Source organism: Bradyrhizobium sp. 153 (genome assembly GCF_023073835.1).
Taxonomy (GTDB): Bacteria; Pseudomonadota; Alphaproteobacteria; order Rhizobiales; family Xanthobacteraceae; genus Bradyrhizobium.
On the sequence record NZ_JADPKH010000037.1, the window covers coordinates 56,894 to 113,857 of the forward strand.

The window sequence follows — 56,964 nt, forward strand, 5'->3', positions numbered from 1 at the left end:
GCGCTCGCGGTGGACAAATTCGGCAAGATCGATTGCCTCTTCAATAATGCCGGCGGTCCGGCGCAGACCGGGGGCATCGAAGGCCTCGAGGTCGAGCGGTTCGACGCGGCGATGGCGACGCTGGTGCGCAGCGTCATGCTCGGCATGAAGCACGCAGCGCCCCACATGAAGAAGCAGGGTTTTGGCAGCATCATCAACAATGGCAGCATCGCCGGCCGTCTCGCCGGGTTCTCGTCCTCGATGGTCTATAGCGCGGCCAAGGCGGCGGTGATCCATCTCACCAAATGCGTGGCGATGGAGCTCGGCGAGTCAAACGTGCGCGTCAACTCGATCTCGCCCGGCGCGATCGCAACCGGAATCTTCGGCAAGGCACTCGGGCTGTCGACCGACGCAGCCGAGAAGACGCCGGCGGTGATGCGCGAGGTCTACAAGACCGCGCAGCCGATCCCGCGCGCCGGTCTCCCTGATGACATCGCCCACGCCGCGGTGTTCCTGGCGAGCGACGAGTCCAGCTTCATCAACGGCCACGACCTCGTCGTCGACGGTGCCATGACCGGCGGCCGCAACTGGAGCCAGCAGCAACAGGGTTACGTGGCCTTGCGCAAGGCGTTCGATCAGGGGGCGTAGCGGCGAGCGGGAGGCGGGCTCCAACACCTCTCCCGCTTGCGGGAGAGGGAGTGCGCTTCTTGTGCTGCGAGCTATCAATCCGATCTCGTCATTGCGAGGAGTCCGCGATCAAATTGCGAAGCAATTTTGTCGCGGGCGACGAAGCAATCCAGCCTGTTTCCGCGGAGATAGTCTGGATTGCTTCGCTTCGCTCGCAATGACGGTGTGGCGCTAAATCGCCTTCACCCGCACCTGCAAGCCGTCCCGCGGCTTCGGGATCGGCCACATCTGCCAGTCCGGCTTGTAGCCCGGTTCCAGCGACACCTCGATGTTCTGCAAAAAATGCCGCGCGAAGCATTTCGTCTGCATATAGGCGAAGTGCAGGCCGAGGCACATATGCGCGCCGCCGCCGAACGGCACAAAGGCGAAGCGGTGGCGGTTGCGCTGGGCTTCCTCGGTGAACCGCAGAGGATCGAAGCGGTCCGGCTCCGGCCAGATGTCCTTCATGTGATGTGTGTAGAGCGGATTGACGCCGACGGCGGTGCCGGCGGGGATCGTAAAGCCCTTGAAAGTGAAAGCGCGCATCGCGCGGCGCGGCATCGATGGTACCGGCGGCTTGATCCGCAGCGCCTCCTTAAACGCCATCTCCGACAGCGGCATCTTTTCCAGATCGTCGAAGCTGCTCGGCGCATTCGGAGCGAGCCCCAGCGCGAGGACCTCCTCCCGCAGCCTGTTCTGCCAGTCCGGATTTGCCGCGAGCTCGCCGATGAAGGAGGTCAGGGACGAGGTCAGCGTGTCGTGCGCCGCCATCATCAGGAAGCTCATATGGTCGACGATGTCCTGCTCCGACAGCAGCGCGCCGTCTTCATGGGTGGCGCGGCAGAGCTGCGAGAACAGGTCGTCGCCGCCATGATTGCCGCGTCGCAGCGGAATCTGCTCGCGGAAATAGGCGACGATGCGTTTGCGCCCCTTCACGCCTCGCGCCATCTGGGTGCCCGGCAGGGGGCGGCGGATCGGGGCGACGGCGGCCGCGACCATGTCGATGAAGGCACGGTTGATCTCGTCGACTTCCGGTCCGATGTCGGCGCCGAGAAACGAGGCCGCAGCGAGATCGAGCGTGAGCTGCTTCATCGCCGGGTAGAGCTGCATCTCGCCGGGCTTGGCCTTCCACTGCGCGACGCGCGCGGAAATGCCGCGATCGAGATCGCGCAGATACGACTTCATCGGACCGGACTTGAACGCGACCGACAGCGCCTTGCGATGCAGGCGGTGCTCATCGAAATCGAGCAGCATCAGCCCGCGCGGAAACAACAGACCGAGCACCCTGTTCCAGCCGTGTGTCGACGAGAACAGCTTCTGCTGGTCGAACATCACGAGCTCGTTCGCTTCCGGACCGAGCAGCACGACATTGGTCTCGCCGAAAATGTGCGTGCGGTAGACCGGGCCGTATTTGGCGCCGTTCGCCTCGACGTGGCCCTTGGGGTCGGCGAGCACCTGAAAGGTCTTGCCGATGATCGGCCAGCCCTCGTCGCCGGGAATGTGCGTCAGCTCGTTGCGCCTGGGCGCAGTGAACTGAAGCGCAGGGGCGGCCACATTCTGCATCGACATGACGATCGCTCCGGTTGGCGGACACGGTCAGCATAGCACAGCCGATTGCGATGACACGGCGGTCGTTTGCGCACAAAATCGTCACACGCGCGTCGTTGTCGTCCCGGCGAAGCCGGGACAATCGCATTTGAGAGCAGTCCTTGCGGCCGATCCTTCGAGACGCCCGCCTTTGGTGGGCCCTCAGGATGAGGACGGAGCGCGCGGCAGCAGATTCGGCGGACGCCGATGCCGCTTAGCCTGATCCTGAGGAGACCGCCACCGGGTCCGCGCAAAGCGCGGCCCGATGACAGGCTCCGCGGTCGTCTCGAAGCACGAGGCGCTCGCTCAGGCGCCGCCAAGTATATGCGACAGCCCTGCGGGAGCGCAGATCGGCGCCTACCGCTTCGCCGCTTCCTTCTGCAAATCCGGTGCGTTCACGGCGGGAATCGCGACACGGCCGGGGCCAGTCACCTTCAGCGCCTCGGCGGCCTTCTCGTTCTCCATGATCTTGGCCATCACGGCCTGGCCCGCGCGCTCGAAGATCGCGCGATTCTCGATCACGAATTTTTGCGACTTGCGAAGACCGTCGATATAGCCGTTGATCTCCGGCACGACGTAGCGCGCGACCATGTCCCAGCTGCGGCGCGTATTCTCCGGATTGGCCCAGTCATGCACGAAGCCGATGATGGCGCCGACGCCGCCGGACACTTGCATCACATTCTTGATGGTTTTGACGAGATCGTCGGGCGTGCCGATGGTGGATGCCGCGCCTTCGACGAAGGCGGTCTTGTCCACGGCCTCATCAGGTGAGGAAAAAGCCGTGAGGCCCGGACGTTGCAACGTGCCGACATTATATTCGTTGTGCCAGCGCATCAGCCCTGCACCGGCCTCGCGGCGCGCCTGCTCGCGTGTCTCGGCGATATGCCAGGTCAGGAGCACGCGCCAGTCGGCGCGGCTCACATTGGTGCCGTGTTTTTTCGCCGCGTCCTCGGCGAACTGCCATTGCTGCTGCAGCGACATCAGTCCCTGCGTCGTCATCGAGCCCAGCGAGATGATGCCGATGCCGTATTTTCCGGCGAGCGTCATGCCGGAGGGAGAGATCTGCGAGGCCACCACGAACGGCATCTCCTCCTGCAAGGGTAGGATCTGGAGCGCGGCGTCGTTCATGGTGAACCAGTCGCTCTTCGCGGTGACGCGCTCGCCGTTGAAGAGGCGGCGGATCACGCCGATCGCCTCGTCCTGGCGGTCGCGCTGCGTCATCGGGTCGATGCCCAGCGTGTGCGCGTCGGACGCCAGCGCGCCCGGGCCGGAGCCGAAGATGGCTCGGCCGCCGGTCATATGGTCGAGCTGCACCATGCGCTGGGCGACGTTGAAGGGATGGTGATAGGGCAGCGACACCACCCCGGTGCCAAGCTTGATCCGCTTGGTGCGCTCGCCGGCCGCGGCCAGGAACATCTCGGGCGATGCGATCATCTCCCAGCCGGAGGAGTGATGCTCGCCGCACCAGAACTCGTCATAACCGAGGCTATCCAGCTGCTCGACCAGGTCGAGGTCGCGCCGGAACTGGAGCATCGGATGCTCCCCGATCGGATGATGCGGGGCAAGAAAGGCTCCAAACTTCAGGCGCGCCATGGCGTTCTCTCCGGCTTTGATTTTCTGTTTGTTGAAGCGGCGAGGCTACGTGCTCGCGGAAGCGAACGCAATCGTACGATGTCCCGCATGGCGGAATGCGCGCATGCGTCTGTCTTTTTCCTCCCCCATTCTTGCGTGCAGGCGCTTACGGCCGGGCTTGTCCCGGCCACCCGCGACCTTTGTCAGGGCACGAAGAACGTAGATGCCGTGCTCTGGCGCCGGAAGGCGATCGCGTTTGATCATTCACAGGAGATCGTCATGCTCGGACGGTAGCTGGCGCAGGGCGCGACCGCCGCCTTGATGGTGCGAGCAGGTGCCGGCGATCCTGCATCTGTTGGTCACCGACGATTGGGGCAGCCGCGCCTTCAGCGCGCGCAGGATTTCTCATCTCGCTTGGGCTGTCTGTCACATTGATCATGATCTGCGCCGCATTTCTGGCGTGAATGCGCCCCGCATCGGCACGAAGTCAGGGCATTGCGGTTAATGAGCGCAGATTCCACGGGAAATCCCGTCGATTTTGCAGGATTGACAGCACACGGCCTTTTTATTTCGCAATGCAGCAACTATCTGGTTTGGCTGGAGTTGAACCTCGCCCACCAGGAAGTTGCCGTGTCGTTAGCCAGAAATGTCGATCTCTTGAGACGTCTGCCAAAGCTGGACGGTCTGCGCTTTGCCGAACTCGGCCGCAGCGCAGGTTCATCCAGCCCACTGCAAGAGGTCACGGGCTTCGGTGTCAATCCCGGGACCTTGCGCATGTTCGCGTTCGTGCCGGCGCAGCTTCAGCAGCCGCGCGCGCTCGTCGTCGTGCTGCACGGCTGCGGCCAGACCGCTTCCGGCTACGATCTCGGCGCCGGCTGGTCGACGCTGGCGAAGCATTACGGCTTCGCGCTGCTGATGCCCGAGCAGCAGCGCATCAACAACGGCAACACCTGCTTCAACTGGTTCAATCCGGAAGACACCGCACGGGACAGCGGCGAGGCGCGTTCGATTCGCGAGATGATCGCGCACATGGTGGAAGCGCATCGCATCGACCCCAAGCGCATCTTCATCACCGGCCTGTCCGCCGGCGGCGGCATGACGTCGGTGATGCTCGCGACCTATCCGGAAGTCTTCGCGGCCGGCGCGATGATCGCCGGCTTGCCCTATGGCATTGCCTCGAACCTGCGCGAGGCGCTGGACGGCATGTTCCATTCCCCGGCGCGTCCGGCGCGCGAGCTCGGCGATCTCGTGCGCCGCGCCTCTGATCATCGTGGTCCCTGGCCGAAGGTGTCGGTGTGGCACGGCAGCGCCGACCGCACCGTCAACCCCGGCAATGCCAACGAGATCGTCAAGCAATGGCTCGATTTGCACGATCTGCCCGAGGTGCCGATGGCGGAGACCATTGTGGACGGCTATCCGCGTCAGGCCTGGTGGAACAAGGACGGCGAGACGCTGGTCGAGTCCTACGCCATCACCGACATGGCGCACGGCACGCCGCTCGGTCTCGCCGACAACGATCAGCGCTACGGCATGGAAGGCGCATTCCTGATCGAGGCCGGCATCTCCTCGTCCTATCACATCGCAAAGTTCTTCGGTCTCACCGGCTGGATTCCGGAGGCGGCAAAGAAGGCGCAAGCCAAGTCATCGAAGCCGGCGCTGACGCCCGCGCCGCATCTCGCCCGCTCGATCCTGACCGCTGTCGCCGAAAAGCCGGCCGAGCCGAAGCGCGAGAGAACACGCAGCTTCGATCTCGGCCGGATCATCACGCGCGCGCTGACGGCGGCGGGGTTGATGAAGTAGTTTGTCGCGCAGGCAGATGATACTCACTACGCCGTTGCGCCAATCATCTCGATCGGCGTCACCGTGACCTCGCCGCCGGCCACCTTGCGCGTCATCTCCTGATAGGCCCGAAAGAAGTCGCGCGATTGCAGGGTCTTTTGCGCGGTATCGTCCATGACGCTGGCGAGGTGGATATAGCTGCCGTCGTCGCGGTGCTTCAGGACACGATAGCCGATCCGCCCTTTCAGCTCCGGATCGCCGTCGATCGCCCTGATGAAACGGCCGACCTCCTGGTGCCAGGCCTCCGTCGTGCCGCTCCTGAATTCATACTTGATCATGAAGTGCTTCATGTGACGCTCCCTGTTCGTCATGTGCGTCAATCATCTGCGCCTTGCACGCGATCCTGCAAGTATGGACAAAATTGATAGTATGGATTTTTTCGGCGCCGCCCCTATTCTCGTGCAAGCTGGATGCGCATGGAGGAGACGAGATGGCCAAGGCACTGGTGAAGGCAACAGCGAACCCGGCGCGCACCTGTCCGGTCGCGGCGTTTCAGAAGATGATCAGCGGCAAGTACAAGCTGCGCATCGTCTGGGATTTGAAGGATGGTCCGCGCCGCTACGGCGAGATCAGGAGCGGTCTGCTGCGCGGCACGGAAGGCAGCGCGGAGATCACCCCGCGCGTGCTCAGCCGCGAATTGAAGGCGCTGACGGCGAGCGGCCTGATCGACCGCAAGGATTTTGGCGAGGTGCCGCCGAAGGTCGAGTATCGCCTGACTCGCAAGGGCAGGAGTTTTGTGCCGGTCGTCGCCGCGATCCGGGAATGGGGCGACCGTAACCTGAGCGAACCCGCGGCGCTGGCGGACGCCGCCGAGTAGAACCTTACATCTCGCCGGTGATGAACGGATTGGTCATCCGCTCCTGGCCGATGCTCGAGCCGGCGCCGTGTCCGCAGATGAAGCCGACGTCATCGCCGAGCGGCAAGAGCTTGGTCTTTATCGAATTGATCAGCGTGGCGTGACTGCCGCCGGGCAGGTCGGTGCGTCCGACCGAGCCGGCGAACAGGACGTCGCCGACATGCGCAAAACGCAAGTCCTTGTTGAAGAACACCACACTGCCGGGCGAGTGGCCGGGGCAGTGCAGGATGTCGAACTGCAAGCCGCCGATCGAGACGCTGTCGCCTTCGTCGAGCCAGCGGTCCGGCGCAAAGTTGCGCACCCCCGTCATGCCGAAGCGCGCGCCGCTCTCGACCACATTGTCGAGCAGGAACTTGTCCGTTTCATGCGGGCCCTCGATCGGCACCTTCAGCGCGTCGCGCAGATCGGCCGCGCCGCCGACATGGTCGATATGGCCGTGGGTCAGCCAGATCTTCTCCACGGTGACGCCGGTCTGCTTGATCGCATCCAGAATCTTCGGCACGTCGCCGCCGGGATCGATCACCACGGCCTTTTTGGAGGGCTCGTCCCAGATGATGGTGCAGTTCTGCTCGAACAGCGTCACGGGCACGATGATCGCGCCGGCTTTGGCTTTGGTGTCATTTTGCTCGGTCATGGCCTCACAATGCCGATTTTTGCCAGGCCGCCAAGCAAAAGATTCGGGCCAAACAGCCGGAACGAGACCGGGAACAATGGTCACACCGCCGTCCCAATTGATCTGCCAATTTGAACCGGGGCGTCGCTGTCGCGTTCTCCCGCGCGAGGGCGCAGATTTGGGTGGTCTTTCGGCATGGCTCAAGGCAATGCGAATTGGTGGCGCGACGGGATCTTCTATCAGATCTACCCGCGCTCGTTTCAGGATTCGAATGGCGACGGCGTCGGCGATCTCGCCGGCATCCTCAGGCGGCTGCCTTACGTCAAATCGCTCGGCGTCGACGCGATCTGGCTGTCGCCGATCTTTCCCTCGCCGATGGCGGATTTCGGCTACGACATTTCCGACTATACCGGCATCGAGCCGCTGTTCGGCACGATGGAAGATTTCGATGCGCTGCTCGCCGCCGCCCATGACAACGGCCTGAAGCTGATCCTCGACCTCGTTCCCAACCACACCTCGGACCAGCATCCCTGGTTCATCGAGAGCCGGTCCTCACGCGACAATCCCAAGCGCGACTGGTACATCTGGCGCCATCCGGCGCCGGATGGCGGCGTGCCGAACAACTGGTTGTCCGAGTTCGGCGGCAGCGCGTGGCAATTCGACGAGACCACGGGCCAATATTATTACCATGCTTTCCTGGCCCAGCAGCCGGATCTCAACTGGCGCAATCCGGAGGTTCGCACGGCGATCTACGACGTGATGCGGTTCTGGCTGGAGAAGGGCGTCGACGGCTTTCGCGTCGACGTGATTTGGCACCTGATCAAGGACGCCGAATTCCGCGACAATCCACCGAACCCGCACTACGTCGAGGGCCGGGCGCCGAACGAGAAGATCCTGACGCAATACTCGACCGATCAGCCGGAGGTGCATGACGTGATCGCGCAGATGCGGCGTGTCACCGATGCCTTTGGCGCGCGCGTCTTGATCGGCGAGATCTATCTGCCGCTGCATCGATTGGTGGCCTATTACGGCAACGATCTGACCGGCGCGCAGATGCCGTTCAACTTCGCGCTGCTCTCGACCTTCTGGAGCGCGCGCTCGATCGAGAAGATCATCGAGGATTACGAGAAGGCGCTGCCGCGCGGCGCCTGGCCGAACTGGGTGCTCGGCAATCATGACCGTCCGCGCGTTGCCAGCCGCGTCGGTCCCGAGCAGGCGCGTGTCGCCGCCATGCTGCTGCTGACGCTGCGCGGCACGCCGACGCTCTATTACGGCGACGAGATCGGCATGCATCAGCTCGCGATCGCGCCGGAGGACGTACGCGACCCCTTCGAGAAGAACGTGCCCGGCATCGGTGTCGGCCGCGACGGCTGCCGCACGCCGATGCAATGGGATTCCTCCAACTTCGCCGGCTTCTCGGAGGTCCGGCCATGGCTGCCTCTGCCGGAGGATCACATCCGCGAAAACGTCGTCAATCTCGAAGCCGATCCACGCTCGATCCTCACGCTATACAGGCGCCTGATCGCGTTGCGGAAAGCTTCCCCGCCGCTGGTCGCAGGTGATTATCACCCGATCTCGGCGCAAGGCGATCTGCTGATTTATCGCCGCGAGGCCGGCGGCAAGGCGGTGATCGTGGCGCTCAATCTCGGCGCCGATCCGATCGCTGTCACCACCAGCGCCATCCCCTTCGGCAGCGAGATCCTGCTGTCGACGTTTCTCGATCGCGAGGGGGAGAAGTTGGAGGGCGTGCTGGACTTGCGCGGCAACGAGGGCATGGTGCTGGCGCCGCCGACGTAGCCACGCTTTCGCCAGGAGAACGTCGGAAGAGTGACCACTGCTATCTCCCTGTCATTGCGAGCGCATCGAAGCAATCCAGACTGTCACCGCGGCGCGATTCTGGATTGCTTCGCTACCCTCGCAATGACGATCGTTGAAGCAGTGGAGCAGATTGCGGCTCTCGACGTCACCCCGGATGCTTCTTCGCCCGCACCGTGCTCCCGTCGATGTCGCTCCGCTTCAACAGATAATCCAGCCCGCCGACGCGGTACCAGCGATAGCCGTAGGGCTCCAGCACGACGCGGTGCTGGCCGCGCTTGTCGGCGTGGCTGTGGTCTTCCGCGAGCAGATTGACGAGGTGCGCGCCGGCCCCATCAGGCAATCCGGCCGAGAACGCGATCTCGCGCGGCTTCTCGTCGAGATTGTGCACGAACAGCACCGAATTGTTGCGCCAGTCATAGCGCATGATGAACACGGCGGGATCGCGCACAGGAATTATCGCGAAATCGCCCCAGCCGACTTCCGGCACCTCCTTGCGCATGCGCACGATGCGTTCGGTCCAGTTCAGCATCGAGTTGGGATCGCGCCGCTGCTTGGCAACGTTGACGTGGTCGTAGCCGTAAGGGCCCTTGTCGATGACGGGGCATGCCGGCTTGTTGCTCTTGGTGAAGCCGCCATGCGGCTCGGTCGACCATTGCATCGGCGTGCGCGCGCAGTTGCGTTCAGGCAGCGAGAGATCGTCGCCCATCGCGATCTCGTCGCCATAACGGATGACGGGCGTCCCCGGCAGCGTGCACATCAGGCTATAGGCGAGCTCGAGCCGCCGGCGGTCGCCGCCCAACATCGGTGCGAGGCGCCGCCTGATGCCGCGGTCGTAGAGCTGCATGTCCTTGTCGGGACCGAAGCATTTGAACACGATCTCGCGCTGTGCCTTGGTCAGGCGGCCGAGATCGAGCTCGTCGTGATTGCGCAGGAACAGCCCCCATTGCGCGGTGGCCGGCCGCGGCTTGGTCGCCTTCAGCGCCTTCGCCAACGGCCGCGAGTCGGCCGAGGCCAACGCGTAGAACAGGTTCTGGTTGACGTGGAAGTTGAACATCATGTGCATGCGATCGCCGTCGCGCCCGAAATATTCCATGTCCGTCTTCGGCAGCACGTTGGCTTCGGCAAGGATGATGGCGTCGCCCTGGCGCCATTGCAGGAATTCGCGGAAGGCGCGCAGCATGTCGTACTGCTCGACCGGCTTCCTCACTTTCGCGCCCTTGGTCGCGATCACGAAGGGCACGGCATCCATGCGGAAGCCGGAGACGCCGAGCTGGATCCAGAACCCCATGATCTTGAGGATCTCGGCCTGCACGCGCGGGTTTGAGGTGTTGAGATCGGGCTGGAAATCGTAGAAGCGATGAAAGTACCAGGCACCGGCTTCCTTGTCGCGCGTCCATGTCGATTTCTGCACGCCTGGAAACACCATGCCCTCGTTGGCGTTGGCCGGCTTCTTGTCGGACCAGACATACCAGTCGCGATAGGGCGAGTTCTTGTCGCGCCGCGCCTCCTTGAACCAGGGATGCTGGTCCGAGGTGTGGTTGACCACGAGATCGATGATGATTCGGATGCCGCGCTGCTTGCAGCCATGGGCGAACTCGACGAAATCGCCGAGCGTGCCGTAGCGGGAATCGACGCTGTAATAGTCTGCGATGTCATAGCCGTCGTCGCGGCCCGGTGAGGTCTGGAACGGCATCAGCCAGATCGTGGTGATGCCAAGCCCGTGCAGATAGTCGAGCCGGCGGAGCAAGCCCTTGAAGTCGCCGATGCCGTCGCCGTTGGCGTCCATGTAGGAGCCGACGGACAGGCAGTAGATCATGCCGTTCTTGTACCAGAGATCGTCGATCATGCGCCGCAGCCTCGATGGATCCGCCCGGGCGCGGCGGCTGCGTGATAAGTGTGAAGGAGAAGGGAGGTTCCGCCCTCTCGCCTCACACTCGCTGTCGTCCCGGGGCGCGTAGCGAGCCCGAGACCCTTAACCCCCAGGGAGAAGTTTGGCGAAGATTCGAAGTGACCGTCTTCGTTAAGCAACCACTTCCTGTGGTTATGGATTCCGGGCTCGCCCCAAGCGGGCGCGCGCCGGAATGACGGGTGGGGAGACAGTGTCCGTCCCTCACGGAATCGGCTATCCTCCTCCCATGGACAACACCGCCCGCAACATCGCTCTCGTACCGCCGCCGGACCGTCGCCAGTCGGAGACGGCGCTTGCGGTTGCGCGCGGGACGGCGCGGCTGTTGCGATCGCTCGGCTTCTCATGCATCAGCGAATTGCCGCTGCCGTCGGGCCGCCGCGCCGATCTCGTCGCGTTGAACGAGCGCGGCGAGGTCTGGATCGTCGAGATTAAGTCGTCGGTGGAGGATCTGCGCGCCGATCAGAAATGGCACGAATACCGCGCTCATTGCGACCGGCTGTTCTTCGCCTTCACGCAGGATCTGCCGTGCGAGATCTTTCCTGAAGATACCGGCCTCATCATTGCCGACGCCTATGGCGCGCACATGCATTGCGAGGCGCCCGAGCACAAGCTTGCTGCCGCCACGCGCAAGCAGATGACGGTGCGCTTCGCGATGGCGGCAGCGCTGCGGATCAACCGCCTGGTCGATCCGCAGGGACACGCGGATTTCTGGGAGTAGGGCGCACTCGTGTCCCGGACGCGCTGCAGCTGAACGCTGCGGCGCAGAGCCGGGACCCAGAAGGCGATAATGTATGCTGAGGCATGGGCCCCAGCTCAGCAGCGCACCACTTCGTGCTGCGCTGCGTCCGGGGCGCAAGTGCGGCGAAAACTACCTCGGCGCGCGCTTGGCCAAAATCCGCTGCAACGTGCGGCGGTGCATGTTCAGCCGGCGCGCCGTCTCCGAGACGTTGCGGTTGCACATTTCGTAGATGCGCTGGATGTGTTCCCAGCGCACGCGGTCGGCGGACATCGGATTGGTCGGCAGTTCGGATTTCTCCGCGCTGGTCGAGAGCAGCGCCGCGACGACGTCGTCGGCGTCCGCGGGTTTCGAGAGATAATCGACCGCGCCCATCTTTACCGCGGTCACGGCGGTGGCGATGTTGCCATAGCCGGTCAGCACGATCGCGCGCGCGTCCGGGCGCTTCTTCTTCAGCGCCGAGACCACGTCAAGGCCGTTGCCGTCGCCGAGCCGCAAATCCACCACGGCGAAGGCCGGTGCCGATTTGCCGATCTGCGCAAGACCGTCCGAGACGGTGTCGCAGGATGTCACGGCAAAGCCCCGCGTCTCCATCGCGCGCGACAGCCGCTCCAGAAACGGCTTGTCGTCCTCCACGATGAGAAGCGAGCGGTCGGTCTGTTCGTTCAGTTCGGCGATGGCGTTCAAGGTGTTGTCCTCTCTCCAGCGCATTGACATATGGCGTCGCAATCGTTCGGTGCCAAGGCGGCCAATAGTCGATCGGCCCCGTTGTGCGACGCAAGGTCGCGGCCTATCCTATTGTTTCTTCAAGCGTCTCGATAGCCTCAAAACGCTCTCGCGGCCAATTGATCTGGACCACCGCGCCGTGATCCGGAAAGGTCCGGTTGGTAAAGGAGACCTTGGCGCCGGTGCGTTCGAGCAGTGTGCGCGCGATGAACACGCCGAGACCGAGGCCGCGCCGCTCGCCGCCGCCTTCATCCTGGGTGCGCCGCCGCGACAGATAGGGCTCACCGATCCGGTTGAGGATGTCGGGCGGGATGCCGGGACCGTCGTCGGAGATCACGAGTTCGATATGGTCCTTGTTCCACCAGGCGTTCACCTCAACGGTGGTGCGAGCGAAATCGACTGCGTTCTCGACGATGTTGCCGATGCCATAGAGGATCGCGGGGTTGCGTGAGCCGACCGGCTCGGCCGCGACGGCCACCGCGATCCGCACCTTGATCTCGACACCGAAGTCGCGATGTGGCGCAACCACCTCCTCGATCAGCTCCGACAGCTTCATGCGGTCGAACGGCGCGCCGGTGGAGGACAGCTGCGTGATCTTGCTCAATATGTCGCGGCAGCGCTGGGTCTGCTCGCGCAGGGTTTTCAGGTCGGCGGCGATGGTCGGATCGTTCACCGTCTTTTCCAATTCGCGCGAGATCAGGAAGATGGTCGCGAGCGGCGTGCCGAGCTCATGCGCGGCTGCGGCAGCTAATCCGTCGAGCTGGGTCAGATGCTGCTCGCGCGTCAGCACGAGCTCGGTTGCAGCCAGCGCGTCCGCGAGCTTGCGCGCCTCCTCGGTCACCTGGAAGGAGTAGAGGCTGGTGACGCCGATCGCGAGCGCGATCGAGAGCCAGACGCCGATGAGATAGATCGGCGGCAGCACCAGGGGATCATCGGAATCCCAGGGCAGCGGCAGATGAAAGAAGAATAGGATCGAGGCGCAGGCAACGGCAAGCAGGCCGAGGCCAAAGGTGAAGCGGGCGGGCAGCGCCGTGGCCGAGATCAGCACGGGTGCGAGGAACAGGAACGAGAACGGGTTCTGGAGGCCGCCGGTGAAGAACAAAAGCCCAGCCAATTCCACGATGTTGAGTGCCAGCAGTCCGGCCGCCTGCATCGGCTCCAACCGCTGCATTGGATTGGCCACCGTCTGGAGCGCCAGGTTGAGTGCTGCCGACAGGAAGATGATGCTGACGCAGGGGACGATCTCGACGTTGAATTCCAGCCCCTGCGCCACGATGAAGATCGCGGCGAGCTGCCCCAGCACCGCGAGCCAGCGCAGCCGCAGGATCGTGTCCAGGCGGATATGCCGCTGCGCGTGGCGAAAGCCGGAATCGGCAATTTCGGTCATGTCGGCCAATGTGGCGGTGCCTTCTCGATCACAAGCGCTGGGCTCACGGAACCACCCAGGAATTACAAGCCTTGCGCTATCGGCTGCAATAGCAGAAGAACGGCCAGCATGACTGAGAATGACAAGGCTTCAAGTCGGCCGACTGTCGCGGATCGCAGCGCACCTGCGGCGATTGCGGTCGATCATCTCGTCAAGGTCTACAAGCAGACCCGCGCCGTCGACGATATCTCCTTTTCGTTGCCGCGCGGCAGCATCACCGGGCTGCTTGGCGGCAACGGCGCCGGCAAGACCACGACCATTGCGATGATCATGGGCCTGGTGCTGCCGACCTCCGGCCGTGTGCAGGTGCTCGGGCGAAGGATGCCTGAGGAGAGCGCGTCCGTGCTGGGGCGGATGAATTTCGAGAGCCCCTATGTCGACATGCCGATGCGGCTCACGGTGCGACAGAACCTCACCATCTTCGGCAAGCTCTACGCGGTGAAGAACCTGTCCGAGCGCATCGCCGAGCTCGCCGATGATCTCGACCTCAGCGATTTCATCGATCGCGCCAACGGCAAGCTCTCCGCCGGGCAGAAGACCCGCGTCGCGCTCGCGAAAGCGCTGATCAACCAACCCGAGCTGCTCTTGCTGGACGAGCCGACCGCCTCGCTCGATCCTGACACCGCCGATTGGGTGCGGGCGCATCTGGAGCGCTATCGCAGGCAGCACCACGCCACCATCCTGTTGGCCTCGCACAACATGCTCGAGGTCGAGCGGCTCTGCGATCGCGTCATCATCATGAAGCGCGGCCGCATCGAGGACGACGACACGCCTGAGGCGATCATGGCCCGCTACAACCGCACCACGCTGGAGGAGGTGTTTTTGGACGTCGCACGCGGGCGGGTGAACGGTGCGAAGGAGGCGGCGAAGTGAGAGTGAGAAGGCAGCGGGTGCTCCTTTCGTCACTGCGAGCGAAGCGAAGCGATCCAGAATCTTTCTGCAGAAGGACTCTGGATTGCTTCGTCGCATCAGGGCAAAATTGCTACACAATTTTGTCGCGAGCTCCTCGCAATGACGTCTTGGATAGATCGTGCGCGGCATTTCCATCGCTATGCGGGAGGGCGCCATGAGCCAGCTCTCGCTCCGCCGCGGCATCTCCGCCCATCGCATCGGCGCGATGATCCTGCGCTATTGGTATCTGCTGATGTCGTCCTGGCCGCGGCTGCTCGAGCTCTTGTATTGGCCGGCGCTGCAAGTCATCACCTGGGGCTTCCTCCAGCTCTATATCGCCGAGAATGCCAATTTCTTCGCGCGCGCCGGCGGCACGCTGATCGGCGCCGTTATCCTCTGGGACATTCTGTTCCGTGGGCAACTCGGCTTCTCCATCTCGTTCCTCGAAGAGATGTGGGCACGCAACATCGGCAACCTCATGATGAGCCCCTTGAGGCCGATCGAATTTCTGCTGTCGCTGATGGTGATGAGCCTGATCCGGCTCGCGATCGGGATCATTCCGATGACGCTGCTCGCGCTGTTCCTGTTTCACTTCAATGTTTATGCCCTCGGCCTGCCACTGATCGCCTTCTTCTGCAATCTGATCTTCACGAGCTGGTCGGTCGGCATCTTCGTCTCGGGCCTGGTGCTGCGAAATGGCCTCGGCGCCGAGAGCATCGTCTGGACCTTGATGTTCGCAATCCTGCCGCTCGCCTGCGTCTACTATCCCGTCAGTGTGCTGCCTGCCTGGCTGCAATACGTCGCCTGGGCGTTGCCCCCGACCTATGCCTTCGAGGGAATGCGCGCGCTCCTGATCGAGCAAACCTTTAGGACCGATCTGATGCTGGAGGCGTTGGCCATCAACGCAGTGCTGCTGGTCGCATCTTTTGGGGCATTCCTTGCCCTATTGCGAAGCGCCAGGAAGCACGGTTCGCTGCTCTCGGCTGGCGAATAACGTCACTTTCCCGTGGATTCATGCTGGTTTTGGCGCTTCCGCTACGTAGATGTACGGAACCATGCATTGACGCAATATTGCGCATTCGGCAGTATGCTGCGATGCGAAGAGGGATATGAGCGATGCCTATTGGTGAGTTTGGCGGCGCGCCGCCCCTGGCGGCTGAAGGCAGTCCGGTCCTGACGACGCCGATGTACTGGATGTACGAGATGGCGCAAGCCTCTCTCAATCCGGCGCGCGCGGTCACCGATGCGACCAAGCTCCTGTTTCAGAATCCTCTCAATCCCTGGGCGCGTACCGAGGTCGGCAAGTCGGTCGCCGCGGCCTGCGAATTGTTCGAGCGCACCACGCGCCGCTACGGCAAGCCGGAATGGGGCCTCAACGACACCGAGGTCAATGGCATCCGCGTCCCCGTCGAGATCCGTTCGGTCTGGGAAAAGCCGTTCTGCAAGCTGCTCTATTTCGATCGCAAGTTCGCTCGCCCCTTGCGCAGTCCGCAGCCGCGCGTGCTGATCGTGGCACCGATGTCCGGCCATTATGCGACGCTGCTGCGCGGTACGGTCGAGGCCTTTCTGCCCGCGCATGAGGTCTACATCACCGATTGGGCCGATGCCCGCATGGTGCCGCTCAGCGAGGGCCGCTTCGATCTCGACGACTACATCGACTATGTCATCGAGATGCTGCACGTTCTCGGCGGCAACACCCACGTTATGGCGGTGTGCCAGCCCTCCGTCCCCGTCGTCGCCGCCGTCTCGATCATGGAAGCACGGCGTGATCCCTTTGTGCCGACCTCGATGACGCTGATGGGCGGGCCGATCGATACCCGCCGCAATCCGACCGCGGTGAACAACCTCGCCCAGGAGCGCGGCATCGACTGGTTCCGCAACCACGTCATCACCAAGGTGCCGTTCCCGCATCCGGGCATGATGCGCGATGTCTATCCGGGATTCTTGCAGCTCAACGGCTTCATCAGCATGAATCTCGACCGGCATATGGATGCCCACAAGCAGCTCTTCGCCAATCTGGTGAAAGGCGACGGCGATCTCGTCGACAAGCATCGCGAATTCTACGACGAATATCTCGCAGTCATGGATCTCTCCGCGGAGTATTATCTGCAAACCGTCGACACCGTGTTCGTGAAGCACGCACTGCCGAAGGGCGAGATGACCCATCGCGGAACACGCGTCGATCCTTCCAGGATCACGCGCGTGGCCTTGATGACGGTCGAAGGCGAGAAGGACGATATCTCCGGCCTCGGTCAGACCGAAGCAACGCACACTTTGTGCAGCGGGATTCCCGATCATCGCCGCGTTCATTACGTCCAGAAGGGCGTCGGGCATTACGGCGTGTTCAACGGCTCGCGTTTCAAGTCGGAAATCGTGCCGCGGATCCATGATTTCATGGTGTCGGCGGCGAATCCGACCTCGCTGCAGGCGCTCGCGGCCGAATAGTCGCGTATTTCGGCTTTCCCGTCGAAAATTCCTGCCCTGCCGGGGCCTTTTGGAGCGGGCGGTTCCGTCCAGATTCGCGGTATTAAGGTAACCTCAAAGGAGTGAGTCGCTACTCACCCCTTGGGGGTGCCGCATGCGTCCAGCGGGGAGGAAAATTGATGGTTCCAACCCCAGTCTGTAGGGTCTCCCGGACGCCTGACCGCTGTATATTGGGCAAATGATTTGTTTTTGCGCCGAGCGCTTCCCATGGCGGCGGTTATGGCAGAATCGGGGCGCCCTCCTGCCCCCCGGACTGACAGACATGGCCACTCGCGCGCTCCTTTATCGGCGGCCCCACGAACCAAAGACCCTCGTCATCACCCACGGCTCGCAATTTTTTGCGATCCGGCTGCGCCGCCACAGACGCGCGCGACGCTATACGCTCAGAATCCATCCGAGCGATCGCGAAGCCATCCTCACCATGCCGCCGCGCGGCACGCTCGCCGAAGCAAAAGACTTCGCGCAGCGTCACGGCGCTTGGATCGCCGCACGCCTCGGCCGGTTGCCGAAGGCGGCTCCGTTCCAGCCAGGCACGGTGATACCGTTGCGCGGCACGCCCCATCGCATCGTTCATCGCGCCGGCCAGCGCGGCACGGTGTGGACCGAGATGCGCGAGTCCGGCGAACGCATTCTCTGCGTCGCCGGTGGTCTCGAGCATGTCGACCGCCGCGTCAGCGACTTCCTCAAGCGTGAGGCGCGCCGCGATCTCCAGCGCTCAGCCGAGGCCTACGCGGCCGAGCTTGGCGTCAGGGTCAAGCGGCTCTCGATCCGCGACCAGTCCAGCCGCTGGGGCTCCTGCACCTCGGCGGGCTCGCTGTCGTTCTCCTGGCGGCTGATCCTCGCACCGCCCTTCGTGCTCGACTACCTCGCCGCCCACGAGGTCGCCCATCTCGTCGAGATGAACCACTCGGCGCGGTTCTGGCGCGTCTGCGGTAAGATCTGCCCGTCGATGGAACGCGCCAAGAAGTGGCTCGACACGTGCGGGAATGATCTGCACCGGTATGGGGTCGAGGATTAGGCCCTGCTTTTGCTGGAAGGTGTCATTGTCGGCCTTGTCGGCGCTTGCGCACTGGAGCGGGCGATCCGGTATTCGAGAGGCAGTGATTGTTTGGTCGAGAGGCTGCGGCGCGCTGGATTCACCGCCCAGCCATCATCGGCCTCCGTCGAACGCTGCTGTTTTGCCCCGACGTGTCAAATGGTCTTGCCGCCAGCGTCAGCTGTTTTGCGATCCGCGTAAGCCGTTGATTCCTCTATCACCGGCTACTGTGCATGGGGTTGTTTTCGCAGTTTTGTTTTGATGCGCTCAGGACCTCAACCCGAATCTACCTGGTCCCGCCGAACAGCCGGTCCATCAACCAGCCGTCGAGCCCTGCCGCCGCCTCGGGGCGTACATTGGCGCGCGTGGGAGGCGGCGGGCGATAGCCGCCATTGTTCGTCGGTGCAGGTCCGGCCGCTGTCGGCGGGGAGACTTGCGAGGCGGCCTGCGCAAGGTTCGAAAGGCCCCAGCCGCCTGGTGAGCTCGGCAAGGCGGCCACCGGCACACCCTCATGTGCCGTGCGCATGAAGCGCGTCCAGACTTCCACCGGCAGCCCGCCGCCGGTGGCCTTCTTGGTCGGCGAGTTGTCGTCATTGCCGAGCCAGACGCCGGTGACGAGGTTGGCGGTGTAGCCGATGAACCAGGCGTCGCGGTAATCCTGGCTGGTGCCAGTCTTGCCGGCCGCCGGCCAGCCCGGGATCTCGGCCTTCTTGGCGGTGCCGTTGATCAAGGTCTCCCGCATCATCGTGTTCATCATGCCGACATAGCGCGGGTCGATCACCTGGTTGCGCTCGTCCGGCTGGCGCATGTAGAGCAGCTTGCCGCCGAGCGTCTTGATCCGCGTCACGACATGCGGCGCCACCGCGAGGCCGCCATTGGCGAACGGCGCATAGGCGCCGACCAACTCGACGACAGAGACTTCCGATGTTCCGAGCGCGATCGAGGCGTTCGGCTCGAGCTTCGAGGAGATGCCGAGCCGGTGCGCCGTGCGCACCACGTTCTTCGGTCCGACCTCGAGGCCAAGGCGGATCGCGACCGTGTTGAGCGACATCGCCAGCGCCTGCGTCAGCGTCACCGCGCCGAAATATTCGTGGGTGTAGTTCTCAGGCCTCCAGCCCTTGACCTCGATCGGGGCGTCCTGGCGAACGGTATCCGGCGTCAGCCCCTGCTCGAGCGCCGTCAGGTACACGAACGGCTTGAACGAGGAGCCCGGCTGGCGCTTTGCGGTGACCGCGCGGTTGTACTGGCTCTCGGAATAGTTCCGTCCGCCGACCATGGCGCGTACCGCGCCGTCAGGCGTCATCGCCACCAGCGCACCCTGGCTGACGTTGAACTTCACGCTCTTGGCCGCGAGCTCGTCGATGATGGCGGCTTCCGCCACGCTCTGCAGCTTCGGATCGATCGTGGTTTCAACCTTGATGCTCTCGTCGATCTGGCCGACGAGATCGTCCAGCACCTCGCCGATCCAGTCGGCGACGTAATTGACCGTTCCGGCGCCGACCGGCTTCACGTTATAGGAGGGATGGCCGATCGAGGCCTTGGCTTGCGCGTCGGTGATGAATTTCGCATCCGCCATCGCCGCGAGAACGATTTGTGCGCGCGCTTCCGCGCCCTCGGGATTGCGATTCGGCGCAAGACGCGAGGGCGATTTGACGAGGCCCGCCAGCATCGCGGCTTCGGCGATCGTCACGTTCTTGGCCGACTTGCCGAAATAGCGCTGCGCCGCGGCCTCGACCCCATAAGCGCCGGAGCCGAAATAGACGCGGTTGAGGTAGAGCTCCAAAATCTCGTTCTTGGAATGCTTGCGCTCCAGCCAGATCGCGAGCTCCGCCTCCTGCAGCTTGCGCTGCATGGTTCGCTCCTGGGTCAGGAACAGGTTTTTGGCGAGCTGCTGCGTCAGCGTCGAGCCGCCCTGCGAGACGCCGCGATGGAGCACGTTGGTGACGAGGGCGCGCAGGATGCCGACCGGGTCGATGCCGAAATGGGAATAGAAGCGGCGGTCCTCGATGGCGATGAACGCCTTGGGCAGATAGGGCGGCAGGTCTTTCAGCGCGACGTTGGCGCCGGCCATCTCGCCGCGCTGCGCCAGCATGCTGCCGTCGATGCCGACGATCTGGATCGTCGGCGGGCGCTTAGGGATTTCCAGCGACTGGATCGGCGGCAGATGGGCGCCAACATAGATCACGACGCCGATCACGGCGATCACGCCCCACAAGCTCAGCACCGCGCTCCAATAGACCAGACGGCCGAGGCTGAAGCCTCCGCGCGACTTTGCCCGTCGCTTGGCGCTGCCGGGGCCGGCCGATACCTTGCGCTCGCGCGGCGGCTCGTCGCCGGCATCGTCGCTCTTGCGCTTGGCGGATGATTTCGCTGATTTCTTCGGCTTGTCGTCGCCACCGGGAATGCGGTCCGCCGCGGTCAGGCGCAGGTCGGCGAGCGCCGCAGGCAAGCCGAATAGCGGCTCCTTCCGCCCACCCTTCTTCTTTCCCCACGCCATACGCCAAACGCCCGGTCAGCCCACCCCGCCGCACGCTAGCGGTCGCTGTTTAAGGCCCGGTTACCCAGAACTTAACGCGCAATTAGGAGGTGCGGCATTCGCCGGCCGCAGTTCCGCTTCTGGAGCGCCAGAGCTAGGATCGCTCGCATCAAGAAAAAGGAAACTCGCATGGGCCATATCGATCCGACCAAGGAGATCTTCGCGCATTTCCGGGAGAACGACCGCCCGGGCCCGATCCACATGCTCAATCTGGTGCGGCTACGCAAAGAGGCAGCCTATCCGGACGGCCGCAAGGCGAGCGGCGCCGAAGCCTATGCGGCCTATGGCCGCGAGAGCGGCCCGGTGTTCGAACGCCTCGGCGGCCGCATCGTCTGGCAAGGCAAATTCGAGCTGATGCTGATCGGTCCCCAGGAGGAGCGCTGGGACCATTGCTTCATCGCCGAATATCCGAGCGTCTCAGCCTTCGTCGAGATGATCCGCGATCCCGTCTATCGCGAGGCCGTGAAGCATAGGCAGGCAGCGGTGGAGGATTCGCGCCTGATCCGACACGCGGTGTTGCCGGTGGGGAAGAATTTTGGGGAGATACCGGAGTAGGCCCCGTCATTCCGGGGCGATGCGAATGCATCGAATGATGGTGCGCACTTGCGCACCTGAGAATCTCGACATTCCGGGTCTGGCGCTTGCGCGCCATCCCGGAATGACCGTTTAGCCTAGCCCGACGGCCCCGTGTCCTCGATGACCGGCCCGAACAGCTCCCAGCGTTCGCCGTTGAATTTCATCATCTGCATCTGCTTGTTGACGCGGTAGTCGTTGGGACCGGTGGTGATCTTGATGCCGGGCAGCGCCAGGCTCGGCGTATAGCCCTTGATGTTGGCGACCTGCTTCATGACGTTCTCACGCGTCAGGTCGTCGCCGCATTGCTTCAGCACCTGGACCAGGAGCTCCGCCACCGAATAGGCATAGGTGTTCACGGTGTTGAGCTTGTCGCCTTCCGGGAAATACTTGTCCATGAAAGCGAAGAAGGCCTTCACACCCGGATCGTCCTTCCACTGGGGATCGCCGGGGTCCTTGCCGTAATTGGTCGAGATGATGCCCTTGGAAATATCGAGGCCGGCCGGCTTCAGCGTCGCCGACACCGGGCTCGCATTGATGTCGAGGATATGCACCGGAGACCAGCCGAGGTCGGCGAGCTTCTTGATCGCCTGCGCCGCGAATTTCGGCGTCGAGGCGTCATAGAACAGGTCGACGCCCATCGACTTCAGCTTGACCACCTGGGAGTCAACGGTCGGATCGGTGACCTCGTAGGAGACCTCGCCGACGATCATGCTGGCGGCCTTGTCACCCAGGCCGCTCTTGAGGCCCGCGAGATAGTCGCGGCCCATGTCGTCGTTCTGGTAGAGCACGCCGATCTTGGCGTTGGGGTGGTTGGCGAGAATGTACTTGGCGTAGATCCTTCCTTCGGACACGTAGTTCGGATTGTAGGCAATGGTCCAGGGAAAGTTCTGCGGATCGTTGAAGCGCGCGGCGCCGGTGGACGCCAGCAGTTGCGGCACCTTCTTGCCGTTGAGATATTTTTGCACGGCGGCATTGGCTGCGGTGCCGATCAGCTGGAAGGTGAACAGCACCTCGTCGCCTTCGACCAGCTTGCGCACCTGCTCGACCGTCTTCGGCGGCGAATAGGCATCGTCATACTGGATCAGATTGATCTTGCGGCCGTTGATGCCGCCCTGATCGTTGATCATCTTGAAATAGGCGGCCTGGGTCTTGCCGATATTGGCGTAGACCGAGTAGGCACCGGAGAACGGAACGGTCTGGCCGATCTTGATCTCGGTGTCGCTCGCGCCGGTGTCGTATTTCTTCTGGGCGAGGGCTTGGCTTGCGGAGAATGCGAAGGCGAGCGCCGCCGTGGCAGCTAGGAAGGCTCTGCGATTGTCCATGTTGGTTCGTTCCTCCTGACGGAATTTTCGATCGATGGTCTTTGTCCGTTGATGCAACGGTCGCCATCGCTGCCGAAGATTGTGGAGGAACGTTCGCCGCCGCGCAAGGATCACGGCGCTGCGCCGTAGCGTCTCACGCTAAAAACTAGGCCAGGAACAATGCCACTAGCGCAACCGCCGCCGGCCGCGATCACGCACGGCTTGGTCTGGAACGCTAAGGCGGGATTGCCGTGGACGAGAGCGCAGAGGTTGGCAATCAAAATCAGGTTGAGCCCCCCCAAGCGTCAGCTTTCGGGTGGACGTTAGTACGGCCGGCGTGGCAAGTCCGGCGGCGTGTTTCGATGCAATGGTGCCGCAATGCCCGCTGGACCAACCAAAACGCCTGAACGCTTTGGTCTCGATCGCCTGGTGACGCCGATCGGGATCGCCCTGCTCGTCACCGATGCCGATGGCGCCTTGCGCGCGCTCGACTGGGCGGATTACGAGCACCGCATGCGCGAGCTGTTGCGCCTGCATTATGGGGTGGTGGATCTGAGCAATCAGCCTGCGCCGACGCAGATGCGGGCTGCGCTGTCGGGCTATTTTGAAGGCGATCTTGGCCAGCTCTCGTGCATCGCATGGCGCACCGCCGGCACGTCGTTCCAGCAGAAGGTCTGGACCGCACTTGCGCGGATTCCCGCCGGGACCGCGATGAGCTACGGCGCACTCGCGGCAAAGATAGGCATGCCCAAAGCCATTCGCGCCGTTGGCCATGCCAACGGCTCCAATCCGATCAGTGTGGTGCTGCCGTGTCATCGCCTGATCGGCGCCGATGGGTCGCTGGTGAAATACGGCGGTGGGCTGGAGCGCAAGCGCTGGCTGCTGCGGCACGAGGGGGTGGAGCTTTAGGTCTCTTCTTTTCGTCATTCCGCGGCACCCCGGAACGACAGACGAGATCACGCCGCCGGCTGCACCGCCTTGTCGCCGGCCATCACATGGGTCAGCGCGCTCTTGATCGCGGCCTGGCGGGTCGGCGCGTTGATCTGTGCGCCCAGAAGGTCGGTGACGTAGAACACATCGCGCGCGCGCTCGCCGAACGTCGCGACATGGGCCGAGGCGATGTTGAGGTTGAGCTTCGAGATCGCGGTGGTCAGCTCGTAGAGCAGGCCGGGCCGGTCGAGGCCGGAGACCTCGATCACGGTGTAGCGGTCGGACCATTGGTTGTTGATGGTCACTTCCGGCTCGATCACGAACGGCTTCGCCTTGCTGCGCACGGTGCGCCGCGCCACCACTTCCGGCAGGCGCAGCTTGCCTTCCAGCACGTCCTCGATCATCTCGCCGATCCGGGTGGCGCGCCGTCCCTCGTCCTCGTCGCGGTCATACTCCCGCGAGATCGAGATCGTGTCGAGCGCACGGCCGTCGGTGGTGGTGTAGATCTGGGCGTCGACGATGTTGGCGCCGGCCGAGGCGCAGGCTCCGGCGATGATCGAGAGCAGCCAGGGATGGTCGGCGGCGAAAATCGTGAGTTCGGTGACGCCACGCATCTCGTCGAAGCCGACATTGATCGCGAGTTTGTGGCCGGCCTGCTCGCTGGAGCGGACGAAGCGGGCATGGCGGATTTTTCGCGGCAGCTCGACCTTGAGCCAATAGGCCGGATAGTGCCGGCCGATATAGGCATCGAGCTCGTCAGCCGGCCATTCGGCGAAGGCCATGCGGAATTCGGCGTGCGCAACGGCGAGGCGCTTTCCGCGGTCGACTTCCGAGAAGCCGCCGGTGAGCACCGGCTCGGTCTCGTAATAGAGCGAGCGCAGCAGCTGCGCCTTCCAGCCGTTCCACACGCCCGGGCCGACGCCGCGGATATCGGCGGTTGTCAGGATGGTCAACAGCTTCATCTGCTCAACCGACTGCACCACGGCGGCGAAATTCTCGATCGTCTTGCGGTCCGAGAGGTCGCGCGACTGCGCGACCGTGGACATCGTCAGATGCTCCTCGATCAGCCAGGCCACGAGCTCGGTATCGGCCGGGCTGAAGCCGAGCCGGGGGCACAGCCGCCGCGCCACCTTGGCGCCGGCAATGGAGTGATCCTCGAGGCGGCCCTTGGCGACGTCGTGCAGCAGCGTCGCGATGTAGATGACAGGCCGGTGCTCGGGCCTGATCTTGCGGAACAGGTCGCTGGCCAGCACGAACTCCTCGATGCCGCCGCGCTCGATGTCCTGAAGGAAGCCGATGCAGCGGATCAGGTGCTCGTCGACGGTGTAGTGATGATACATGTTGAACTGCATCATCGAGACGATCTTGCCGAAGGCGCGAATGAAGTGGCCGAGCACGCCGGTCTCGTTCATCCGCCGCAGCACGATCTCGGCATTGTCGGAGATGAGGATCTCCATGAACAGCCGGTTGGCCTCGGGATTCTCGCGCAGTTGCGCGTTGATCAGGCCCAGCGAGCGCGTCACACCGCGCATCGCATCCGGATGGAAGGCGAGGTTGTTCTTCTGCGCCAGGCGGAAAATGCGGATCAGATTGACCGGATCGTGCTTGAAGACGTCGGGCGCGGCGATGTTGATGCGATTGTTGTCGACGATGAAATCGTCGCTGTCAGGCACGCGCCGCTTCACGGTGCTGGGCCGCAGCCGCGCCATCATCCGGCTCAGCACCGGCGCGGGCTTGGCCTGCTGGTCCTCGAGCTTGGCGCAGAGAATGGCGGTGAGGTTGCCGACTTCCTTGGCGACCAGGAAGTAGTGTTTCATGAAGCGCTCGACGTCCTGCATGCCGGGATGCGAGGTGTAGCCGAGCCTGACCGCGATCTCGCGCTGGAGGTCGAAGGAGAGGCGCTCTTCGGCGCGATTGCAGTAGAAATGCAGATTGCAGCGCACCGACCAGAGGAAATCGGCGCAGCGGCGGAAGCTGCGATATTCCTGCGCGTCGAACACGCCGCGCTCGACCAGCTCGTCGGTGTCGCGGACGCGATAGACGTATTTTGCGATCCAGAACAGCGTGTGCAGGTCGCGCAGGGCGCCCTTACCGTCCTTGACATTCGGTTCGACAAGATAGCGCGACTGGCCGCCGCGGCGATGCCGCTCCTCGCGCTCGGCGAGTTTTGCGGTGACGAATTCGGACGCGGTGCCCTGCACCACCTCCTTGTCGAAGCGCTCGACCAATTCGTCATAGAGCGGCTTGTCGCCGGTCAGGAAGCGCGTCTCCAGGATCGCGGTGCGGATCGTCATGTCGCCGCGCGCCTGCCGGATCGACTCGTCGACCGAGCGCGTGGCGTGGCCGACCTTCAGTCCCATGTCCCAGAGGCAGTAGAGGATGGCTTCAGCGACCTGCTCGCCCCAGGCGGTCTGCTTGTAGGGCAGGATGAACAGCAGATCGATGTCGGATTCCGGCGCCATCAGCCCGCGGCCATAGCCGCCGGTCGCCACCACCGCCATGCGCTCGGCGCCGCTCGGGATTGGTGAGCGGTAGAGATGCCGGGTCGCGGCCGAATACAGGATGCGGATGATCTCGTCCTGGACGTGGCACAGTCGCTCGGCGCAGCGCCTTCCGTGGCGGTCCCTGAGCAGGATCGCCTGTGCGGCGGCGCGCGCCGCGATCAACTCGGCCTTGAGCAATTGCGCCATGGCGGTGCGGAACGCGTCCTCGCGGCCCTCGTGCTTTTCGGCGAGCGCATCGACCGCGGCGGTGATCCGCGCGCTGTCGAAGCGGTCATCCGTTTCGGGCTTCTGCTCAGTCGCGACGCTGTCCATGTCTCACCGGATATAAGAGGCGGCAGGCGCTGTCACCCGCGATTCTCTGGCAATAGTCGTTCCATGCTGGAAAGCTGCGGCTTTGGGTAAATCTGTTCTCGGGCTGCGCGCCTGCAAGGGACGGATTTTCTCGTTGACCTCTAGAAATAACTCCTTGAAAAACAATGAAATTTTGGAGGAGCTGGGCATGGCCAGGATTACACGACGCATTCTGTTGGCAGGAGCCGTAGCGCTCGCATTGACCCCTGCGGCACGAGCGGCGGATCCGCTCAAGGAGATCCGCATCGACTGGGCGACCTACAATCCGGTGTCGATGGTCCTGAAGCAGAAGGGACTGCTGGAGAAAGAGTTCGCCAAGGACGGGGTCACGATCACCTGGGTGCAGTCGGCCGGCTCGAACAAGGCGCTCGAATTCCTTAACGCCGGCTCGATCGATTTCGGCTCGACCGCGGGCTCCGCCGCGCTGGTCGCCCGCATCAACGGCAATCCGATCAAGTCGATCTATGTCTATTCGCGTCCCGAATGGACGGCGCTGGTGACATCAAAGGATTCCAAGATCGCTGGCGTTGCCGATCTCAAGGGCAAGCGCGTTGCGGTGACGCGCGGCACTGATCCGCACATCTTCCTGGTTCGCGCACTGCTTGGCGCGGGTCTCACGGAAAAGGACATCACGCCGGTGCTGCTCCAGCACGCCGACGGCAAGACCGCGCTGGTCCGCGGCGACGTCGATGCTTGGGCTGGCCTCGATCCGATGATGGCGCAGGCCGAGGTCGAAGAGGGCGCAAAGCTGTTTTACCGCAAGGCCGATGCCAATACCTGGGGCATCCTCAATGTGCGGGAGCAGTTCCTGAAGGATTATCCGGACACTGCTCGCCGCGTCCTCGCGGTTTACGAGGAAGCGCGGAAATACTCGCTGGCGAATTACGACGAGCTGAAGAAGACTTTCATCGCGGTCACAAAACTGCCCGAGGCGGTCGTGGACAAGCAGCTCAAGGAGCGCACCGAGCTCACCCACAGCCGCATCGGCGCGCCCCAGCGCGAATCGATCCTCGCCGCGGGTCTCGCGCTCCAGCAGGCAGGCGTCGTCGACGCCAAGGTCGACGTCAAGGCGACGCTGGATGCCCTGATCGACGACCAGGTTCCGCTGCCGACGAATTGAGGCTCCTTGCATTCCCCGACCAGACGCGCTTGCTATGGCCATGATCTCCGACGCGCCAGTCCTGCAACAATCCTCGGAGCCAGCCGAAACCGCGGCTGCGCCTTCGCGCATCGTCCGCTACGCGCGGCCGGTGCTGGGTGTGCTGCTGCCGCTGACGTTGGCGCTTGGCTGGGAGCTCGTGGTCTGGGTCGGCTGGTCCAACGGACGGCTGGTGCCCCCGCCCTCGCGCGTGTTTGCCAACATCACCGAGCTCGCCCGCTCCGGCGAGCTGGTGCGCCACATCACAGCGACGCTGTGGCGGGTCGCTCTCGGCTTCGCCTTCGGCGTGGTCGCGGGCACACTGTTAGGCGCCATCTCCGGCTATTGGTCGCTGGCGCGGCGGCTGCTCGATCCGACCGTGCAGGCGCTGCGCGCGATCCCTTCACTGGCCTGGGTGCCGCTGTTCATTCTCTGGCTCGGCATCTTCGAGACCTCGAAGATCGCGCTGATCGCGGTCGGCGTGTTCTTTCCGGTCTATCTCGGCGTGATGGGCGCGATCCTCGCGGTCGACCGCAAGATCGTCGAGGTCGGCCGCACCTTCCGCCTCTCAGGGCCCGCCATGATCCGGCGCATCCTGTTGCCCGCGGTGCTGCCGGCCTATGTCGTGTCATTGCGCGTTGGCCTCGGTCTGGGCTGGATGTTCGTGGTGGCGGCCGAGCTGATCGGCGCCTCCGAAGGCCTAGGCTACCTCCTGCTCGACGGCCAGCAGCTTGGCAAGCCCGCACAGATCCTCGCGGCCATCGTGATCTTCGCCATTCTCGGCAAGCTCACGGACTGGCTGATCGAAGTCGCGGCCGCGCCCTTCCTGCGCTGGCAGGATGCCTTCGGACGCGCGAAGGGAGCGTGACGCGATGCTGGCGCTCCACCGGGTCAGCAAGACCTATCCCAACGGCGTAGAGGCGCTGGCGCGCTTCTCCGCCGAGATCCACCAAGGCGAGATCGTCGCCATCATCGGCGGCTCCGGCTGCGGCAAATCAACATTGCTGCGCGCCATCGCCGGCCTCGATCGCGCCAGCTCCGGGACGGTGACGCTCGACGATGAGGCGATCGCCTCGCCGCATGCCAAGATCGGCATCATCTTCCAGGAGCCGCGGCTTTTGCCCTGGCTCAGCGTCGCTGACAATATCGGCTTCGGACTTGCCGATCTGCCCGCAGCCGAGCGGCGCGAGAAGGTGGCGCGCGCGCTCGAACGCGTCCGGCTCACCGAGAAGGCGCAGGCCTGGCCGCGCGAGCTCTCCGGCGGGCAGGCGCAGCGCGTCGCGATCGCACGCGCACTGGTGCCGCAGCCGGAGGTGCTGCTGCTCGATGAGCCGTTCTCGGCGCTTGACGCCTTCACCCGTCGCGACCTTCAGGATCATCTGCTCGACCTCTGGGCCGATACGCGGCCGACCTTGATGCTCGTCACACATGACGTCGACGAAGCTGTCGTGCTGGCCGATCGCGTGCTGGTGATGCGGCCGCGGCCCGGCCGATTGTTCGATCGGATCGAGATCAATCTGGGTCGGCCGCGCGACCGCAATTCGCCGCTGTTCGAGAACTTCAAGCGAAGTGTGCTGACGTCACTCGACCGTTCACTCGACCGCAGCGTGCCCGACCGTGACGCAACCCAGGGTCCCGGTCAGGCCATGTGGTGGTGACAATTCGTCTCCAAGCCGGTACATCGAGGGGCAATCTTCCGGGAGAGAACGAACATGGACGCTGCCCAATTGCGCCGGATGCAGGCCCCGATCAAGGAGCGCTACAAGACTGATCCGAAGGCCGCGCTGATCACGCTGAAGGCGAAGGGTTCGACCGACAGCGAAGGCATCGCCTGCAAGGTCGAGACCGGACGCGCCATTGCGATGGCCGGCCTGCATCCGGCCACCGGCGGCTCCGGCCTCGAGCTGTGCTCCGGCGACATGTTGCTGGAAGCGCTGGTCGCCTGCGCCGGCGTCACGCTGAAATCGGTTGCGACCGCGATCGAGGTGCCCTTGAAGACCGGCAACGTCTATGCCGAGGGTGATCTCGATTTCCGCGGCACGCTCGGCGTCGATAAGGAGACCCCGGTCGGCTTCGCCGAGATCCGGCTGCGCTTCGAGGTCGACACCGACGCGCCGCAGGATAAGCTCGATCTGTTGCTGAAGCTCACCGAGCGCTATTGCGTGGTCTATCAGACCATCAAGAACGGCCCGAAGGTGTCGGTGTCGATGCAGCGGATGTAGCTGCCCATTTCCATTGGGAGAGGTTGCGCCGACGGCGCGGGTGAGGGGCGTTCTCTCGTGGGGACCTGAAGCCGTCACCCGATGTGCTGTGCAAATCGACCTCTCCCTCCGGGAGAGGTGAACGAACCCGCGGATAATTCGCCTCAACAAAAATCATCCCGCGCTAGATGTCCCCCGATCTCCACCTCATCCTTTTCCTTCTCCTGCGCATGGCGATCGCGGCGGCGTTCGTCGTGACGGCGTCGATCATCACCGAACGTTCCGGCCCAGTGATCGGTGCGCTGGTGGCGACGCTACCGATCTCAGCGGGTCCTTCCTATGTCTTTCTCGCGCTCGACCATGACGCCGCCTTCATCGCGCAAGGGGCGCTGTCGAGCCTTCCCGTCAACGCGGCGACGATCGTGCTTGGCCTCTGCTATGTCGTGCTGGCGCAGCGGCACAATCTGCTGGTGAGTGCCGGCAGCGCGATCGCCGTGTGGATCGTGCTGGCCTCCATCATCCGCCTGTTCGACTGGACCTTGACGGCCGGACTCGCCGTGAACCTGATTGCCTTCGGAATCTGCATTCCGCTGCTCGCTAAGTACCGCCATGTGAAGATGCCGTTAGTGACGCGTCGCTGGTACGACATTCCGTTCCGCGCCGCTTTGGTGGCGACGCTCGTCGCCATCGTGGTTTCCACCTCGGGCTGGGTCGGCCCGCGCGTCTCCGGCGTCATCGCGCTCTACCCGATCGTCTTCACCAGCATGATGGTGATCCTGCATCCGCGCATCGGTGGCCCGCCGACCGCCGCGGTGCTTGCCAATTCTGCCTGGGGCTTGCTCGGCTTCGGTATGGCGATTGCCGTGATGCATGTCGGCGCCGCAAACTTCGGCTCCGCGATAGGCCTCAGCATGGGGCTCGCCACCTGCATCGTGTGGAACCTGACGCTGTGGTGGAATGGACGAAGGAAGCGGCTGGCGCACTAACCTTCGTCGTTGCAAGGATCGAGGCGACGAAGCATCCAGACGATCGCGGGGAGAGAGAATGGATTGCTTCGCTCCGCTCGCAATGACGATTGCGGTCGCGGCGTGCTTATTGCTTCGGCAGCTTGGCCTTCAACGCATACAGCGCATCCAGCGCCTCGCGCGGCGACATCTCGTCGGGATGTAACGCCTTCACCGCTTCCATGAGAAGCTCCGCTTCGCTCGGCGGCGCGGCCTCCGCCGCGGCGCGCGAGGGCACGGCGAACAGCGGCAGATCGTCGGCGAGGGCGCGGGCGGTCTGGCCGCGGTCCTGGGCCTCCAGCTTGGCCAGCACCGATTTGGCTCGCGTGATCACGGCCGGTGGCAGGCCGGCGAGCTTGGCCACCTGAATGCCGTAGGAGCGATCGGCCGAGCCCGGCAGCACCTCGTGCAGGAACACGACATTGCCCTGCCATTCCTTCACGCGCACGGTGGCGTTGAACATGCGCGGCAGTTTTGCCGAGAGCGCCGTCAGCTCGTGATAATGCGTGGCGAACAGCGTGCGGCAGCGATTGCTCTCGTGCAGATGCTCGATCGCGGCCCAGGCGATCGAGAGGCCGTCGAAGGTCGCGGTGCCGCGGCCAATCTCGTCGAGGATCACGAGTGCGCGCTCGCCGGCCTGATTCAGGATCGCCGCGGTCTCGACCATCTCCACCATGAAGGTGGAGCGGCCGCGGGCGAGATCGTCGGCCGCGCCGACCCGCGAGAACAGGCGATCGACGATGCCGATCCTCGCCCGCGCGGCCGGCACAAAACTGCCGATCTGCGCCATCAGGGCGATCAGTGCGTTCTGGCGCAGGAATGTGGATTTACCTGCCATATTCGGACCGGTGAGCAGCCAGAGCTGGCCTGACTTCTGTCCGGGTGCCGGCGAGAGGTCGCAGGCATTGGCGATGAACGGCTCGCCATTGCGCTTGAGCGCCTGCTCCACCACGGGATGGCGGCCGGCTTCGATCGCAAAGCCGAGCGAGGTGTCGACCTCGGGCCGCACGTAATTCTCGTCGACCGCCAGCTTGGCCAGCGACGTCGCGACATCGAGCAGCGCAAAGCCGTGCGCGGCGGCGCGCAAGTCTTCGCTGATCTCGAGCGCCTTGGCGCAGAGCCGCTCGAAGATCTCGAGCTCGAGCCCGAGCGCGCGGTCGCCGGCATTGGCGATCTTGGCCTCCATCTCGCCCAGCTCCGAGGTCGTGAAGCGCACCTGGCCCGCCAGCGTCTGGCGATGAATGAAGGTCGCATTCAGCGGCGGCGACATCAGCTTGTCGCCGTGCTGCGCGGTCACCTCGACGAAATAGCCGAGCACATTGTTGTGCCGGATCTTCAGGGCCTTCACGCCGGTTTGGTCGGCGTAGCGGGCTTGCATCGAGGCCACCACCAGGCGCGAAGCATCGCGCAGGTTGCGGGCTTCGTCGAGCGCAGGCTCGTAAGCCTGGCGCACGAAGCCGCCGTCGCGCTTGATCAATGGCAGTTGCTCATCGAGCGCGCCGGCAAACTCGGTCGCCAGCGCGCGAGATGGCTTTTGCAGCGCCGCCATCACCGCCACGATCTCCTGCGGCGGCTGGTCGAGCTCGGACAGCCGCGTCAGCACCTGGTCGGCGGCGATGATGCCGTCGCGGATGCCGGCGAGGTCGCGCGGTCCGCCGCGGCCGACCGAGAGACGGGCCAGCGCCCGTGACATGTCGGGCGCGCCGCGCAAAATGCTGCGGATGTCTTCGCGCGCGGCGGAATCGGTAACGAAGGTTCCGACAGCATCGAGCCGCCGCGCGATCGCCAGCGCATCGGTCAGTGGCGCCGCCAGTCGCTGCGCCAGCAGCCGCGAACCGGCCGAGGTCACCGTGCAGTCGATCGCGTCGAGCAGCGAGCCGCGGCGTTCGCCGGCGAGCGTGCGCGTCAATTCGAGATTGGCGCGGGTGGCCGGATCGATCGCCATGGTTGCGCCCGAGGCTTCGCGCGCCGGCGGCGGCAGCGGCGGATGCTTGCCGACCTGGGTGCGGTCGACGTAGGTGACGGCGGCGGCCGCAGCGGTGGCTTCCAGACGCGTGAGCTGCGCCAGCCCATCCATTGTGGCGACAGCGAAATAGTCGCACAGCCGCTTCTCGGCGGTGGCGCCGTCGAACACGTCGCGGGTCAGCGGCGTTACCGCCGGCAGCTCGCGCAACATCTGTCCGAGCTCGCTGTCGTTATAGAGCGCGTCGGTGACGATCGCCTCGTTCGGATTGATGCGCGCCAGCGTGGCGGCGAGCTCGCCGCCGCCGCACTCCGTCACCATGAATTCGGCGGTCGAGATGTCGATCCAGGCAAGGCCGAAGCGGTCGCCACCGGCGGAGGAGCGGGCGCGCGCGATCGCCAGCAGGTAGTTGTTCGCACGCGCGTCCAACAGCGTGTCCTCGGTCAGCGTGCCCGGCGTGACCAGCCGCACCACGCCGCGGCGCACCACGCTCTTGTTCCCGCGCGCCTTGGCCGCAGCGGGATCCTCGGTCTGCTCGCAGACAGCGACCCGGTGGCCGGCTGATATCAGGCGGTGCAGATAATCCTCGGAGCGTTCGACCGGCACGCCGCACATCGGGATATCCGCGCCCTGATGCTTGCCGCGCTTGGTCAAGACGATGCCGAGCGTCTTCGAGGCAATTTCGGCGTCCTCGAAGAACAATTCGTAGAAATCGCCCATCCGGTAGAACAGCAGCAAGCCCTGATGCGCCGCCTTGATCTCGAGGTACTGTTCCATCATGGGCGTGACACGCGCGGCAGCTTCCGCCTGCGGCGCGGGCGTGTCGTCGGGAGGCGGTACAGGTATTGGCTGTTGCATTGTCATGGGCGGTGCAACCTACAAAATTTCGCTCCCCGGTCCTATCGCTTTGGCCGGGCAGGTGAGGTTTTCCACGTTGTCCGCACCGCGGCATGCGTTGCGGGCGGCTGGCCCCCTGCGAGTCGCACGCGAAACCGTCAATTGACCTGCCGCGGGCGCCCTCCTAAAACTCCGCCCTCATTGAAGAAATTGGGCCGAACCGCGGCATTCAGGGAGAACAGCGATGCGTGACGTCTTTATTTGCGATGCCGTGCGGACCCCGATTGGCCGTTTCGGCGGCTCGCTCGCCAAGGTGCGCGCCGACGACCTGGCGGCCGCGCCGATCAAGGCGCTGATGGCCAAGCGTCCCAATCTCGACTGGGGCCAGGTCGACGAAGTCTTCTTCGGCTGCGCCAATCAGGCCGGCGAGGACAATCGCAACGTCGCACGCATGGCGCTGTTGCTGGCGGGCCTGCCGGATTCGGTTCCGGGCCAGACCCTGAACCGGCTCTGCGCGTCCGGGCTGGATGCGGTCGGCGCCGCGGGGCGCGCCATCCGCTCCGGCGAGATCGAGCTTGCGATTGCCGGCGGTGTCGAATCCATGACCCGTGCCCCCTTCGTCATGGGCAAGGCGCAGGAGGCGTTCTCGCGTTCGGCCGAGATCTTCGACACCACGATCGGCTGGCGCTTCATCAATCCGCTGCTCAAGGCGCAGTATGGCGTCGACGCGATGCCGGAGACCGGCGAAAATGTCGCCGAGGAATTCCAGGTCTCGCGCGCCGACCAGGACGCCTTCGCGATCCGCTCGCAGCAGCGTGCCGGCGCGGCGATTGCATCCGGCTATTTTGCGGAAGAGATCACCCCGATCACCATTGCCGGCGGCAAGGCCGGCCCTATCACGGTGGACAAGGACGAGCATCCGCGCCCCGAGACCACGCTGGAGGGGCTCGCCAAGCTGAAGCCGATCGTGCGCAATCCCGGCACGGTCACTGCCGGCAACGCCTCCGGCGTCAATGACGGCGCCGCCGCGATGATCCTCGCATCCGAAGCTGCGGTGAAGAAGCACGGGCTGACACCCCGCGCGCGCATTCTCGGCCTCGCCTCGGCCGGCGTGCCGCCGCGCATCATGGGCATTGGACCCGTGCCGGCGACGCGCAAGCTGATGGAGCGACTCGGCAAGAAGATCAGCGATTTCGACTTGATCGAGCTGAATGAAGCCTTCGCCTCGCAGGGCATCGCCTGCATGCGTCAGCTTGGCGTGGCTGATGACGCCGACTTCGTCAATCCGCATGGCGGCGCCATCGCGCTCGGCCATCCCCTCGGCATGAGTGGCGCCCGTCTCGCGCTCACCGCCGTGCATGGCATGGAAAAGCGCGGCGGCAAGCTCGCGCTTGCCACCATGTGCGTCGGCGTCGGCCAGGGCGTCGCGGTCGCGATCGAGAAATTGAACTGACGGGGCGCGGCGCATCTCGTCATCCCCGGGCGTGGTGCGCTTGCACCGAACCCGGGATCTCGAGATTTCGGGTTCAGCCCTCTCGGGCTGCCCCGGAACAACAAGTAATAGGGGCTGCGAAACCCGCTTCCCCAAATTAGTTATGTCCTATAATGATTGTCGAGCGTTGACCGGCCCCTGAACGGCCGGGGAGGAGTTCGCCAATGACGTTCATCTATCCCGTCGACAGCAACAAGGCGCATCCGCTGCCGCTGTCTCCCGAGTACAAGAGCTCGATCAAGCGCGCGCCGCACCAGCCCTTGATTCCGATGCGCCACACCCTGTCGGAGCTGACTGGCCCGGTCTATGGCCACGAGACCGTGCGCGAGGGCGACAATGATCTGACCCGCCAGCACAGTGGCGAGCCGCTCGGCGAGCGCATCATCGTGCATGGCCACGTCCGCGACGAGGACGGCCGCGGCGTGCCGAACTCGCTGGTCGAAATCTGGCAGGCCAATTCCTGCGGCCGCTATGTCCATGTCCGTGACCAGCACCCGGCACCGCTCGATCCAAATTTCACGGGCGCCGGCCGTACCGTGAGCGATGCCTCAGGTTACTACCGCTTCGTCACCATCAAGCCGGGCGCTTATCCCTGGGGCAATCATCACAATGCGTGGCGGCCCGCGCACATCCACCTCTCGGTCTTCGGCCATTCCTTTGTCACGCGCCTCGTGACGCAGATGTATTTCCCGAACGATCCGCTGTTCCCGTTCGACCCGATCTTCAATTCGGTGCCGGACGAAAAGGCGCGGGCGCGGATGGTCTCTTCCTTCGATCTCGAGAACACACAGCCCGAATGGGCGCTGTGCTATCGCTTTGACATCGTGCTGCGCGGCCAGAACGCCACGCCTATGGAGAACCATTAAGTGCAGGATTCTGTGAAGCCCAACGGGATCACCCCATCGCAAACCGTCGGTCCGTTCTTCAAATACGGCCTGACGCCGAACGGCGAATACGCCTGGAACGACGCGTTCACCAACTCGACGCTCACGCCCGACGTTTCTGGCGACCGTATCCGCATCGAGGGCCGGGTATTCGACGGTGATGGCGTCGCCGTGCCGGATTGCATGCTGGAGATCTGGCAAGCGGACGCGCAAGGTCGCTTTGCCGACCCGCAGGACAAGCGTGCGCTGCCGAATGCGAGCTTCCGCGGCTTTGCCCGCTGCGGCACCGACAAGGATGGCAATTACGCCTTCGAGACCATCAAGCCCGGCGCCGTGCCGGATCCCGACGGCAAGCCGCAGGCGCCGCACATCCTTCTTGCGGTCTTCGGGCGCGGCATGCTCAGGCATCTCTATACCCGCATCTATTTCAGCGACGAGGCCGGCAATTCCGCCGATCCCGTGCTGGCGCTGGTGCCCACTGAGCGCCGCGCCACGCTGGTTGCGACGCGCGAGGCCGGCAAGGCGGTTTACCGGCTTGACCTGCGGCTCCAGGGCGACGACGAGACGGTGTTCTTCGACGTTTAACGCCCGCGTCGTCACGGACCTGCGGGCGCGCCTGAGACGCGCTTGTCCGGGACGGGGGCCGGGGGCGTCTTCCGTATCGGAGCCGCCCCTGATGCTTCCCGTAGTTTCCCCGTAGTTTCCCCGGAGTTCGCGGAGCGCAATTTCCGCGCGTAGCAATCCCGTGTTTACCGTAGTCGTTTAGTATCCATTTGGATTTCGACCGCGCGACCGGATTGTTCCATGAAAATTCGTTTTTCGCTTTCCTCGGCAATCATTGCATTCGGTGTCGTCCTGGCCCTCGGCTTTACGGCCGTGGTCTCCACCAGCCTCTACGCCCTAAGAGAGCTCAAGGTCGGCGGCCCGCTCTATTCCGATATCAAGCTCGGCAACGACCTCATCGCCGATATCCTGCCGCCGCCGGAATATGTCATCGAAGCCTATCTCGAGGCCACGCTTGCCATGCGCGAGCCGGACCAGCTTGCCACTCATGGCGAGCGCCTAGTTCAGCTCCGCAAGGATTACGACGAGCGCAAGGCATTCTGGGTCGCCTCCAGCCTCTCGGCAGACCTGAAGACCGCGCTGGTGTCGAAGTCCGATGCCGAGGTGCAGAAATTCTGGAAGGCGTCCGACCAGCTCCTGCCAGCCCTCAAGGCCAAGGACGCGGCCGCTTCCGAGCGCGCCTATGCGCAGCTGAAGGGCGCATACACCGCGCATCGCGCCGTCATCGACAGCATCGTCGAGAGTGCCAACAAGCAGAATGCCGCCATGGAGAAGCTGGCCGCGGACCGCGACAGTTCGATGCTCTTTATCCTCCTCGGCGTCTCCGCCGCCGTCCTCGCCTTCATTGCCGCAGGCCTGCTCGGCGTTGCGCTCGGCGTGGTGCGCCCGATCGTACGAATGACGGACACGATGCAGAAGCTCGCGACCGGCGATCTCGCAGCCGACATTCCTTTCGCGCACCGCCAGGACGAGGTTGGCTCGATGGCGGGTGCGCTGCTGGTGTTCAAGCAGGCGGCGGTCGAGAATTCCCGCCTGCGCGAGGAGCAGTTGCGGCAGGAACAGGAGGCCGCGCGCGCCAAGCGCAGCGCCCTGCAGCAGATGGCCGAGACCGTCGAACGCGAGACCGGCCGGTCTGTCGACAGCGCGAGCGCGGCGACGCAGGGCGTGGAGCGGGTCGCCACCAGCCTGTCCGAGATCGCAAGTTCGCTCTCCGCGCAGTCGCAGGCGGTCGCCGCGGCCTCCACCCAGGCCCTCGGCAGCTCGCAAACCGTCTCGGCTGCGGCCGAAGAGCTGAGCGCCTCGATCCGCGAGATCGCGAGTCAGGTCGCGAGGACCAGCACGGTCACCAAATCTGCGGTCGCCGGCCGTGAGCAGGCGCGCTCGACCACTCAGGCGCTGGCTGGTTCGGTGAGGAAGATCGCCGAGGTCTCCGATCTTATCGGCGGCATCGCCGGCCAGACCAACCTCCTGGCGCTCAACGCCACGATCGAGGCGGCGCGCGCCGGCGAGGCCGGCCGCGGCTTCGCGGTGGTCGCCACCGAGGTGAAATCGCTGTCCGATCAGACCGCCAAGTCCACCGAGGAGATCGGGCGGCTGATTGCCGAGATCCAGACCGCGACTCAGGCTGCCGTCGACGCCGTCGAGACCATGGGGGGCCACATCGCCGAGATCGACGGTGTCGCGATCTCGGTTGCTGCCGCGATGGAAGAACAGGACGCCCCGACGCGTGAGATCACGCGATCGATCTCCGAATCGGCGTCGGCGGCGAAGGAGGTCTCGGCCAAGATCGGTCATGTCAGCCGCGACGCCGCCTCCGTGAACGAGCGCGCCGCGGAGGTCAGGCAGGCGATCGCCGGCATGGCCGCCAATCTCGAGCAACTGCGGTCGGTCGTGGTGCGGACCGTGCGGGACTCGACTGCCGCGGCGTGACGCCCGGCGCGATGCCTGCCGCTGGTGCCGGCGGTTGTGATCGTGCAGTATGGCGCGGCACAGGGGCATCGTGGTCTTCATGACGAATGCGCAACTGCCGGCGGTTGCCGAGCCCGGTTACCTCACGGCCGCGCTGCGCCGGGCCGGCGCGCTGGACGCCGGTGCGGTGCGCGAGGTGAAGGTGCTGCATCAGCGCGACACCATCGTGTCACATATCGTGCGTCTCGGTTTGCGCTATGTTGGGGAGTCCGCTGGCGCCCCGCAGTCGCTGATCCTGAAGACCGCGCATGCAGGCTTCGCCAAGTCGCTCGCAAATAGCGGCCGGAACGAAGTCGCGTTCTACACGCAGCTTGAGCCAGAAACGCCGCGGGGTCTCGTGCCGCGCTGCTTCGACGGACATTTTGACGAGGACGGCCTCACCTGGCATCTCCTGCTCGAGGACCTCACCGACAGCCATGAGATTGCAACTCAATGGCCGCTGCCGCCCTCGCGAGAGCAGGCAACGGCGATCGTGACGACACTCGCGCGCTGGCACGCGGCGTGGTGGGACCACGATAGCTTCGGCGATACTATCGGCACCTGGATGAGCACCGACGACAGTGCGAAGCTGATGGCGACCTTCGCTGGTCACTACGATCGTTTCGCCGATCTGCTCGGCGACCGCCTCAGCGAGGAGCGGCGCATCCTCTTCCGCCGCTTCATCGAGCAATCGGAACGGTTGCTCGAGCGTTATCATTCGCGCCGGCATGTCACCATCGCTCATGGCGACGCCCATACCTGGAATTTTCTGTTGCCGCGCACAGGCGTTGCCAACACCGTTCGCATCTTCGATTTCGACCAGTGGCGCATAAACGTGCCGACCGGTGACCTCGCCTACATGATGGCGACGCAATGGTATCCGGACCGCCGGCAGGCACTCGAACGGCCCCTGCTCAACCTCTATCACGAGACGCTGATACAGCACGGTGTCACGGGTTACACGCGCGGCGCGCTCGATCAGGACTATCGCCGGTCGGTGCTCTGGCAGATCACCAAGCCGGTCTGGCAATGGAGCATCAACATCCCGCCGCTGATCTGGTGGAATAACCTGGAGCGGGTGATGATGGCGGTCGAGGATCTCGGGTGCGAGGAGTTGTTGTAGCGCGCTCGTGTCCCGGGCGCGGTGCAGCGTGTAACGCTGCGCCGCAGAACCGGGACAATCGTGCCGCGGGCATGGGCCCCGGCTCAGCAGCGCATCAGTTGCGTGCTGCGCTGCGTCCGGGGCACGGGACCGATCACTACTCCATCACCGCATGCTCCGGCCCGGCGGCCTGCTTGCGTAGTGTGGCCTTGGTCGAGCCGATCAGCAAAGCGAGCGGGATGGTGCAGAGGATGAAGACCATCACCAGCTGGTAATCGTGCGCGAAAGCGATGATCTGCGCCTGCACGCTGACCATTCTGTCGGTCATGGCGCGGCCGGCGTCTGTGGAAAGATTGATCATGCCGCTGACGCTGGGCATCTGGAGCGCATGGTTGAACGGGTTGATGTGCTCGGAGAGAATCGCATAAGTCCGCCGCGTTCCCTGCGTCAGCTGGGCGATGACGACGGAGATGCCGACTGAGCTTGCGACGTTGCGCATCAGGGTCAGCATCGCGGTGCCGTCGGTACGCAGCTCGTTCGACAGCGTCAGGAACGCCACGGTCGAGAGCGGCACGAAGACAAGGCCGAAGCCGAAGCCCTGGATGACGCTGACCGTGACGATCTCCGGTACCTGGGTCAGGTCGGTCCAGCCGGTCATCTGGAACAACGAGCCCGCGGTCAGCGTGAGGCCTGCGATGATCAGCGTGCGGGCCTCGACATAGCGCATCATGCGGCCGACCAGCATCATGGCGAAGAAGGTGCCGATGCCGCGGCTCGCCAGCAGCAGGCCGGCGGTGATGATGGGATAGCCGATCACGTTCTGCATGTAGGGCGAAGCCAGCGCCATGGTCGAGAACAGCACGAGCCCCATCACGACCATGAACACGCAGCCGGTGACGAAGTTGCGATCCCGAAACAGCGCGAAGCGGATGAACGGCGTCGATGTCGTGAAGGAGTGCGCGAGGAAGAAGTAAAAGGCGACAGCGGAGACGATGAATTCCGCCAGGATCTCGCTCGACTCAAGCCAGCCGAGCTGCTCGCCGCGGTCGAGCGCAAGCTGAAGTGCGCCGATCGCGATCGCCAGCGCGGCGAAACCGAACCAGTCGAACTTCAGGCTGAAATCCTTCCGGGTCTCGTCCATGAAGACGATCAGCCCGAGCACGGTGATGGCGCCGAAGGGCAGGTTGACGAAGAACACCCAGTGCCAGGAATAGGTCTCGGTGAGCCAGGCGCCCAGCGAGGGGCCCATGATCGGGCCCATCATCACGCCCATGCCCCAGATCGACATCGCCTTGGCGCGCTCCTGGAGCGTGTAGTAGTCGAGCATGACCGACTGAGACAGCGGCACCAGGGCGGCGCCGAACACGCCTTGCAGCAGGCGGAACAGCACCATCTGGTTGATGTCCTGGGCGAGGCCGCACAACACCGACGCCATGGTGAAGCCCGCCGAGCAGATGATGAAGATGCGCTTGCGGCCGAAGCGGTTGGCGATCCAGCCCACCGGCGCCGTCATAATCGCGGCGGCGACGATGTAGGAGGTCAGCACCCAGTTGATCTGATCCTGCGAGGCGGACAGCGTGCCTTGCATGTAGGGCAATGCGACATTGGCGATGGTGGTGTCCAGCGCCTGCATGATGGTCGCGGTCATGGCGCAGATCGTCACCATGTTCCGGCGCAGGCCTGGGACCATCAGACTGGCATTGGGGCCGGACATCGATCAGTCCTTCTCAGGTTTATTCTTTGTCCTGGCCTTGGCCCGCGGTCGCTGACAGGCCAAGCAGGCCGGCGAGCGAGCGCCGATGGCCGGTGTCGATGGTGGCGTAGACGCTCATGCCGGCCTTCAGTTTCCGCACGTATTTGTCGGTCTCGTCGAAATAGATCCGGATCGGCACGCGCTGCACCACCTTGACGAAATTGCCGGTGGCGTTCTGCGGCGGCAGGATCGCGAATTGCGCGCCGGTGCCGGGCGAGAGCGATCCGATCTTGCCCTTGAAAAGGTGGTTCGGAAATGCGTCGACTTCGAGCGTGACGGGCTGTCCTTCGGTGACGTAGGTGAGATCGCTCTCCTTCGGATTGGCATCGACCCAGGGATGGGCGACGTCGATGATGGAGAACACCGGCGTGCCGGCGGCGACGTAGCGGCCGAGCTGGATCTGTTCCACTTGCGTGGCCACGCCGTCCATCGCCGCGCGCAGGACGGTGTGGTCGAGGTTGCGCTGGGCGTCGTCCAGCTTGGCTTTCGCCTGCGCGTAAGGCGGGAACTGCTCCAGCGGCAACGAGGGATCGCCCAGCAATTGCGTCTTGGCGTTGGAGAGCTGCTGCTTGATGTATTGTGCCTGTGCGCCTGCGGTCACCAGCGCGTTGGCAGCGTTGTCGAGATCGAGCTGCGAGCCGTAATTGTTCTTGACCAGCGCCTGCTTGCGCTCGACATCGCGTTGCTTCAGGTCGACGCCCTGCTGGGCAAGGTTGAGCATGTCGCCGTAGATCTTGATATTGGCGACGAGGTTCTCATAGGTCGTGCGGGCCTGCGCGAGCTGCGCCTTGGCTTCATCCACTGCGTGGCGGAACGGAACGGGGTCGATCTCGAACAATTCGTCGCCCTGCTTGACGGACTGTCCTTCTCTCACGATCACCTTCTGAATCTTGCCCGAGATGTCGGGCGTCACCAGCACCTTCTGCGCACCGACATAGGCGTCGTCGGTGCCGACATAGCGGCCGCCATGGAGATAGAAGGTGATGCCGCCGATGGCGACGGTGACCGGCAGGACGACCAGGAGGAGGAAGCGGCGGTAGCGGCGCAGGCCCGCCGCCACGCGGCGGCGCGGATCCGTGCCAGCCTTCTTTGTGGGCTTGCCGCCGTCGATCTTCTGCTCGGGCTGGAACTTGAGGACCTGATCAGCCATAGCGCTGCTCCTTGCGTGCTTGTTCCGCTCCGGATGTCTGGATCGCGGTCCGCACGTTTTCCTTGATCGTTTCGAGCTGGGTGAGGAGGCGGTGGGCGTCGGCCGCGTTGATGCCGTCGAGCGCATTGGCGGTGATTTCGGACTTCAGCCCGCTCATCCGGCCGAGCAATGTCCGGCCCGCCTTCTTCAGATACAGGCGCTTGACGCGGCGGTCCGAGGCGTCGCTGCGGCGCTCGATCCAGTCATTGTCGCAGAGCTTGTCGATCAGGCGCGTCAGCGTGATCGGCTGCATCTCGAGGAGCTCGGCGAGCTCCGACTGCTTCATGCCCTCGCTGCGCTCGACTTTGGACAGCACGGCCCATTGCGCGCGGGTGATGCCGAAACGGGACGCCTCCTTGTCGGCATAGACACGCAACAAGCGGTAGAGCTCACCCAGCGTGAACAGGAAATTCTGGTCGACCGACCCTCGGGTCATGAGCTTCGTCTCCAATAAGCCTGGAATATAATAAGCAAGCTTATGATTATTTCATGGCGGATTAGCGGGACGCCGTCCCGCTCCAAGAGCATGGCTGGCAGCCGCGTTGCCGGTCGCGCTTTGGGTTCCATCAGCAAAATGCTAGAACGCGTCCCGCATGACCCTCGCAAACACGGCATTTCCCGCGCCCGATCACGATCACGACCGCTGCACTGCGGATGCGCTGGCGCATGCCGAACAGGTCTGCGAGCAGCGCGCGCAGAAATTCACGCCGATCCGCCGTCAGGTGCTCGGGGCGCTCCTCTCCAGCCACCGCCCGCTTGGCGCCTATGAGGTGATCGACGAACTCGCCAAGTCGATGGCGCGACCAGCGCCGATCACGGTCTATCGTGCTCTCGATTTTCTGATGGCCAACGGCCTCGTGCATCGCATCGAGAGCCGTAACGCCTATTTGGCCTGCGCCGCCCATGACCACGACGCGACCTCGGCGGTGGCGTTCCTGATTTGCGAACGCTGCGGCCTGGTCGGCGAGATCCCGTCGGCCTCCTTCGCCAAGGAACTCAATGCCGCTGCGCGCAGCTCAGGCTTCGCTCCTAAATTGTCCGTGGTGGAGATCACGGGCATCTGCACCCATTGTCAGAAAGCTGCCTGAAGAATGCGATCAACTCGACCCAAGGCCGCGGTGTCCACCTCTCCCCGCTGGGGAGAGGTAAAGAGCCCCACCGTCCGATCGCTCAAGTAACAACGGCACAACGCCGGTAGTCGGGAAGAGATGTCCTCACCACAAGCCATATCCTCCGCCGGTCGCCCGCTGAGCGTCGGCGCCATCGCCCTGATGCTGATGCTGTGCTTGACCTGGGGCTTCAACCAGATTGCGGTGAAGCTGGTGCTGCCGGATATCCCGCCGATGCTCCAGGCCACGATCCGCTCGATGGGCGCGCTGCCGGTGCTATTCATCATCGGCACCCTTCGTGACGTCAATTTCTTCGAACGTGACCGCACCTGGAAGCCCGGCCTGATCGCCGGATTGATGTTCGGAATCGAGTTCGTTCTGATCTTCCAGGGCCTGCGCTTCACACCGGCCTCTCGGGCGGTCGTCTTCCTCTACACCGCGCCGTTCTTCGTCGCGCTCGGCTCCTATCAGGTGCTCGGCGAACGGCTTGGCGGCACGCAATGGCTGGGACTGGCGGTGAGCTTTGCCGGCGTCGCGCTCGCCATCGGCGTGCCGCAGCCGGATGTCGATGCCAAGGTGTTGCTCGGTGACCTCATGATCGTCGGCGGCGCGGCGCTGTGGGCGGCAACCACGCTGGTCGCCAAGGGCACGCGGCTGCGCTTCGCCGCGCCCGAGAAGGCGCTGGGCTATCAGGTCGCGACCTCGATCCCGATCCTCGGCCTGGCAGCCTGGCTGTTCGGCGAATCCGTCACGCATACGCCTGCGCCCCTGTCCCTCGCTCTCATGGCCTTCCAGGCGATCTGGGTGGTTGGAACCACGTTCACGCTTTGGTTCGCGCTGGTGAAGACGTATTCGGCCAGCAAATTGTCGGCTTTTACCTTCATCACCCCTTTGTTTGGCGTGGTCGGTAGCTATTTCATCATGCACGACACCCTAAGCCTGACATTCGGGGCCGCCGCGGTCCTTGTAATTGCTGGGCTTTTTCTGGTTAACCGTCCCAGCTCATCGGCTGCGGCGGCGCGCGATGCATTGCTGAACGTCACCAAAACCTGATATTTGGACCCCATGAACAAGCTCGAAAACCCTCTCGATTCCGACATCGCGGGCCCCGCGCCCCGGCACCGAACCACCCAGGTCAAGGTCGGCGACGTCTCGGTGGGCGGCGGTGCGCCGATCGTCGTGCAGTCGATGACCAACACCGACACCGCCGACATCGACGGCACCATTGCCCAGGTCGCAGCGCTCGCGCGCGCCGGCTCAGAAATGGTCCGCATCACCGTGGACCGGGAGGAGGCTGCCGCCGCCGTTCCGCACATCCGCGACGGCCTGCTCAAGCGCGGCATTACCACGCCCTTGATCGGCGACTTCCACTATATCGGTCACAAGCTGCTCGCGGCCTATCCGGCCTGCGCCGAAGCGCTCGCCAAATACCGCATCAATCCCGGCAATGTCGGCTTCAAGGACAAGCGCGACACCCAGTTCGCCGACATCATCGAGATCGCCAACAAGAACAACAAGCCAGTGCGCATCGGCGCCAATTGGGGCTCGCTGGACCAGGAACTGCTGACCAAGCTGATGGACGAGAACGCTGCTTCGGCCAATCCACGCGACGTGCGCGCGGTGACGCGCGAGGCCATGGTGCAGTCCGCGTTGTTGTCGGCCGCGCGCGCCGAAGAACTCGGCATGCCGAAGAACCGCATCATCCTGTCCGCCAAGGTCTCGGCGGTGCAGGATCTCATTGCGGTCTACCAGGATCTCGCCAGACGTTCCGACTATGCCATCCATCTCGGGCTGACCGAGGCCGGCATGGGCTCGAAGGGCATCGTGGCGTCCTCAGCCGCGCTCGGCATTCTCTTGCAGCAGGGCATCGGCGACACCATCCGCATCTCGCTGACGCCGGAGCCCGGCGGCGACCGCACCCGTGAAGTGCAGGTCGGCCAGGAACTGCTCCAGACCATGGGCTTCCGCACCTTTGTGCCGCTGGTTGCGGCCTGCCCCGGCTGCGGCCGCACAACCTCGACCACGTTCCAGGAGCTGGCCCGCTCGATCCAGGATTTCATCCGTGATGAGATGCCGAACTGGAAGACAAAATATCCCGGCGTCGAAGAGCTCAACGTCGCGGTGATGGGCTGCATCGTCAACGGCCCCGGCGAGTCCAAGCACGCCAATATCGGCATCTCGCTGCCCGGCACCGGCGAAGCCCCGGCCGCCCCGGTCTTCGTCGACGGCAAGAAGTTCCGCACGTTGCGCGGCCCGACGATCTCCGCCGACTTCAAGGCGCTGGTGATCGACTATATCGAACAGCGCTACGGCCAAGGCGCCAAGGTGCCGGTGACGGCGGCGGAGTGATCGAGGTCAGCACCGCTTCGGTTGCTCATATGCTTCGCCCCAATCCGGGTCCGCTGGTTCGGTAAGATCGACACCAGAGGGAACGAATGTAACGTCCTTCGACGCTCCGAACAGCGGATGGCGTCCGCTCGGCTTCGGAGGCTGAGAAGGGAGTGTCGAAGGATCATCCTCGGCCATTTGTTTCTCCCCGATTTTTCGCCCAACCTATCGGAAAAAGCATCAGCGCGCATCGCCGGGCCCATCAAGCGCCTGTGGCCCGGATGGAGCGAAAGCGAAATCCGGGGCCTTGCCCATCGTGGAACGACCGTTCTCAGATTGCGCATCGTTCCAGCCGGGCTACATTGCTCTCAATCAACAATGATCGGGAGCCAACCGCCATGAGCTCACTCGCCGGCAAGCAGGGTCCGCGCTATCGCCACACCGCCGAAGACGGTGCTCCCTACGAGACCATCGCGGTTGAAAAGCTCACCCCGATCATCGGCGCGGAAATCTCCGGCGTCGACATCGGCAGGCTCGTCGAGGGCGACACCCGCTCCAACCGGCAGATGGACGAGATCCACCGCGCGCTTGCCGAAAACCTCGTGATCTTCTTTCGCGATCAGCACATCACGCCAAAACAGCATCTCGCCTTCGGCCGCAAGTTTGGCGAGCTGCATTTTCATCCCGCTGCGCCGCATGAGGATGAAGACCCGGCGCTGATGAAAATCTATGCCGACAAGAACTCGCCGCGTGCCAATGGCGAGGGTTGGCATTCGGATGTGTCCTGCGATCTCGAGCCGCCGATGGGCTCGATCCTCTACATTAAGCAATGTCCGCCGCGCGGTGGCGACACGCTGTTCGCCAACATGTATGCAGCCTATGAGGCGCTGTCCGATCGCATGAAGGTCTATCTCGACGGGCTCACTGCGCTGCATGACGGCGAGCCGATTTATCGTGGACTCTACGCCAATTACGGCGTCGCGGACCGCCCCTCTTATCCGCACGCCGAGCATCCCGTGGTGCGAACGCATCCGGTCACCGGCAGGAAGGCGCTCTATGTCAACCGCGGCTTCACCCGCCACATCAACGGCATCCCGCGCGACGAGAGCGACGCGATGCTCGCCTATCTCTATCAGCACGCCGAAAATCCGCTGTTCCAATGCCGCTTCCGCTGGACCGAGAACGCCATCGCGTTCTGGGACAACCGCTGCACCCAGCACCGCGCGATGTGGGATTACTGGCCGCATACGCGCTCGGGCACGCGCGTGACGGTGAAGGGTGAGCGGCCGGTGTAAGCTCGTGCCCGGACGCAGCGCAGCGCGGTAGAGCGGGGCCCTAGGTGGCAGCGATGGCCCGGCTCTGCGTCGCGGCATTTCATGGCGCGCCACGTCCGGGACAGGGGCGCTATCTTGCGTTGACGCCCTTGCGCTCTCGCGCCAATCTTCCCGAAAACAAATCGGGAGGATCACATGCTCCGCGCCGAGGACAACAAGTTCCTGACCGAGTCCGGCCCCGGAACGGGCATGGGCGAGCTGCTGCGCCGCTTCTGGATTCCCGTCCTGCTCTCTGAAGAGCTCCCCGAGCCTGACGGCGAGCCGAAGAAGATCATCGTGCTCGGCGAGGAGCTGCTCGCCTTTCGCGACTCAAACGGCGTCGTCGGTGTCATCGACCAATATTGCCCGCATCGCGGCGCCAATCTCTGGCTCGGGCGCAATGAGGAATGCGGCATCCGCTGCGTCTATCATGGCTGGAAGTTCGACACCGACGGACGTTGCGTCGACATGCCGACCTCCTATCCCGATCTCAACGCCAAGGATCTGATCCGCATCAAATCCTATCCGGTCCGCGAATGGGGCGAGATGATCTGGGCCTATATGGGCCCGGCCGAAGCGATGCCCGAGCTGCCCGATCTCGAGCTGGCGCTGCTGCCGGCTTCGCATCGCTACGTCAGCAAGAAGTGGCAGGATTGCAACTGGGTGCAGGCGCTCGAAGGCTCGATCGACACCGCGCATTTCACCTTCGCCCATCTCTCCTTCGACAAGGAAGAGAACGAGATTCTGGACATCAAGAGGCATTTTGTGAATCCGCTCACCCGCGTGAACACAGACCATATGCGCTGGATCGCCGAGGACCCGCGCCCGATCATCAAAGTCAGCTCCCACGAGGCGGGGCTGACCATCGCCGGTGGCCGGCTGACCGGCGGCGACAACATCTACTGGCGCATCGCGCAATTCCTGATGCCGTTCCACGCCTATGCGCCGAGCGCGATGCCGGGCGAGAATATCTTTGGCCAGACCTTCGTGCCTGTGACCGACACCAATTGCTGGATCTACACCTATGCCTGGAATCCGGAGCGTCCGTTGACGCAAGCCGAGCGCGACGCTTTTGATCGCGGTAATGGCGTGATCGCGGAGGTCGACGACAATTACGTGCCGCTCCGCCACAAGGGCAACGACTATTTGATCGACCGCAAGCTCCAGAAGACCAGGAGCTACACCGGCATCAAGGGCGTCTCCGAGCAGGACGCTGCCGTGCAGGACAGCCAGGGGCCGATCGCCGACCGCACCCGCGAGCATCTCGGCCCGACCGATCTCGGCATCATGCATTTCCGCAAAACCGTCATGGATCTGGCGCGGGCGCTCCAGCACGGCGAGCCGCCGCCGCAGGCGGCGCACCAGGATCGCTACGCGGTGCGCTCCGGCGCCTGCGTCACCAGCAAGACCAAGGACCTGCCCGCGGTGATGCTGGAACGTTTCGGTGATGTCGCGGGCTTCGTCGGCCGCCCGCGGATCGCGGCAGCGGAGTAGAGCTTGGGGCAGTCGCGCAGCATCATCGCCGGGCTCATCGCCTCGATCCTGCTGTCGCCGCTCGCGCTTGTCGACGTCGGCGAGGCTGCTGCTACGCGAAAGATCGCGAGACCCAGGCCGAAGCCGTCGCCGGCCAAATGCGAGATGGCGAAATTCCGCATCGTCGTGGATGTCGGGCACACCCCAGACGCCTACGGCGCATTGAGCGCGCGCAATGATCCGGAGTTCGGCTTCAACTTGCGTCTCGCAAGTCTCATCACCGCAAGACTCAAATCCGAAGGTTTTGCCGCAACCCGCCTGCTCGTGACGAACGGCAAGGCGAGAGCGAGCCTGTTCAAGCGTGTTAGTGCCGCGAATGACGGCCGCGCCGATCTGTTCCTGTCGGTCCATCACGATTCGGTGCCGGACAAGCTGCTCGAGACCTGGGAATTCGATGGCGCAAACAGCTATTTCAGCGACCGCTTTTCGGGCCACTCGCTGTTCGTGTCGCACCAGAATCCGCACTTCGCCACCAGCCTGTTGCTGGCACGGATGATCGGCAGGCAGCTGAAAGAGCAGGGCCTGCACTATGCGAGGCAATACACCCTTCCAGTGATGGGCCACTACCGGCGCCAGCTGCTCGACAAGGACGTCGGCGTCTATCGCTACGACGGGCTCGTCGTGCTCTCGCGGACGAGAAGCGCCGCGGTGCTGCTCGAGGCCGGCTCGATCATCAACCGCGACGAGGAGATGGAGATGAATTCGTCGGAGCGGCAGGACGCGGTCGCGGGGGCCGTTGCGGCTGCGATGAGGGAGTTCTGCGAGAGGCGATAGACTGCCTGTTCGTTCAAACAACTGTCATTGCGAGCGCAACGAGGCAGTCCAGGCGGCCGCGGTGGAAAGAGTCTGGATTGCTTCGCTGCGCTCGCAATGACGGCGGGAAGCTACAGCGGCGCGCCCCGATACTCCCGATTCGCCAAACTCGCCTCCTCAAGGTCCAGGTCGCGCTCGATCCTTCGCCTTGTCTCGTCGGTGATTTGGCCGTCGCGCAGCAGGTCGTGGATGAATTTGCGCTCGGCGACGATCAGCTCCCGGGTCAACGCGATGCCGGCGGCGGAGACGTCGTGGTGCGTAGGATCGAGCAAATCCGGAAGCTGGCTGATGCGGATCTCGTGGCGAGCACGGAGGAGCCGCATCACCTCGTCGGACACCTCCTTCTCCGCTGTCAGCGCGTCGAGCGATTTGAGTGCTGCCTCGAGAGCCTGACGACGCGCGGCGATCTCGGCCTCATGCTCGCCGACATGCTCGTTGCGGCCGGCCTCGGCGACGCCGAGCCAGCGCACCACCGGCGGCAGCGTCAGGCCGACACCGATCAGGGTGATGAAGATGACGCCGAAAGCGACGAACAGGATCAGGTCGCGATATGGGAACGCCTCGCCGCTCGGCAGGGTGAACGGCAGCGCCAGCGCAGCCGCCAGCGACACCGCGCCGCGCACGCCGGTGAAGGCGAGCGTGAACACCCATTGCCAGGGCGGCGACGGATCGCGCTCGCGCAGCGATTTGCTGAACATCCGCGGTAGATAGGTCGCGGGATAGAGCCAGGCGAAGCGCGCAATGACGACGATCACCAGGACCACGGCGGTCGCGATCACGATGTCGTCGAGCGGAAAGGCCTTCGACTTCTCGTACAGCGCGCGCATCTGAAAGCCGGTGAGCAGGAACAAGAGGCCTTCGATCAAATAGATCACGAGGTCCCAGAAGAAGATGCCCTGCAGGCGCGTCGCGGAAGAAATCAGCAGCGGGCCGTTCCAGCTCACATAAAGGCCGCAGGCGACCGTCGCGATCACGCCGGAGCCGCCAACATGTTCGGGCAGCCAATAGGAGACGTAAGGCGTGATCAGCGACAGCGTGAGCTCGACCTGCGGATCCCCCGACCATTTGCGGAGACGCAGGGAAAGCCACCCCACGCCGATGCCGAAGGCGATCTCGCCGGCGATGATGAGGAGGAATTCGCCGGCCGCCAGTGGCAGCGAGAAATGGCCGACCATGATTGCAGCGAGCGCAAAGCGGTACAGGATCAGCGCGGTGGCGTCGTTGGCGAGCCCTTCGCCCTCGAGCACGACCAGGATTCGCCGCGGCATGTGCAGCCGGCGTGCGATGGCGAGCGGCGCCACCACGTCGGGCGGCGCGACGATGGCCCCCAACAGGAAGGCAACGGTCCAGGGCAGGCCGATCATGTAATGCGTGGCGGCCGCCACCATTGCCGCAGTGAAGATCACCGCGCCGACCGCGAGCAGCACGATCGGGCGCAAATTCTTCCTGAACTCGCGCCAGCTCATAGCGACGCTTGCCGAGTAGATCAGCGGTGGCAGCACCATCAGCAGCACCAGTTCCGGCGGCAGTTCAACCGACGGCATGCCCGGCACGAAGGCGAGGCCGACCCCGGCCAACATCAGCAGGATGGCAGGGGCGACGTTGAAGCGGCGTGCGGCCAGCGCCACGCCTGCCAGCACGGCCAGCAGGATGAGAAAGGTCTGAAACTTCGCTTCCATGATGGCCTGTCTTGACCCGGAAGCGGCGGCAACGTCAATGCGCGCGGCTCACGCCAGCCGCTCGGCCACCATCCGGCCGATCCGCGCGAAAGCCGCCGCGATCTGTGCGGCAGTCGGCGTGCCGCCTTGGACGTAGGCCGTAAGCAGGATCGGCGTGTCGGGCTTCGGCCAAGCCACCGCGATGTCGCCCGCTGCGTCCTTGCCATTGTAGCCGGTCTTGTCGCCGATCTTCCAGCCTGCGGGCAGGCCACCGCGCAGCCGGTTCGCACCGGTCTTGCAGTTCACCATCCATTCGGTGAGCTGCGCGCGCGAGGCCGGCAACAATGCTCCGCCCAGCATCATGCGGCGCAGGTTCCCGGCCATCGCCGCCGGCGTCGTCGTGTCCCGGGGATCGCCCGGCTGGGAGCGGTTGAGCTCGGGCTCGTTGTGGTCGAGCCGCGAGGTGGTATCGCCGATTGATCGCCAGAACGCGGTGAGCGCGGTCGGCCCGCCGATCCGCGCCAGCAGCAGATTGGCGCAAGTGTTGTCGCTGAGCTCGACGATCGCCTTGCACATCTCGGTGACCGACATTGCGCCGGCCGCCAGATTTTGCTTCGCGACCGGCGCGTATTCCAAGAGGTCGTCCTGGCCGTAGGGAATCATGGCGGCAAGCTGTTCCTCGCCGCGGTCGACCCGCGCCAGCACACAGGCCGCGAGCGAGGCCTTGAATGTCGAGCACATGACAAACCGCTCGTCGGCGCGCCAAGCGAGTTTGGCGCCGGTCGCGAGATTTTCCGCATAGACGCCAATCCGCCCGACGCTCTCGCGTTCGTATGTTTCGAGTTCAGGCGGCGCATCCGCGGCCAGCGCAGGAGATGCGGCCATCCAGCACAGCGAGGCAAGCAGGGAGCGGCGGTCGAGCAGCATGGGGGACTTTCGCGCGAATGAAGATGGGGGATGCGGCGCACTCTATCCGCATTGTCGTTGCGAGCGGAGCGAAGCGGAGGGATTCTGGATTGCCTCGCTTCACTCGCAATGATGGAGAATGGGAGACGAGCGCGCCCGATTTCGGGCAGCGGAAGGTTGAGCCCATCACTCTCTCAGGTCGTATCGATAAGATTTCGAGACAATCTGCCAACCGTCGGCGAGCTTCATCGCCACCAGGTAGTCGGTGAAATAGCGCGGCGGCAGCTGGCATCTGACCTTGACGAAGGCGGTCTTGTCGTCAGAACGGTCGATGGTGACGATGAAATCCTCTCGCGGCTTGCCTTCAGCCTTGCCGGAGGGACGCTTGCGCACGCGGTCGAGCCAGTCCGGCACGGTCAGCACCTGCAATTCGCCCTTCTCGACCCAGCGCAGGTCGGCGGAGGGATGGAAAATGGCGCCGAGCTTTTCGGCGTCGCCCTCATAGAGGCCGTCAAAATAGGATTGCACGACGGCTTCGAGACTTGAACGATTTGGGCTCATGGGTCATCCCTTTGAATGATGGCTTGAGGCGAGCTTAGTCGTACACATCAAAATGCGCTATGGAATGTCCAGACCGTTTGCGCAAGGACATCATGATGACTGGATCAGAGATTTCGAACGCTCGTATCCTGATCGGCGAATGCTATTGCCGTGCAGTGCGCTTCGAGGTGGCCGACGAATTCTCTTATGCGATGAACTGCCATTGCTCGAACTGCCGCCGCACCACCGGCTCCGCCTTCAAGCCGTTCGCCGGTATCGCGCGAGACAAGCTCCGCATCGTCAGGGGCGGCGACCAGCGGACTATTTTCGGCGACGATATCACCCACGATGTGCATTGCGCCCATTGTGGCTCCTTGCTCTATTCCCAGGTGCGTGAGGGAAAATGGGCCCATGTCGCTATGGGAGCTCTGATCGACACCCCCTCGATCCGGCCCAGCGCCCATATTTTCGTGGGCTCGAAAGCGCCCTGGCACGAGATCACGGATGACCTGCCGCAATATCGGGAGCATATCGGGGTTGACTGAGGGAACCCGGCCCGATCTGCTTCCCGGCGAACCACGGCCGCGCTGGCGCGACCAACAAAAGGGGTATTTCGTCCGGTTGCGGGCGCCGCCTTCGTGACCTCCATCACAAGCGCCGGTGGCGGATCCTGCTAAAGCGGTCCCAAAGGGCCCAGCGGCCCGAATTTCGGAAGTCGTGTCATGCGCAATTTGCTCAGACTTTGTCCGCTTCTCCTTGCCTTCGCGCTGCTGTTTGGCACTGATCCGGCTTTCGCCGGCAAGCGCGTTGCGCTGGTGCTCGCCAATTCGGCCTATCAGCATGCGCCGTTGCTGGCCAACCCGGTCAACGACGGTTCGGTGATGGCCAAGACGCTGAAGGAGGCCGGCTTCGACATCGTCGATTCCCGGCACGATTTGTCGGCGCTGGACACGCGGCGGGTGCTCCGCGACTTCGCGGACGCGACCCGCGATGCCGATATCGCCGTGGTCTATTATGCCGGTCATGGCATCGAGGTCGAGGGGTCGAACTATCTGATCCCGGTCGACGCCAGGCTCGAGCGCGACACCGACGTCTACGACGAGGCGCTCTCGCTCGACCGCGTCCTGGTTGCAGTCGAGCCCGCCAAGCAGCTCCGCCTGGTGATCCTGGATGCCTGCCGCGACAATCCGTTCGGCAAGAGGATGAAGCGCACAATCGCTTCGCGCGGCATCGGCCGCGGCCTCGCCCAGGTCGAGCCGACCAGTCCCAACACGTTGATCGCCTATTCGGCCAAAGCCGGCTTCACGGCGCAGGACGGCGACGGCGCTAACAGCCCGTTCACGGTCGCGCTGTCCAAGCATCTGGCGACACCGGGCCTCGACGTCCGCCGCGCCTTCGGATTCGTCCGCGACGACGTGCTCAAGTCGACTGGCAACAAGCAGGAGCCGTTCGTCTATGGCTCGCTTGGCGGCGAGGATGTTCCGCTGGTGCCGGTGAAGATGACGGCGGCGGCTCCGGCGGCACCTGTGGCGAACCCGCAGGCCGATATCCGCCGCGATTACGAGCTCGCGCTCCAGCTCGGCAACAGGGCGGCGTGGGATGCCTTCCTCGCCCAGCATCCCGACGGTTTCTATGCGAGCTTGGCCAAGCTCCAGCTCGAGAAGATCGGTGCCGAGCAGGCCCATGCGGCGGCGATCGCGAAGGCGAAACAGGCCGAGGCCGAGCGCGACCGCCTCGCCGCCCTTGGTGCGCAGAAGGATGCGCAGGCCAAAGCCGCAGCCGATGCGAAAGCCGCTGAGCAGGCGCAGCTTGCCGCCCAGAAAGCGAAGGAGCAGGCGCAGCAGCAGGCAGCCGTGGCAGAGCAGCAGCGCGTCAACCTCGCCGCTGCGGCACCCGGCGGTGCGCCGGCCAGCACGGCCGGTCCGGCCGGCACCAACGTTGCCTCGCTGACCCCCGCCACCGCACCGGCTGATCTCACTCGCACGGTGCAGTCCGAGCTCGGCCGCGTCGGCTGCTTCTCCGGGCAGGCCGACGGCAATTGGAATACGTCTTCGCAGCGCTCCCTGTCGCAGTTCAACCGTTATGCCGGCACCAAGCTCGACGTGAAGGTGGCGAGCACCGATGCGCTCGATGCGGTCAAGTCGAAACCGTCGCGCGTCTGCCCGCTGGTCTGTGAGCACGGCTTCAAGGTCGACGGTGATAAATGCACCAAGATCGTCTGTCGTGACGGCTATGCGGTCAACGACGACAATGAGTGCGAGAAGAAGCGTGCCGCCAAGCCGGCCAAGCCTGCGCTTGCGAAGCGCGACGACGGTGATGAACGTCCTGCACGGCAGCGTCGCCAGTCCGCCGGCGCTGGCGCAGCGGACGGTTACGGTGCTGCCGCCGGCATTGCTGCCGCCGCTGGCGCCAGTCGCGCTAAGGGTGGCGGGCAGGTGTTCTGCAATAGCGGGGGCTGCCGTCCGGTCCACCGCGGCTGCCATCTCGAATATCGCGGCGGAGGCGGCCCCGGCAACGACGCCAATGCCGAGGTCTGTTACTAGGATCGGGGTGTCCCTAAGGAATCGTCCTGGCGAATGCCAGCACGATTCCTTGGAGTGAGTTCAGGTCGCAATCGCGCTTGCCGCGATGTTCACCGTCAGCGCCAGCAACGCCGTGTTGTAGATGAACGACACGATGCCGTGCGCCGTTGCCGTGCGGCGGATGGTCTTGTCGGTGATGCCGACGTCGGAGACCTGCGCGGTCATGCCGATCACGAACGAGAAATAGACGAAATCCCAATAATCGGCGTGGTCTTCCTTGTCGCCGCTCGGAAACTGAAGGCCTCCTGCCGTACCGTGCCGATAATAATCATGCGCGTAATGCAGCGCGAAGGTCGTGTGCACGGCAGCCCATGACAGTGCGATTGTGGTGATCGCGATCGTCAGCTCCATGACGCCGCGATGCGACGTGCCGAGCTCGGAGACGATCGCCGCGATGCTCGCGAAGGCGCCGGTCGCCGTCACCAGCAGGATGACGAAGCGGCCGTCGTCCTGCATCGCAGCGGCGCGACGAATGTGCTGGTGGTCGTTGCACAGCATCATCGCATAGACCAGCACGAGGTAGACCGCGATCAGCGCGTCCCAGCCGAACAAGAGCCGCGTCACCAGCCGGTGCGTGCCCGGCAGCAGCAGGCAGACAAGGATGCCGACAGCGACCGCAACAAACGTTCGCGGCCGTGCATAAAGCAGCTGCATCGGCCGCGACATCTGGCGGAAGCGGGCGAGGACGGGATCCTCTTTGCCGCCGGCGGCCATCGATGCGCGTCAGTTCTTCCGTTCGGCGACGAATCGCGCCGCGGCTTGCAGCACCGCAGCGCGGTCGTCGAAGATCGACACAGCGCTGTCGGCTCGCGCGAGCAGGTCGCGCACGCGCTGCTTGGCGCCTTCAATGCCGAGCTGGGTGACGAAGGTGGTCTTGCCAAGCGCGGCGTCCTGGCCCGAGGGCTTGCCGAGCGCTGCCGCATCGCCCTCGACGTCGAGCAGATCGTCGGCGATCTGGAAGGCTTCGCCGAGCGCACGGCCGTAATCGTCGAGCGCCTGATATTCCGCACTCGAGGCCTGGCCGAGGATCGCGCCGGCGATGCAGCCATAGCGCAGAAGCGCGCCCGTCTTCATCTGCTGCAGGCGCGCGACATCGACGGGCTCGCGGTCGCCGAAGCGGCCTTCGCCGGCGAGGTCGAGGATCTGGCCACCGACCATGCCGCCAATGCCGGCGCAGCGCGCCAGCGCCCGTGTCAGCAGCAGCCGCACATTGGCGTCGCGATGGATCTCGTCGCGGGTGATGATGTCGAAGGCGAGCGTCAGCAGGCCGTCGCCGGCGAGGATTGCGGTGGCGTCATCGGTCTTCTTGTGCAGGGTGGGGCGGCCGCGGCGCAGGTCCGAATTGTCCATCGCCGGCAGGTCGTCATGGATCAGCGAGTAGCAGTGGATGCATTCGAGCGCCGCGCCCGCGAGCAGCGCGGCTTCGCGCGGCACACCGAACACGGCGGCGCTTTCGACCACCAGGAACGGCCGCAGACGCTTGCCGCCATTGAGGCTCGAATAGCGCATTGCGTCCATCAGTCGCTTGGGGCGGGCGATCTCATCGGGCAGGATGTCGTCCGACAACAGGCGCCCGAGCAGGGCCTCGGTGTCGTCAGCGGTCTTGTCCAGACGTTTGGCGAAATCGGACGGGGACGTGCCGGTCATCAAGAAAGGCTCCAGAACAAAAATTCGGCGGGACAATCCTTTATGAGTCGGCCCCAGTCAATCGTTTGGAAGGCCTAAAAACTGCTGGAAAAGGCCCGAATTATCACAGACTTAATGGCCGGCCC

The 56,964-nt window shown here is 64.2% G+C and carries 49 protein-coding genes (1 of these 49 running past the window's edge); 30 read left to right on the forward strand and 19 right to left on the reverse strand.

From position 1 onward, the window contains the following. On the forward strand, window positions 1-627 hold the 3' portion of the coding sequence (locus IVA91_RS10080) for a glucose 1-dehydrogenase (RefSeq protein ID WP_247282000.1). Its footprint begins 213 nt before the window's first position; the window shows 627 of its 840 coding nt (coding positions 214-840); its start codon lies beyond the left edge, outside the window; the stop codon is at window positions 625-627. Window positions 628-837: 210 nt separating this feature from the next. On the opposite strand, the gene IVA91_RS10085 is transcribed toward IVA91_RS10080, so the two are convergent. Beyond that, window positions 838-2,214, reverse strand: coding sequence for a cytochrome P450 (locus IVA91_RS10085; RefSeq protein WP_247281999.1), 1,377 nt, complete (start codon window positions 2,212-2,214; stop codon window positions 838-840). A 375-nt stretch (window positions 2,215-2,589) separates the two neighbouring features. Next, a complete protein-coding gene (locus tag IVA91_RS10090) occupies window positions 2,590-3,825 on the reverse strand; it encodes an LLM class flavin-dependent oxidoreductase (RefSeq protein ID WP_247281998.1) in 1,236 nt (411 codons plus the stop codon). Between IVA91_RS10090 and IVA91_RS10095 the strand changes: the two genes are divergently transcribed. Beyond that, on the forward strand, window positions 3,769-4,098 hold the full coding sequence (locus IVA91_RS10095; RefSeq protein WP_247282060.1) for a hypothetical protein: 330 nt from the start codon (window positions 3,769-3,771) through the stop codon (window positions 4,096-4,098). The genes IVA91_RS10090 and IVA91_RS10095 overlap by 57 nt on opposite strands. A 336-nt stretch (window positions 4,099-4,434) precedes the next feature. Further along, window positions 4,435-5,604 carry a PHB depolymerase family esterase gene (locus IVA91_RS10100; protein ID WP_247281997.1) on the forward strand — a complete coding sequence of 390 codons (1,170 nt, stop codon included), beginning with the start codon at window positions 4,435-4,437 and terminating at the stop codon, window positions 5,602-5,604. Between the two features lie 26 nt (window positions 5,605-5,630). Here IVA91_RS10100 and IVA91_RS10105 read toward each other — a convergent pair whose 3' ends face one another. Further along, on the reverse strand, window positions 5,631-5,933 hold the full coding sequence (locus IVA91_RS10105) for a hypothetical protein (protein ID WP_247281996.1): 303 nt from the start codon (window positions 5,931-5,933) through the stop codon (window positions 5,631-5,633). A 140-nt stretch (window positions 5,934-6,073) separates the two neighbouring features. Between IVA91_RS10105 and IVA91_RS10110 the strand changes: the two genes are divergently transcribed. Beyond that, on the forward strand, window positions 6,074-6,460 hold the full coding sequence (locus IVA91_RS10110) for a helix-turn-helix domain-containing protein (protein ID WP_247281995.1): 387 nt from the start codon (window positions 6,074-6,076) through the stop codon (window positions 6,458-6,460). 4 nt (window positions 6,461-6,464) lie between these two features. Here the strand turns inward: IVA91_RS10110 and IVA91_RS10115 are convergent, their stop codons facing one another. Beyond that, window positions 6,465-7,133, reverse strand: a complete 669-nt coding sequence (locus tag IVA91_RS10115) for an MBL fold metallo-hydrolase (RefSeq protein ID WP_247281994.1) — start codon at window positions 7,131-7,133, stop codon at window positions 6,465-6,467. A gap of 174 nt (window positions 7,134-7,307) precedes the next feature. Here IVA91_RS10115 and IVA91_RS10120 point away from each other — a divergent pair, with 174 nt between their 5' ends. Then, entirely contained in the window at window positions 7,308-8,909 is a 1,602-nt protein-coding gene (locus IVA91_RS10120) for an alpha-amylase family glycosyl hydrolase (protein ID WP_247281993.1), read from the forward strand. A gap of 166 nt (window positions 8,910-9,075) precedes the next feature. Here the strand turns inward: IVA91_RS10120 and IVA91_RS10125 are convergent, their stop codons facing one another. Next, window positions 9,076-10,776, reverse strand: a complete 1,701-nt coding sequence (locus IVA91_RS10125; RefSeq protein ID WP_247458710.1) for an alpha-amylase family protein — start codon at window positions 10,774-10,776, stop codon at window positions 9,076-9,078. Between the two features lie 289 nt (window positions 10,777-11,065). Here IVA91_RS10125 and IVA91_RS10130 point away from each other — a divergent pair, with 289 nt between their 5' ends. Then, window positions 11,066-11,557: an MmcB family DNA repair protein gene (locus IVA91_RS10130; protein WP_247281991.1), complete on the forward strand. Its 492-nt coding sequence runs from the start codon at window positions 11,066-11,068 to the stop codon at window positions 11,555-11,557. 150 nt (window positions 11,558-11,707) lie between these two features. Here the strand turns inward: IVA91_RS10130 and IVA91_RS10135 are convergent, their stop codons facing one another. After that, window positions 11,708-12,262, reverse strand: a complete 555-nt coding sequence (locus IVA91_RS10135; RefSeq protein ID WP_275974801.1) for an ActR/PrrA/RegA family redox response regulator transcription factor — start codon at window positions 12,260-12,262, stop codon at window positions 11,708-11,710. 103 nt (window positions 12,263-12,365) lie between these two features. After that, entirely contained in the window at window positions 12,366-13,688 is a 1,323-nt protein-coding gene (locus IVA91_RS10140) for an ActS/PrrB/RegB family redox-sensitive histidine kinase (protein ID WP_247281989.1), read from the reverse strand. 108 nt (window positions 13,689-13,796) lie between these two features. Here IVA91_RS10140 and IVA91_RS10145 point away from each other — a divergent pair, with 108 nt between their 5' ends. The 4 genes from IVA91_RS10145 to IVA91_RS10160 all read left to right on the forward strand — a co-directional run bounded on the left by IVA91_RS10145 (window position 13,797) and on the right by IVA91_RS10160 (window position 18,120). Next, the gene (locus tag IVA91_RS10145) at window positions 13,797-14,600 is read left to right on the forward strand and encodes an ABC transporter ATP-binding protein (RefSeq protein ID WP_247281988.1); all 804 of its coding nucleotides are present in this window, start codon (window positions 13,797-13,799) and stop codon (window positions 14,598-14,600) included. A gap of 193 nt (window positions 14,601-14,793) precedes the next feature. Then, on the forward strand, window positions 14,794-15,612 hold the full coding sequence (locus tag IVA91_RS10150) for an ABC transporter permease (protein WP_247281987.1): 819 nt from the start codon (window positions 14,794-14,796) through the stop codon (window positions 15,610-15,612). A 122-nt stretch (window positions 15,613-15,734) separates the two neighbouring features. After that, window positions 15,735-17,063, forward strand: a complete 1,329-nt coding sequence (gene phaZ / locus IVA91_RS10155; protein ID WP_247281986.1) for a polyhydroxyalkanoate depolymerase — start codon at window positions 15,735-15,737, stop codon at window positions 17,061-17,063. 217 nt (window positions 17,064-17,280) lie between these two features. Further along, the gene (locus IVA91_RS10160; protein WP_247281985.1) at window positions 17,281-18,120 is read left to right on the forward strand and encodes a SprT family zinc-dependent metalloprotease; all 840 of its coding nucleotides are present in this window, start codon (window positions 17,281-17,283) and stop codon (window positions 18,118-18,120) included. 304 nt (window positions 18,121-18,424) lie between these two features. Here the strand turns inward: IVA91_RS10160 and IVA91_RS10165 are convergent, their stop codons facing one another. After that, complete coding sequence (locus IVA91_RS10165; protein ID WP_247281984.1) at window positions 18,425-20,635, reverse strand: penicillin-binding protein 1A; 2,211 nt, start codon at window positions 20,633-20,635, stop codon at window positions 18,425-18,427. Between the two features lie 168 nt (window positions 20,636-20,803). Here IVA91_RS10165 and IVA91_RS10170 point away from each other — a divergent pair, with 168 nt between their 5' ends. Then, window positions 20,804-21,229: a DUF1330 domain-containing protein gene (locus IVA91_RS10170; RefSeq protein ID WP_247281983.1), complete on the forward strand. Its 426-nt coding sequence runs from the start codon at window positions 20,804-20,806 to the stop codon at window positions 21,227-21,229. Window positions 21,230-21,345: 116 nt separating this feature from the next. Here the strand turns inward: IVA91_RS10170 and IVA91_RS10175 are convergent, their stop codons facing one another. Beyond that, window positions 21,346-22,572 carry an ABC transporter substrate-binding protein gene (locus tag IVA91_RS10175; protein WP_247281982.1) on the reverse strand — a complete coding sequence of 409 codons (1,227 nt, stop codon included), beginning with the start codon at window positions 22,570-22,572 and terminating at the stop codon, window positions 21,346-21,348. Window positions 22,573-22,929: 357 nt separating this feature from the next. On the opposite strand from IVA91_RS10175, the gene IVA91_RS10180 reads away from it, so the two are divergent. Beyond that, entirely contained in the window at window positions 22,930-23,460 is a 531-nt protein-coding gene (locus IVA91_RS10180) for a methylated-DNA--[protein]-cysteine S-methyltransferase (RefSeq protein WP_247281981.1), read from the forward strand. 47 nt (window positions 23,461-23,507) lie between these two features. Here IVA91_RS10180 and IVA91_RS10185 read toward each other — a convergent pair whose 3' ends face one another. Continuing rightward, window positions 23,508-26,297: a [protein-PII] uridylyltransferase gene (locus IVA91_RS10185; protein ID WP_247281980.1), complete on the reverse strand. Its 2,790-nt coding sequence runs from the start codon at window positions 26,295-26,297 to the stop codon at window positions 23,508-23,510. A 187-nt stretch (window positions 26,298-26,484) separates the two neighbouring features. Between IVA91_RS10185 and IVA91_RS10190 the strand changes: the two genes are divergently transcribed. From IVA91_RS10190 to IVA91_RS10210, 5 genes are all read left to right on the forward strand, one after another. Further along, a complete protein-coding gene (locus tag IVA91_RS10190) occupies window positions 26,485-27,456 on the forward strand; it encodes an aliphatic sulfonate ABC transporter substrate-binding protein (protein ID WP_247281979.1) in 972 nt (323 codons plus the stop codon). Window positions 27,457-27,496: 40 nt separating this feature from the next. Further along, complete coding sequence (locus tag IVA91_RS10195) at window positions 27,497-28,342, forward strand: ABC transporter permease (protein WP_247282056.1); 846 nt, start codon at window positions 27,497-27,499, stop codon at window positions 28,340-28,342. 4 nt (window positions 28,343-28,346) lie between these two features. Continuing rightward, window positions 28,347-29,132 (forward strand): ABC transporter ATP-binding protein, encoded by a 786-nt coding sequence (locus IVA91_RS10200; RefSeq protein WP_247281978.1) that lies wholly within the window; start codon window positions 28,347-28,349, stop codon window positions 29,130-29,132. Window positions 29,133-29,186: 54 nt separating this feature from the next. Beyond that, on the forward strand, window positions 29,187-29,696 hold the full coding sequence (locus IVA91_RS10205) for an OsmC family protein (RefSeq protein WP_247281977.1): 510 nt from the start codon (window positions 29,187-29,189) through the stop codon (window positions 29,694-29,696). Between the two features lie 167 nt (window positions 29,697-29,863). Continuing rightward, window positions 29,864-30,661: a hypothetical protein gene (locus IVA91_RS10210; RefSeq protein ID WP_247281976.1), complete on the forward strand. Its 798-nt coding sequence runs from the start codon at window positions 29,864-29,866 to the stop codon at window positions 30,659-30,661. A 106-nt stretch (window positions 30,662-30,767) separates the two neighbouring features. On the opposite strand, the gene mutS is transcribed toward IVA91_RS10210, so the two are convergent. Continuing rightward, complete coding sequence (gene mutS, locus IVA91_RS10215; RefSeq protein WP_247281975.1) at window positions 30,768-33,506, reverse strand: DNA mismatch repair protein MutS; 2,739 nt, start codon at window positions 33,504-33,506, stop codon at window positions 30,768-30,770. Window positions 33,507-33,723: 217 nt separating this feature from the next. On the opposite strand from mutS, the gene pcaF reads away from it, so the two are divergent. From pcaF to IVA91_RS10240, 5 genes are all read left to right on the forward strand, one after another. After that, complete coding sequence (gene pcaF / locus IVA91_RS10220) at window positions 33,724-34,932, forward strand: 3-oxoadipyl-CoA thiolase (RefSeq protein WP_247281974.1); 1,209 nt, start codon at window positions 33,724-33,726, stop codon at window positions 34,930-34,932. 203 nt (window positions 34,933-35,135) lie between these two features. Next, window positions 35,136-35,837, forward strand: a complete 702-nt coding sequence (gene pcaH, locus IVA91_RS10225) for a protocatechuate 3,4-dioxygenase subunit beta (protein WP_247281973.1) — start codon at window positions 35,136-35,138, stop codon at window positions 35,835-35,837. Next, complete coding sequence (gene pcaG, locus IVA91_RS10230) at window positions 35,838-36,440, forward strand: protocatechuate 3,4-dioxygenase subunit alpha (RefSeq protein ID WP_247281972.1); 603 nt, start codon at window positions 35,838-35,840, stop codon at window positions 36,438-36,440. It abuts the gene before it with no gap. A 219-nt stretch (window positions 36,441-36,659) separates the two neighbouring features. Continuing rightward, window positions 36,660-38,348 (forward strand): methyl-accepting chemotaxis protein, encoded by a 1,689-nt coding sequence (locus IVA91_RS10235; RefSeq protein ID WP_247458712.1) that lies wholly within the window; start codon window positions 36,660-36,662, stop codon window positions 38,346-38,348. A gap of 49 nt (window positions 38,349-38,397) precedes the next feature. Then, window positions 38,398-39,489 (forward strand): ecdysteroid 22-kinase family protein, encoded by a 1,092-nt coding sequence (locus IVA91_RS10240; RefSeq protein ID WP_247281970.1) that lies wholly within the window; start codon window positions 38,398-38,400, stop codon window positions 39,487-39,489. A 136-nt stretch (window positions 39,490-39,625) separates the two neighbouring features. Here IVA91_RS10240 and IVA91_RS10245 read toward each other — a convergent pair whose 3' ends face one another. Genes IVA91_RS10245 through IVA91_RS10255 form a run of 3 tightly spaced genes read right to left on the reverse strand, consistent with a single transcriptional unit; the run spans window position 39,626 to window position 42,846 of the window. After that, window positions 39,626-41,182: an MDR family MFS transporter gene (locus tag IVA91_RS10245; RefSeq protein ID WP_247281969.1), complete on the reverse strand. Its 1,557-nt coding sequence runs from the start codon at window positions 41,180-41,182 to the stop codon at window positions 39,626-39,628. Window positions 41,183-41,201: 19 nt separating this feature from the next. Then, window positions 41,202-42,371, reverse strand: coding sequence for an HlyD family secretion protein (locus IVA91_RS10250; protein WP_247281968.1), 1,170 nt, complete (start codon window positions 42,369-42,371; stop codon window positions 41,202-41,204). Beyond that, on the reverse strand, window positions 42,364-42,846 hold the full coding sequence (locus tag IVA91_RS10255) for a MarR family transcriptional regulator (RefSeq protein WP_247281967.1): 483 nt from the start codon (window positions 42,844-42,846) through the stop codon (window positions 42,364-42,366). Before IVA91_RS10255 ends, IVA91_RS10250 begins: the two co-directional genes overlap by 8 nt. A 157-nt stretch (window positions 42,847-43,003) precedes the next feature. On the opposite strand from IVA91_RS10255, the gene IVA91_RS10260 reads away from it, so the two are divergent. From IVA91_RS10260 to IVA91_RS10285, 6 genes are all read left to right on the forward strand, one after another. After that, window positions 43,004-43,498 carry a transcriptional repressor gene (locus tag IVA91_RS10260; protein ID WP_247281966.1) on the forward strand — a complete coding sequence of 165 codons (495 nt, stop codon included), beginning with the start codon at window positions 43,004-43,006 and terminating at the stop codon, window positions 43,496-43,498. Window positions 43,499-43,618: 120 nt separating this feature from the next. Then, complete coding sequence (locus IVA91_RS10265) at window positions 43,619-44,572, forward strand: DMT family transporter (RefSeq protein ID WP_247281965.1); 954 nt, start codon at window positions 43,619-43,621, stop codon at window positions 44,570-44,572. Window positions 44,573-44,584: 12 nt separating this feature from the next. After that, entirely contained in the window at window positions 44,585-45,868 is a 1,284-nt protein-coding gene (ispG, locus tag IVA91_RS10270; protein ID WP_247281964.1) for a flavodoxin-dependent (E)-4-hydroxy-3-methylbut-2-enyl-diphosphate synthase, read from the forward strand. 377 nt (window positions 45,869-46,245) lie between these two features. Further along, window positions 46,246-47,142 carry a TauD/TfdA family dioxygenase gene (locus tag IVA91_RS10275; RefSeq protein WP_247281963.1) on the forward strand — a complete coding sequence of 299 codons (897 nt, stop codon included), beginning with the start codon at window positions 46,246-46,248 and terminating at the stop codon, window positions 47,140-47,142. 174 nt (window positions 47,143-47,316) lie between these two features. After that, window positions 47,317-48,654: a Rieske 2Fe-2S domain-containing protein gene (locus IVA91_RS10280; RefSeq protein ID WP_247450636.1), complete on the forward strand. Its 1,338-nt coding sequence runs from the start codon at window positions 47,317-47,319 to the stop codon at window positions 48,652-48,654. A gap of 3 nt (window positions 48,655-48,657) precedes the next feature. Next, window positions 48,658-49,467, forward strand: a complete 810-nt coding sequence (locus IVA91_RS10285) for an N-acetylmuramoyl-L-alanine amidase (RefSeq protein WP_247281960.1) — start codon at window positions 48,658-48,660, stop codon at window positions 49,465-49,467. A 110-nt stretch (window positions 49,468-49,577) separates the two neighbouring features. On the opposite strand, the gene IVA91_RS10290 is transcribed toward IVA91_RS10285, so the two are convergent. The 3 genes from IVA91_RS10290 to IVA91_RS10300 form a co-directional block, all read right to left on the reverse strand. Beyond that, entirely contained in the window at window positions 49,578-51,185 is a 1,608-nt protein-coding gene (locus tag IVA91_RS10290; RefSeq protein WP_247281959.1) for a Na+/H+ antiporter, read from the reverse strand. Between the two features lie 48 nt (window positions 51,186-51,233). Then, entirely contained in the window at window positions 51,234-52,091 is an 858-nt protein-coding gene (gene bla / locus IVA91_RS10295) for a class A beta-lactamase (RefSeq protein ID WP_247281958.1), read from the reverse strand. A gap of 165 nt (window positions 52,092-52,256) precedes the next feature. Then, on the reverse strand, window positions 52,257-52,631 hold the full coding sequence (locus IVA91_RS10300) for a nuclear transport factor 2 family protein (protein ID WP_247281957.1): 375 nt from the start codon (window positions 52,629-52,631) through the stop codon (window positions 52,257-52,259). A 95-nt stretch (window positions 52,632-52,726) separates the two neighbouring features. Between IVA91_RS10300 and IVA91_RS10305 the strand changes: the two genes are divergently transcribed. Both IVA91_RS10305 and IVA91_RS10310 read left to right on the forward strand, forming a co-directional pair. Further along, window positions 52,727-53,155 (forward strand): GFA family protein, encoded by a 429-nt coding sequence (locus IVA91_RS10305; RefSeq protein ID WP_247282055.1) that lies wholly within the window; start codon window positions 52,727-52,729, stop codon window positions 53,153-53,155. 177 nt (window positions 53,156-53,332) lie between these two features. Next, window positions 53,333-55,153 carry a caspase family protein gene (locus IVA91_RS10310; RefSeq protein ID WP_247281956.1) on the forward strand — a complete coding sequence of 607 codons (1,821 nt, stop codon included), beginning with the start codon at window positions 53,333-53,335 and terminating at the stop codon, window positions 55,151-55,153. Window positions 55,154-55,213: 60 nt separating this feature from the next. On the opposite strand, the gene IVA91_RS10315 is transcribed toward IVA91_RS10310, so the two are convergent. Next, window positions 55,214-55,906 carry a DUF1345 domain-containing protein gene (locus IVA91_RS10315; RefSeq protein ID WP_247281955.1) on the reverse strand — a complete coding sequence of 231 codons (693 nt, stop codon included), beginning with the start codon at window positions 55,904-55,906 and terminating at the stop codon, window positions 55,214-55,216. A 9-nt stretch (window positions 55,907-55,915) separates the two neighbouring features. Next, window positions 55,916-56,839, reverse strand: coding sequence for a polyprenyl synthetase family protein (locus IVA91_RS10320; protein WP_247281954.1), 924 nt, complete (start codon window positions 56,837-56,839; stop codon window positions 55,916-55,918). Window positions 56,840-56,964 lie beyond the last annotated feature (125 nt).

Excerpts from the sequence above, each read along its gene's own strand:
- IVA91_RS10085 (WP_247281999.1), bottom strand. The coding sequence starts at position 2,214 with ATGTCGATGCAGAATGTGGCCGCCCCTGCGCTTCAGTTCACTGCGCCC.
- IVA91_RS10095 (WP_247282060.1), top strand. The coding sequence starts at position 3,769 with ATGCTCCCCGATCGGATGATGCGGGGCAAGAAAGGCTCCAAACTTCAG.
- IVA91_RS10090 (WP_247281998.1), bottom strand. The coding sequence starts at position 3,825 with ATGGCGCGCCTGAAGTTTGGAGCCTTTCTTGCCCCGCATCATCCGATC.
- IVA91_RS10105 (WP_247281996.1), bottom strand. The coding sequence starts at position 5,933 with ATGAAGCACTTCATGATCAAGTATGAATTCAGGAGCGGCACGACGGAG.
- IVA91_RS10110 (WP_247281995.1), top strand. The coding sequence starts at position 6,074 with ATGGCCAAGGCACTGGTGAAGGCAACAGCGAACCCGGCGCGCACCTGT.
- IVA91_RS10115 (WP_247281994.1), bottom strand. The coding sequence starts at position 7,133 with ATGACCGAGCAAAATGACACCAAAGCCAAAGCCGGCGCGATCATCGTG.
- IVA91_RS10120 (WP_247281993.1), top strand. The coding sequence starts at position 7,308 with ATGGCTCAAGGCAATGCGAATTGGTGGCGCGACGGGATCTTCTATCAG.
- IVA91_RS10125 (WP_247458710.1), bottom strand. The coding sequence starts at position 10,776 with ATGATCGACGATCTCTGGTACAAGAACGGCATGATCTACTGCCTGTCC.
- IVA91_RS10130 (WP_247281991.1), top strand. The coding sequence starts at position 11,066 with ATGGACAACACCGCCCGCAACATCGCTCTCGTACCGCCGCCGGACCGT.
- IVA91_RS10140 (WP_247281989.1), bottom strand. The coding sequence starts at position 13,688 with ATGACCGAAATTGCCGATTCCGGCTTTCGCCACGCGCAGCGGCATATC.
- IVA91_RS10145 (WP_247281988.1), top strand. The coding sequence starts at position 13,797 with ATGACTGAGAATGACAAGGCTTCAAGTCGGCCGACTGTCGCGGATCGC.
- IVA91_RS10150 (WP_247281987.1), top strand. The coding sequence starts at position 14,794 with ATGAGCCAGCTCTCGCTCCGCCGCGGCATCTCCGCCCATCGCATCGGC.
- phaZ (WP_247281986.1), top strand. The coding sequence starts at position 15,735 with ATGCCTATTGGTGAGTTTGGCGGCGCGCCGCCCCTGGCGGCTGAAGGC.
- IVA91_RS10160 (WP_247281985.1), top strand. The coding sequence starts at position 17,281 with ATGATTTGTTTTTGCGCCGAGCGCTTCCCATGGCGGCGGTTATGGCAG.
- IVA91_RS10165 (WP_247281984.1), bottom strand. The coding sequence starts at position 20,635 with ATGGCGTGGGGAAAGAAGAAGGGTGGGCGGAAGGAGCCGCTATTCGGC.
- IVA91_RS10170 (WP_247281983.1), top strand. The coding sequence starts at position 20,804 with ATGGGCCATATCGATCCGACCAAGGAGATCTTCGCGCATTTCCGGGAG.
- IVA91_RS10175 (WP_247281982.1), bottom strand. The coding sequence starts at position 22,572 with ATGGACAATCGCAGAGCCTTCCTAGCTGCCACGGCGGCGCTCGCCTTC.
- IVA91_RS10180 (WP_247281981.1), top strand. The coding sequence starts at position 22,930 with ATGCCCGCTGGACCAACCAAAACGCCTGAACGCTTTGGTCTCGATCGC.
- IVA91_RS10185 (WP_247281980.1), bottom strand. The coding sequence starts at position 26,297 with ATGGACAGCGTCGCGACTGAGCAGAAGCCCGAAACGGATGACCGCTTC.
- IVA91_RS10190 (WP_247281979.1), top strand. The coding sequence starts at position 26,485 with ATGGCCAGGATTACACGACGCATTCTGTTGGCAGGAGCCGTAGCGCTC.
- IVA91_RS10195 (WP_247282056.1), top strand. The coding sequence starts at position 27,497 with ATGATCTCCGACGCGCCAGTCCTGCAACAATCCTCGGAGCCAGCCGAA.
- IVA91_RS10200 (WP_247281978.1), top strand. The coding sequence starts at position 28,347 with ATGCTGGCGCTCCACCGGGTCAGCAAGACCTATCCCAACGGCGTAGAG.
- IVA91_RS10205 (WP_247281977.1), top strand. The coding sequence starts at position 29,187 with ATGGACGCTGCCCAATTGCGCCGGATGCAGGCCCCGATCAAGGAGCGC.
- IVA91_RS10210 (WP_247281976.1), top strand. The coding sequence starts at position 29,864 with ATGTCCCCCGATCTCCACCTCATCCTTTTCCTTCTCCTGCGCATGGCG.
- mutS (WP_247281975.1), bottom strand. The coding sequence starts at position 33,506 with ATGACAATGCAACAGCCAATACCTGTACCGCCTCCCGACGACACGCCC.
- pcaF (WP_247281974.1), top strand. The coding sequence starts at position 33,724 with ATGCGTGACGTCTTTATTTGCGATGCCGTGCGGACCCCGATTGGCCGT.
- pcaH (WP_247281973.1), top strand. The coding sequence starts at position 35,136 with ATGACGTTCATCTATCCCGTCGACAGCAACAAGGCGCATCCGCTGCCG.
- IVA91_RS10235 (WP_247458712.1), top strand. The coding sequence starts at position 36,660 with ATGAAAATTCGTTTTTCGCTTTCCTCGGCAATCATTGCATTCGGTGTC.
- IVA91_RS10240 (WP_247281970.1), top strand. The coding sequence starts at position 38,398 with ATGGCGCGGCACAGGGGCATCGTGGTCTTCATGACGAATGCGCAACTG.
- IVA91_RS10245 (WP_247281969.1), bottom strand. The coding sequence starts at position 41,182 with ATGTCCGGCCCCAATGCCAGTCTGATGGTCCCAGGCCTGCGCCGGAAC.
- IVA91_RS10250 (WP_247281968.1), bottom strand. The coding sequence starts at position 42,371 with ATGGCTGATCAGGTCCTCAAGTTCCAGCCCGAGCAGAAGATCGACGGC.
- IVA91_RS10255 (WP_247281967.1), bottom strand. The coding sequence starts at position 42,846 with ATGACCCGAGGGTCGGTCGACCAGAATTTCCTGTTCACGCTGGGTGAG.
- IVA91_RS10260 (WP_247281966.1), top strand. The coding sequence starts at position 43,004 with ATGACCCTCGCAAACACGGCATTTCCCGCGCCCGATCACGATCACGAC.
- IVA91_RS10265 (WP_247281965.1), top strand. The coding sequence starts at position 43,619 with ATGTCCTCACCACAAGCCATATCCTCCGCCGGTCGCCCGCTGAGCGTC.
- ispG (WP_247281964.1), top strand. The coding sequence starts at position 44,585 with ATGAACAAGCTCGAAAACCCTCTCGATTCCGACATCGCGGGCCCCGCG.
- IVA91_RS10275 (WP_247281963.1), top strand. The coding sequence starts at position 46,246 with ATGAGCTCACTCGCCGGCAAGCAGGGTCCGCGCTATCGCCACACCGCC.
- IVA91_RS10280 (WP_247450636.1), top strand. The coding sequence starts at position 47,317 with ATGCTCCGCGCCGAGGACAACAAGTTCCTGACCGAGTCCGGCCCCGGA.
- IVA91_RS10290 (WP_247281959.1), bottom strand. The coding sequence starts at position 51,185 with ATGGAAGCGAAGTTTCAGACCTTTCTCATCCTGCTGGCCGTGCTGGCA.
- bla (WP_247281958.1), bottom strand. The coding sequence starts at position 52,091 with ATGCTGCTCGACCGCCGCTCCCTGCTTGCCTCGCTGTGCTGGATGGCC.
- IVA91_RS10300 (WP_247281957.1), bottom strand. The coding sequence starts at position 52,631 with ATGAGCCCAAATCGTTCAAGTCTCGAAGCCGTCGTGCAATCCTATTTT.
- IVA91_RS10305 (WP_247282055.1), top strand. The coding sequence starts at position 52,727 with ATGACTGGATCAGAGATTTCGAACGCTCGTATCCTGATCGGCGAATGC.
- IVA91_RS10310 (WP_247281956.1), top strand. The coding sequence starts at position 53,333 with ATGCGCAATTTGCTCAGACTTTGTCCGCTTCTCCTTGCCTTCGCGCTG.
- IVA91_RS10315 (WP_247281955.1), bottom strand. The coding sequence starts at position 55,906 with ATGGCCGCCGGCGGCAAAGAGGATCCCGTCCTCGCCCGCTTCCGCCAG.
- IVA91_RS10320 (WP_247281954.1), bottom strand. The coding sequence starts at position 56,839 with ATGACCGGCACGTCCCCGTCCGATTTCGCCAAACGTCTGGACAAGACC.